General features: G+C 39.7%; 40 protein-coding genes and 1 pseudogene. 24 read left to right on the forward strand and 17 right to left on the reverse strand.

Annotation, left to right across the window (positions count from 1 at the left end; genetic code table 11):
• Positions 1-92: 92 nt before the first annotated feature.
• The 4 genes and pseudogenes from V7K98_RS26030 to tmk form a co-directional block, all read right to left on the reverse strand.
• Positions 93-650, reverse strand: a pseudogene (locus V7K98_RS26030) (filamentous hemagglutinin N-terminal domain-containing protein); the annotation flags it as partial.
• A 64-nt stretch (positions 651-714) separates the two neighbouring features.
• A complete protein-coding gene (locus V7K98_RS26035) occupies positions 715-3,201 on the reverse strand; it encodes an S-layer family protein (RefSeq protein WP_335027203.1) in 2,487 nt (828 codons plus the stop codon).
• A gap of 67 nt (positions 3,202-3,268) precedes the next feature.
• Complete coding sequence (locus tag V7K98_RS26040; protein ID WP_442940443.1) at positions 3,269-4,993, reverse strand: ShlB/FhaC/HecB family hemolysin secretion/activation protein; 1,725 nt, start codon at positions 4,991-4,993, stop codon at positions 3,269-3,271.
• A gap of 680 nt (positions 4,994-5,673) precedes the next feature.
• The gene (gene tmk, locus V7K98_RS26045) at positions 5,674-6,309 is read right to left on the reverse strand and encodes a dTMP kinase (RefSeq protein ID WP_335027207.1); all 636 of its coding nucleotides are present in this window, start codon (positions 6,307-6,309) and stop codon (positions 5,674-5,676) included.
• A gap of 457 nt (positions 6,310-6,766) precedes the next feature.
• Here tmk and V7K98_RS26050 point away from each other — a divergent pair, with 457 nt between their 5' ends.
• From V7K98_RS26050 to V7K98_RS26075, 6 genes are all read left to right on the forward strand, one after another.
• Entirely contained in the window at positions 6,767-9,577 is a 2,811-nt protein-coding gene (locus V7K98_RS26050; RefSeq protein ID WP_335027209.1) for an ATP-binding protein, read from the forward strand.
• A gap of 121 nt (positions 9,578-9,698) precedes the next feature.
• Positions 9,699-11,792, forward strand: coding sequence for a hydantoinase/oxoprolinase family protein (locus V7K98_RS26055; RefSeq protein WP_335027211.1), 2,094 nt, complete (start codon positions 9,699-9,701; stop codon positions 11,790-11,792).
• A gap of 77 nt (positions 11,793-11,869) precedes the next feature.
• Positions 11,870-12,196 carry a hypothetical protein gene (locus V7K98_RS26060; protein ID WP_335027213.1) on the forward strand — a complete coding sequence of 109 codons (327 nt, stop codon included), beginning with the start codon at positions 11,870-11,872 and terminating at the stop codon, positions 12,194-12,196.
• A complete protein-coding gene (locus tag V7K98_RS26065) occupies positions 12,180-12,635 on the forward strand; it encodes a DUF7689 domain-containing protein (RefSeq protein ID WP_335027215.1) in 456 nt (151 codons plus the stop codon). The genes V7K98_RS26060 and V7K98_RS26065 overlap by 17 nt, the downstream gene beginning before the upstream one ends.
• A 24-nt stretch (positions 12,636-12,659) precedes the next feature.
• Positions 12,660-13,244 carry a hypothetical protein gene (locus V7K98_RS26070; RefSeq protein WP_335027217.1) on the forward strand — a complete coding sequence of 195 codons (585 nt, stop codon included), beginning with the start codon at positions 12,660-12,662 and terminating at the stop codon, positions 13,242-13,244.
• A 67-nt stretch (positions 13,245-13,311) separates the two neighbouring features.
• Positions 13,312-14,877, forward strand: coding sequence for a hydantoinase B/oxoprolinase family protein (locus V7K98_RS26075; protein WP_335027219.1), 1,566 nt, complete (start codon positions 13,312-13,314; stop codon positions 14,875-14,877).
• Between the two features lie 315 nt (positions 14,878-15,192).
• On the opposite strand, the gene V7K98_RS26080 is transcribed toward V7K98_RS26075, so the two are convergent.
• On the reverse strand, positions 15,193-15,408 hold the full coding sequence (locus V7K98_RS26080; protein ID WP_335027221.1) for a hypothetical protein: 216 nt from the start codon (positions 15,406-15,408) through the stop codon (positions 15,193-15,195).
• A 216-nt stretch (positions 15,409-15,624) separates the two neighbouring features.
• Between V7K98_RS26080 and V7K98_RS26085 the strand changes: the two genes are divergently transcribed.
• Entirely contained in the window at positions 15,625-17,145 is a 1,521-nt protein-coding gene (locus V7K98_RS26085) for an aminotransferase-like domain-containing protein (protein WP_335027223.1), read from the forward strand.
• Positions 17,146-17,594: 449 nt separating this feature from the next.
• Positions 17,595-18,194: a DUF1003 domain-containing protein gene (locus V7K98_RS26090; RefSeq protein ID WP_335027225.1), complete on the forward strand. Its 600-nt coding sequence runs from the start codon at positions 17,595-17,597 to the stop codon at positions 18,192-18,194.
• A 55-nt stretch (positions 18,195-18,249) separates the two neighbouring features.
• Here V7K98_RS26090 and V7K98_RS26095 read toward each other — a convergent pair whose 3' ends face one another.
• The 4 genes from V7K98_RS26095 to V7K98_RS26110 form a co-directional block, all read right to left on the reverse strand.
• On the reverse strand, positions 18,250-20,466 hold the full coding sequence (locus V7K98_RS26095; RefSeq protein WP_335027227.1) for a glycoside hydrolase family 10 protein: 2,217 nt from the start codon (positions 20,464-20,466) through the stop codon (positions 18,250-18,252).
• 367 nt (positions 20,467-20,833) lie between these two features.
• On the reverse strand, positions 20,834-21,100 hold the full coding sequence (locus V7K98_RS26100) for a Precorrin-3B methylase (protein ID WP_335027229.1): 267 nt from the start codon (positions 21,098-21,100) through the stop codon (positions 20,834-20,836).
• Between the two features lie 248 nt (positions 21,101-21,348).
• Positions 21,349-22,419, reverse strand: a complete 1,071-nt coding sequence (metX, locus tag V7K98_RS26105; protein ID WP_335027231.1) for a homoserine O-acetyltransferase MetX — start codon at positions 22,417-22,419, stop codon at positions 21,349-21,351.
• 316 nt (positions 22,420-22,735) lie between these two features.
• Positions 22,736-24,025, reverse strand: a complete 1,290-nt coding sequence (locus V7K98_RS26110; RefSeq protein WP_335027233.1) for an O-acetylhomoserine aminocarboxypropyltransferase/cysteine synthase family protein — start codon at positions 24,023-24,025, stop codon at positions 22,736-22,738.
• A gap of 518 nt (positions 24,026-24,543) precedes the next feature.
• Between V7K98_RS26110 and V7K98_RS26115 the strand changes: the two genes are divergently transcribed.
• Both V7K98_RS26115 and V7K98_RS26120 read left to right on the forward strand, forming a co-directional pair.
• Positions 24,544-24,936 carry a hypothetical protein gene (locus tag V7K98_RS26115; RefSeq protein WP_335027235.1) on the forward strand — a complete coding sequence of 131 codons (393 nt, stop codon included), beginning with the start codon at positions 24,544-24,546 and terminating at the stop codon, positions 24,934-24,936.
• A gap of 224 nt (positions 24,937-25,160) precedes the next feature.
• Positions 25,161-26,105 carry a tetratricopeptide repeat protein gene (locus V7K98_RS26120; protein WP_335027237.1) on the forward strand — a complete coding sequence of 315 codons (945 nt, stop codon included), beginning with the start codon at positions 25,161-25,163 and terminating at the stop codon, positions 26,103-26,105.
• A gap of 121 nt (positions 26,106-26,226) precedes the next feature.
• Here the strand turns inward: V7K98_RS26120 and V7K98_RS26125 are convergent, their stop codons facing one another.
• Entirely contained in the window at positions 26,227-26,844 is a 618-nt protein-coding gene (locus V7K98_RS26125) for a DUF411 domain-containing protein (protein WP_335027239.1), read from the reverse strand.
• A 500-nt stretch (positions 26,845-27,344) separates the two neighbouring features.
• On the opposite strand from V7K98_RS26125, the gene V7K98_RS26130 reads away from it, so the two are divergent.
• Together V7K98_RS26130 and V7K98_RS26135 are read left to right on the forward strand one after the other, a co-directional pair.
• Entirely contained in the window at positions 27,345-28,286 is a 942-nt protein-coding gene (locus tag V7K98_RS26130; protein WP_335027281.1) for a DNA polymerase III subunit delta', read from the forward strand.
• A 222-nt stretch (positions 28,287-28,508) separates the two neighbouring features.
• Positions 28,509-30,074: a glucosaminidase domain-containing protein gene (locus V7K98_RS26135; RefSeq protein ID WP_335027241.1), complete on the forward strand. Its 1,566-nt coding sequence runs from the start codon at positions 28,509-28,511 to the stop codon at positions 30,072-30,074.
• A gap of 27 nt (positions 30,075-30,101) precedes the next feature.
• On the opposite strand, the gene V7K98_RS26140 is transcribed toward V7K98_RS26135, so the two are convergent.
• The 3 genes from V7K98_RS26140 to mnmG are packed head-to-tail and all read right to left on the reverse strand — an operon-like array spanning position 30,102 to position 33,583.
• Positions 30,102-31,430, reverse strand: coding sequence for a hypothetical protein (locus V7K98_RS26140; RefSeq protein ID WP_335027243.1), 1,329 nt, complete (start codon positions 31,428-31,430; stop codon positions 30,102-30,104).
• A gap of 60 nt (positions 31,431-31,490) precedes the next feature.
• Positions 31,491-31,613 carry a hypothetical protein gene (locus V7K98_RS26145; protein WP_335027245.1) on the reverse strand — a complete coding sequence of 41 codons (123 nt, stop codon included), beginning with the start codon at positions 31,611-31,613 and terminating at the stop codon, positions 31,491-31,493.
• 47 nt (positions 31,614-31,660) lie between these two features.
• Positions 31,661-33,583: a tRNA uridine-5-carboxymethylaminomethyl(34) synthesis enzyme MnmG gene (mnmG, locus tag V7K98_RS26150; protein WP_335027283.1), complete on the reverse strand. Its 1,923-nt coding sequence runs from the start codon at positions 33,581-33,583 to the stop codon at positions 31,661-31,663.
• Between the two features lie 477 nt (positions 33,584-34,060).
• Here mnmG and V7K98_RS26155 point away from each other — a divergent pair, with 477 nt between their 5' ends.
• Positions 34,061-34,933 (forward strand): D-alanyl-D-alanine carboxypeptidase family protein, encoded by an 873-nt coding sequence (locus tag V7K98_RS26155; RefSeq protein ID WP_335027247.1) that lies wholly within the window; start codon positions 34,061-34,063, stop codon positions 34,931-34,933.
• 148 nt (positions 34,934-35,081) lie between these two features.
• On the opposite strand, the gene V7K98_RS26160 is transcribed toward V7K98_RS26155, so the two are convergent.
• Positions 35,082-36,500 carry a TIGR03985 family CRISPR-associated protein gene (locus tag V7K98_RS26160; RefSeq protein ID WP_335027249.1) on the reverse strand — a complete coding sequence of 473 codons (1,419 nt, stop codon included), beginning with the start codon at positions 36,498-36,500 and terminating at the stop codon, positions 35,082-35,084.
• Positions 36,501-36,615: 115 nt separating this feature from the next.
• Between V7K98_RS26160 and V7K98_RS26165 the strand changes: the two genes are divergently transcribed.
• From V7K98_RS26165 to V7K98_RS28990, 9 genes are all read left to right on the forward strand, one after another.
• Positions 36,616-37,902, forward strand: coding sequence for a Card1-like endonuclease domain-containing protein (locus tag V7K98_RS26165; RefSeq protein WP_335027251.1), 1,287 nt, complete (start codon positions 36,616-36,618; stop codon positions 37,900-37,902).
• On the forward strand, positions 37,899-39,515 hold the full coding sequence (locus V7K98_RS26170; RefSeq protein WP_335027253.1) for a Cas10/Cmr2 second palm domain-containing protein: 1,617 nt from the start codon (positions 37,899-37,901) through the stop codon (positions 39,513-39,515). Before V7K98_RS26165 ends, V7K98_RS26170 begins: the two co-directional genes overlap by 4 nt.
• Complete coding sequence (locus tag V7K98_RS26175) at positions 39,516-40,193, forward strand: RAMP superfamily CRISPR-associated protein (RefSeq protein WP_335027255.1); 678 nt, start codon at positions 39,516-39,518, stop codon at positions 40,191-40,193.
• The gene (locus V7K98_RS26180) at positions 40,190-41,827 is read left to right on the forward strand and encodes an RAMP superfamily CRISPR-associated protein (RefSeq protein ID WP_335027257.1); all 1,638 of its coding nucleotides are present in this window, start codon (positions 40,190-40,192) and stop codon (positions 41,825-41,827) included. Before V7K98_RS26175 ends, V7K98_RS26180 begins: the two co-directional genes overlap by 4 nt.
• Positions 41,827-43,257 (forward strand): RAMP superfamily CRISPR-associated protein, encoded by a 1,431-nt coding sequence (locus tag V7K98_RS26185; protein ID WP_335027261.1) that lies wholly within the window; start codon positions 41,827-41,829, stop codon positions 43,255-43,257. The genes V7K98_RS26180 and V7K98_RS26185 overlap by 1 nt, the downstream gene beginning before the upstream one ends.
• Positions 43,254-43,826 carry a type III-D CRISPR-associated protein Csx19 gene (gene csx19 / locus V7K98_RS26190; protein WP_335027263.1) on the forward strand — a complete coding sequence of 191 codons (573 nt, stop codon included), beginning with the start codon at positions 43,254-43,256 and terminating at the stop codon, positions 43,824-43,826. Before V7K98_RS26185 ends, csx19 begins: the two co-directional genes overlap by 4 nt.
• Before the next feature lie 11 nt (positions 43,827-43,837).
• The gene (locus V7K98_RS26195; RefSeq protein ID WP_335027265.1) at positions 43,838-46,093 is read left to right on the forward strand and encodes a TIGR03986 family type III CRISPR-associated RAMP protein; all 2,256 of its coding nucleotides are present in this window, start codon (positions 43,838-43,840) and stop codon (positions 46,091-46,093) included.
• A gap of 100 nt (positions 46,094-46,193) precedes the next feature.
• On the forward strand, positions 46,194-46,511 hold the full coding sequence (locus tag V7K98_RS26200) for a hypothetical protein (protein WP_335027267.1): 318 nt from the start codon (positions 46,194-46,196) through the stop codon (positions 46,509-46,511).
• A gap of 77 nt (positions 46,512-46,588) precedes the next feature.
• Positions 46,589-46,687 carry a hypothetical protein gene (locus tag V7K98_RS28990; protein ID WP_442940444.1) on the forward strand — a complete coding sequence of 33 codons (99 nt, stop codon included), beginning with the start codon at positions 46,589-46,591 and terminating at the stop codon, positions 46,685-46,687.
• 109 nt (positions 46,688-46,796) lie between these two features.
• Here the strand turns inward: V7K98_RS28990 and V7K98_RS26210 are convergent, their stop codons facing one another.
• A complete protein-coding gene (locus V7K98_RS26210) occupies positions 46,797-47,159 on the reverse strand; it encodes a hypothetical protein (RefSeq protein WP_335027271.1) in 363 nt (120 codons plus the stop codon).
• Between the two features lie 205 nt (positions 47,160-47,364).
• On the opposite strand from V7K98_RS26210, the gene V7K98_RS26215 reads away from it, so the two are divergent.
• Together V7K98_RS26215 and V7K98_RS26220 are read left to right on the forward strand one after the other, a co-directional pair.
• Positions 47,365-48,471: a DMT family transporter gene (locus V7K98_RS26215; RefSeq protein WP_442940442.1), complete on the forward strand. Its 1,107-nt coding sequence runs from the start codon at positions 47,365-47,367 to the stop codon at positions 48,469-48,471.
• Between the two features lie 184 nt (positions 48,472-48,655).
• The gene (locus tag V7K98_RS26220) at positions 48,656-49,249 is read left to right on the forward strand and encodes a DUF2996 domain-containing protein (protein ID WP_335027275.1); all 594 of its coding nucleotides are present in this window, start codon (positions 48,656-48,658) and stop codon (positions 49,247-49,249) included.
• Between the two features lie 299 nt (positions 49,250-49,548).
• On the opposite strand, the gene V7K98_RS26225 is transcribed toward V7K98_RS26220, so the two are convergent.
• Both V7K98_RS26225 and V7K98_RS26230 read right to left on the reverse strand, forming a co-directional pair.
• Positions 49,549-50,064: a hypothetical protein gene (locus tag V7K98_RS26225; RefSeq protein WP_335027277.1), complete on the reverse strand. Its 516-nt coding sequence runs from the start codon at positions 50,062-50,064 to the stop codon at positions 49,549-49,551.
• Between the two features lie 89 nt (positions 50,065-50,153).
• The coding region (locus tag V7K98_RS26230) for a C2 family cysteine protease (protein WP_335027279.1) at positions 50,154-51,820 on the reverse strand (1,667 nt) is incomplete at its 5' end.

The following is a 51,820-nucleotide window of genomic DNA, read 5'->3' on the forward strand; positions in this document are numbered from 1 at the left end:
TGTCGAAGAGAAAAACCCTATTCTCGGAGCTAATTGACGACACATAAACTGTATGAACAAAAATCGCCGAAAAAGGCACAAAGTCAACAGCCTAGGCTGTGCCCCGTGCCGTTAACTTGAATCAGAGCCGGATTTTGCCCCATCTGCAAGCCGATGGGTACACTCATTGTTAACAATGGTAGACTACTCGGATTTACTGCACTAAACTCTGTTCCATCAGCAAACTTAATACTACTTGCCGTTGTGCCCACAAATGAGCCGCCAATATTCAACGAGGCATCTTTACCAAACACAATCCCCGCCGGATTAATTAAAAACAAACTTACCGGGTTACTACTATTGAGCGTGCGAATTAATCCATTAATATCGGAAATATTTCCACCCGTAACTCGACTAAATATAGTTGTAATATTTGGCGTATTCACTAAATTAAAACTAGCAGAACTGCCCGCAGGCAAAGAGAAATTACTGAAACTATGAAATAAATTATTACCTTTTTCAATACCGTTAATAATATTAAAATTATTACCGCTTGGGTTGACAATGGTATTTGTAGTGCCATCGGATGTTACCTGAGCTAAAGCCGATGGTATCATCCCTGGAGTTAATAACCCACTTATTAATATAGACAGAAAAGGTACAACTCTCATGACTAAAATTTTTTTTGCCTGATTTCAATTTATAATTCCCTGAATGGCATGATTGGTAACATGATTAACTTTTGGGAATAGCAACACAGGTTAATCGTTGCTGTAAGTATGTAGGAGATTTATCTGCAACTAATTCGATTCTGCCCTGGGCGTTGCGATGCCAGGAAGTTGCTTGGACTAGAGTTTCTGGTGATCTGGATATTTGTGCTTGTAGTTGCGGTGTTTTGCGGTAATCTGATAAATCTCGCAGATCAGACCAAGTGCGTAGGTGTAGCCCATCATAGACATCGCTTCCAACTTGCTGATTGGGATTTTGCGCCACACCACCCCGCCCCGTTGCTACAAATCGACTACCTTGGTTTACAGAACAACCACTGGCTATTTGCTGGGATGGATCGGTGACATTCACTGGTAATTGAACTAAGCCAGAATTTGGATCGACACCAATGGTATTGACTTGAACAGTACCATTTACACCCAACTCTGAACTTGCGGTAATATCATTGTCTGGTGTGAGTTGGTCACGAAATTTCAGACCAAAGATGCCTTGAGTACTGATTTGGATATTACCACCACGGCCTTGCACTGCATTAGCAACAATATCACTGTTTTCTAATCCGGCTATGATGGGTGCATTGATGCTGATATTACCCCCATTACCATTGCCGCCAGCTGTTGAGGTAATCAGGCTATTGTCTCGTAGAAGCAATAGTTTTGTAGTTTGTAAGGTAATATTGCCACCATTACCAGATTCTGTTTGGGCTTGGATAAAGCCTTGATGATTTAATTGGATCGTATCTGCATTGATCTTCAGATTGCCAGCATTTCCTCTGCCTTGACTAGTGACACTGACTGTTCCGCCATCGGTCAAGGTCAACTTTGGGGTGATAATACTCACAGATCCTGCATTAGCCGTCAGTATATCTGGTAGACCGAATCGCTGCCGCACTAGGGGATCGGGTCGAATAGTGGATGCATTAATGTTGCTGTTATTTGTCTTGCCGCGATCGCTAACTGTAATCGATTCAGTGGCGTTAATGCTCAAATCTCCTCCATTACCGACGAAAAATGCGGTTGCAGCAACTGCTCCTCCATCCAGAATTTGTAAGTTAGCCGTATTCAAGGTTAAGGTTTTTGCATTTCCGGTGGCAAATGCAATTATACTAATATTGCTATAAAACTCTGGAAGGCTTTCTCCTGTTACCGTGGTATTGGTGTTGTGAATCGTTACTTTACCGCTAGACCCATTGCCAAATGTACTCGAAGACAGTGAAGCACCGCTTGATACCATTAGACTATTCCCATTAATTACGATATCACCAGCATTCCCTATACTTAATGTGGTACTGTTTATAATGGTGATAATACTGGGATTAATAGGTGAGAAACCAGACAGATCAATCGCCTTTGCCTCAATTTGAATATTGCCACCAGCAGCCACTCCGATTGTAGAGTTACTCAAACCCGCTCCCTGTGTGAGGGTCAGCTTGGGAGTAATGACCCTAATATTTCCACCATCTCCTCTACCGAAAGCTTCATTACGAACCCCGCTCCGAATTGTGGTATCGGGTGTCGTGCCTATTAGATTAATGGCCTTTGTTGCCTGGAGGTGAATTTCACCACCGGGGAGACTGCCAAAATTTTGTGCTACTATCAGAGACCCATCGGTAAATTGAATTTGTTCGCCCTGAATCTGAACAGAACCAGCATTTAGTCCACTGACATCTAATAGCGATCGCTCTGCCAGCTGAATATTACCAAAGTTTTGTATATCTCCATACCCTAGTGTGTAGCCCCGTGGATTTGGTATGAGACTGACAAATCCTACACCGCTCACACTGCCTAATTCTACTTGTCCTTGTTCGGCAGTTAAGGTTGCTCCATTCAGGTTTAGGTTGCCACCTACTAAGGCTATAGTCTTCCCAGGCTGTACTTGCAGTTTTGTCGAACTGGGAATTCGAGTCAGGGGACCTAGAACCAGTCCACTGTTTATAGTTAAGGAGTGTCCTGTACCTTGAACAGCAATCGGTGCAGGACTCCTCCCCATTTGCAAACCGATGGGAACATTGATACTCAATAACGGGGCAGATTGGGAATTAATAGCGCTAAATTCAGCACCATCACTAAATTTAATGCCCTCAGCAGTCGTCCCAATAAAGGAGCCGCCAATATTAAGTTGAGCATTTGCGCCAAAAATAATTCCACTAGGATTGAGCAAAAACAGATTAGCGCTACCGTTTGCCTGAATTAAACCATTAATTTGGGAAATATTACCCCCAGTCACACGACTGAAGATATTTTGCACATCTGCGGCATTGTTGAAGAAAGCCGAACCGTTAGTGGGAACTGAAAATTGGCTGAAGCTGTGGAAAAGGTTGTTACCAACTCGATTACCGTTGGTGATGGTGAAGCGATCGCCACTTTGAGAGACAGTAGTATTTAAGGTGCTATCAGGAGTTACCTGGGCACTCACACAGCCGCACCAAATTGGCATTACTATCAATGGCATTATTCCACCGCACAGAACCAACCAAGTAGAGGATGCACTCATCGCCAAGCCTTTATTTATACTTTGTATTTTAAAATACCCAAAATAGTATAGTTTTGAAACGATGGCCTCAAAACGGTGAATAACGCACCGAGAAGTACAGCCCATTTTCTTGGAGCGATCGCTTTTCACCATCCACCGAGATTAGGGGAATGCCCCAATCTAGGCGTGCCGATAAATCATCACCCTGTTTCCACAACAGCCCTAACCCAGTACTAACAAGGGTACTTGGTGATGGGTTTTCACTGTTGACGTTCCAGCCTTTACCCACATCAATAAAGGGTGTCAGTTGCAGCACCCCGCCAATCTTGGGGGCGCGGACAATGGGAACTCGAAATTCTGCGGAAAGTAACAGGCCATTATCTGTGAGTAATGCATCTTGACGATAGCCCCGGACACTTAACTGTCCACCAAGCCCAAATTGCTCTAAAGGCACTAAGGAATTTCCTGCTAATTGGAAATCGCCTCTAGCTAAAAATAGAGTGTCTGGTGCTAATTGTCGCACCCACTGCGCCTGTCCCCGCCATGCGAAAAAGCGGCTATCTGGTTCATTATTACTGACATTAGCATCGAACCAATCTACGCCAAAACTAAATTGCGATCGCGCCGCAAATACATATTGGTTACTTCGCTGGGTATATTCTTGAAAAAAGCGCAAAGCTGAAATATTGGTTTTTCCGTTCTCATCTGCACCTGGAGAGAGGCGAAACGGCCCAATGTTATCAATACCCAACTCAGTTTGGCTTTCTTGCCGCGAAAATGACAGCCCAATTGCCAACTCTTGGGTTGGTTTTTGTACCAGTGGCTGGCGATAGCCTAATTCATAAGATCGACTATTTGACTGAATATCAAGAACGCTAAATGGTTTTTCAATAACGTGGTTCCATCCCTGGCTAAAACCGAAGGATACAGTGCCGTTGTGGGCATTAATTGGCAGCGTGTAATTGGCATTGATTGTATTACTGCCATCGGTATTGGCATATCCTACGCTCAGGGTATCACCCAAACCTAATAAATTGGCTTCTTGCAGATCCACTCCCCGGCGAAAACTGCCGACACTAGGCGATCGCCCATTATCTAGGCTTGCTGTCAGTTTAAAGGTGTCTGCTTCTTCAACCTCAACTTGCAAGACATTAGTTCCTGAATTCACCCCTGTCTGCAATTCGGCCGACAAGTTTTGGATACGTGGATCGAGGCGGAGTAGTTGTAGTTTTTCTAGTAAGCGGGGTATGTTTAGGGGTTTGCCAGCACCAAGTTTGATGCGATCGCGAATGTATTTACTACTTAATCGTCTATTACCAATGATTTTGATTTCTTGCAGACTTCCTTCAATCACCTGAATCTTGACTGTTCCAGCTTCTAGTGTTTGCGGTGTAATCAATGCTCCCGTAGTCACATAACCGTTATCAGTGTAAAGCTTGGCGATCGCATCTTTTATTTGCAATAATTCTGCAAATGTCACTTCTTTTCCCACAAAGGGATTTGTAATAGCGGCAAATTGTTCTGGTTTGAAAACTGTGCTACCAAGAACTTCAATGCGATCGACCCGAAATTTAGCATTAGAGTCATCTTGGCTCGGTATTGACTGATCTGGTATTGTTGGTAAAGGCAGCAATAGATTGCTATCTGTTGGCTTTGGCAACACATTAGCAGGTAAGGGAGTGGCAGGAACTTCTTGTAATCGGCCGGGTGGTAAAGTCTCACGATTAAGTGTTTGGGCATTCGCCTGTTGATAATTACACAATACTGCTGCTAAAACAAATCCAAATGCCAGAGGTCGCAGTTCAGAGATAATACTTAGAGGCTTTTTGAATATTCGTTGTGTAGAAAATACTGCTTTAATACTAGATTTTTCAATAATAACTGGCTTCACTGACACCCTCCTCCTTAAGTTTTACTAAAAAAGAATTCAGGAATCAGGAGCGGAGCCGGAAAGTTTTTCTGTATTTTACGGTCAGAATTCAGTTGGTTATTCCGATCGAAAAAGCCGATAGCATAAAGGTAACGAGTCTGTAAGCGTCTAAATAAAGGGGTTGAAGACCTATACTAGATAGGCTGATTTAGTGACCTTGATTTTGACCCTTCTCTGCGAGAGGCTACGCTAACGACAAGCTCAGGCATCGCTCCTGTTAGCAGTAGCAGGGGGTTTAGCCCATTCTGACCTCTGAATTCTTTTTCAACTAGTTGATCCCCCATACCTAAGTGTAACGAGGGATTTATCACTATATATAATGGCTGTCTTTTTTACAGCTATCATCAGAGTAAATACTGATTTTTGTTTTTTAGCTTAAACGAAAAGAAGCCCCACACTCACCCGAAGGGGAGTGTGTGGAGTATGTCACTAAAGCTAGGAGATTATTTACCCGTTTTACCGGATCTGAATCCCTCACTGATTGATTCTGACTCCTGTTAGCGATAGCGGGGCGTTCAGCCCATTCTGACTACTGAATTCTTCTTCAAGAGTTGATTTTTGTCTTACCTTCGTAAGTGCAGGTGTACGTGCAAAATTTCTTGAATTGCACCTTGTACAGCTTCTTTACTCAAGCTGCCATCTACCCGCATAATTCTTGAGGGATGAGATGCTGCTAACTCTGCGTATCCTTGCTGAACGCGTCGATGAAAAGCGATCGTTTCTTGTTCAATGCGATCTAATCCGATTCCATCTCCCCGTTTGCGGGCTAGTCCAACTTCGACATCGACATCTAACCAAATAGTTAAATTACTCTCTAAACCAGCAGTGGCAATATAGTTAAGCTGATGGATTAAACTCATATTCAAACCACGACCATATCCTTGGTAGGCAATGGTAGAGTCAGTATAGCGATCGCATAAAATATATTTTCCTGCTGCGAGATTTGGTTTAAGTTCTTGCTCAACATGTTGCGATCGGTCAGCAGCATACAATAAAAGTTCTGTCACTTCAGCAACTGGCTTACCTTCTGCTTTCTCTAGTAGCAAGCGGCGAAGATGTAAGCCTAACTCTGTTCCCCCTGGTTCACGAGTTACCATCACAGAAACACCCAGACTTTCCAACCACTGGCAACAAAGCTGCATTTGGCTGGTTTTGCCGCAGCCTTCCACCCCTTCAAATACAATTAATTTGCCACCCATGCTTTTTTAAAGTTCGCTGACGCTTGATCAAGAATACCGTGAAGTGTTACAGGCGGGTGAGACAACTACCCCGCAATCAGTAATTGGATATTTTTATCTGGAAGTTTTGAAATAGACAAAACAAGTTTTTGGCAATTTGGCAGATCAACTATTTTTGATGCTGATATTTTTGGGATTGTGCAACGAGTGTAACAGAAGTTGCCATAACCAGGTGGTCGGGATTTTTAATTTACTTCTGTAATTCCTTGAAGACATCAATCGCAGCTAGTTATTTCAACTGGTATGTCAACGTGTCAGTGCATAATCGACTCGTACAGGAAATCAATTATGTCAAAAAATGCTGGTGTTGTGAATATGTTTTATGACTCCGAGCAAAAATTCTCTGTTCAGAACACTTAGAAGATGGGAACTCTAGCTAATAAACTTAATTACGGTATCCCATCCAGCACTGCCAATCATGTCCCATCCTGCTCATTCTACTTTGGGCCAATCTTCTTACCCTCGCTTGACTAGAAGCCTGAGTGCTGTTGAAAGTTGGGGCTTCGGTTTAACGGCTCATATTTCCTGGACAGCATTGGTTCCAGCAATTCATGCTGCTCTCGGTTCCCAAGCTATTTTTGTCTGGATACCTGCGGTGATTTTCGGAATGCTGCTCAACTACCAGGTAAAACGCTTGGGTATGCATTTTATAAATGTGGCTGGAGGAACGCCTAACTATGCTACTAAACTGCTGCAAAACTACCCACGACTAGCTTGCTATGCCGCTATTGGATACCTCCTCAACTGGGTTTCCTACCTGTCAGTTAATACCATCGTTCTCAAAGATTTAATTAAGGTGAATTTGGATGCACTGGGTATTGCCTATCCAGAAATATTACTGAATATTGGCTTTACATTGTTGCCGTTTATAGTGGCGTTTAGTGGGACTCGCGCCCTAAGCATTTTACATCTATTTTTTGTAATTCCAGCCTTTGGGCTATTAATGACCTTCTGTATACAGGGTTTGGGCTGGTTAGCTTTCTCTGATGTTAGTCCTGGATTTTTTCCTAGCAATTGGTCATCTTTGAGCTTTGTCGATTGGGCCAAGTGGTTCTTTTTTGTCACTTATGCTACCTACAGTTGCGAAACGGCTTCTTCTTTTGTCGCCGATAGCCGCCAACCCTCGCAAACGCTGCGCTTTCTAGATGTTGCAGCTTGGATGATGCCACCCATCTTTTTAGGGGGATCTTGGGTAATGATGCGGTTAGCAACCGATTCTAGCCTCGAAGACAATGCTTTTCTGAATCTTGTGGCGGCTTCCCAACCTTTTTGGGGAAAATCAGCAGCTATAAGTGTTTCCTTTTTGCTGGTGGCTGCTTGTCTTTTAGGTTCGGCAACAGTCGTTTCTAATTGTCCTCGGATTTTGTATCAGTTGGCTTTAGACAAACACATTTCACCTGTATTTTCTGTTGTGTCACGTCGGGGTGTGTTTGTGCCAGCGCTGACATTAACATTGGTGTTGTGCCTAATCTATTTAATTTGGGGAGATGTGGCGCGAATCGTAGCCGTTGGCAATGTCGGCTGGTTTGTCTCCTTTATGTTATTGCATTTGGGGCTTTGGCTGCGGCGCGATCGCTCGGAAGTTTTGTTCCCTCGCATATCTTTGGCAATTTTGCTGTTAGAAGTTGTGGTGCTAGTGGTGGGCGGATTTGCCTGGGGTTGGCTCAACTTGCTAATTGGCTTACTATTTCCCATTGGCGTTATGGGAATAGATGCGGTGATTCGCCGTGTAAACTTCCCTCCCTTCCACCCCAGTTGGTGGATGCGGCGATATAAATCGCGCCCTGTGGTAATTATCAAGGACTCAGTAGTTCTCCAAGTGAGCATCCTGATTTTTTTACTATGCAGCGCAGTGACAGTTGGCTGGTTATTTGGTGTCAAACTTAATAAAGCGGCAAGTGCGGGGGGTGAAAACCTATTTGTGGTGCTGCTGATGACGGTAGCATTTGTAGGAGTAGCGATCGCTTGTTGGACAAGTTTACCGCAAGTGGTGGCGATCGCAGAAGCCCGTGAAGCTGCCGAACACCTGTTTACTGTTGCCCAAGATGGTATTTTAGTTGTGGACGATCGAGGCATTATTCAGCAGGCGAATCCAGCTACTGAATCTTTCTTTGGCGTTAACCCATCCGAGTTACGGGGAAATCACCTCAACAAATGGCTAACTGCATTAATCTCTTATCCAGACGAGTGGACAAAACGCAGCGAACAAACCTTACTCCGCAATGGCAAAAACAAAATCTTAGAAGTTTCGATTTCAGACAGGCCCCATCAGGATTTTCAAGAGTATGTAGTCATTGTCCACGACATTACCCAGCGCAAACAAGCAGAACAGATATTGCGATATTCAGAAGCACAATTGCGCCAAGAGGCAAAGCAGCTAGCATCTCAACTCGTCCATAGTGAAAAAATGTCCAGTTTGGGGCAGTTGGTAGCAGGTGTAGCCCACGAAATCAACAACCCAGTCAACTTTATTTATGGCAATATCACTTATGCCAATCAATATATTGAAGATTTACTAAAACTACTGGAATTATACCAGAAAAACTATCCTAATCCAGTAACGGAAATTAAAGAAGAAATAGAAGCAATCGACTTAAATTTCCTGATAGCAGACTTGCCTAACTTGCTAACTTCTATGACAGTTGGTGTCGAAAGAATCACAGAAATTGTTTTATCTCTGCGAAACTTTTCCCGGTTAGATGAAATAGAGATGAAGGCTGTGAATATCCATGAGGGTATAGATAATACATTAATGATTCTGGAACATCGCTTCAAGGCAAAATCTAACTCTCTAACAATCCAGGTTATCAAAGAGTACGGCGATCTGCCATTAGTCGAATGTTATGCTGGACAACTGAATCAGGTATTTATGAATCTTCTAGCAAATGCGATCGATGCTTTAGAAGAGGCTGTAGAAAATGGCGCATGGGGAGCAGAGAAAGCAGCACTATCTCCTCCCGAAATTCATATTTATACTGAACTCACTAGTGAAAATCAGGTAGTTATTCGGATTGTTGATAATGGTACGGGTATTCCAGAACATCTCCGAAAACAGTTATTTGAACCATTCTTTACTACCAAACCAGTTGGCAAAGGTACAGGATTAGGTTTATCTATTAGTTACCAGATTATCACCAAAAAACATCTTGGACAATTACAATGTATTTCTACACCTGGACAGGGTACAGAATTTGTAATTGTAATTCCACTGAGGCAGGAAGCTATCTAAAGAAATAGTCTTAACTCCCATTGAATAATGCACATCTGTCGTAAAAAAAATTCACACTTGAAGTAGAAACTCCCTAAATCCAACTGTTACTCTATCTATAGACTATTAAGGAAACAGAGCAATGTTGAAAGTTTTTGCTGATAGAGGTGGTACATTCACAGATATTGTTGCTATTACTAATAATCAGGCAATTATAGACAGACTTTCAAGGCATCCTGAACGTTTTTTAATTGTTTGTCTAGCTAACAGACAATATACTATAGTTTACAAAATACTTTCAGAAAATCCTGAACAATATCAAGATGCAGTCATTCAAGGTATACGCGATATTATAGGTATTTCCGGCAATCAACCCATTCCTACTGAAGCGATAGAAGTAGTAAAAATGGGGACAACAGTAGCAACAAATGCACTGTTAGAAAGGAAAGGCGATCGCGTCGTTCTTCTCATCACCAAAGGTTTTAAAGATGCGCTGCGAATTGGCTACCAAAACCGTCCTAATATCTTTGCCCGTCATATAGTTTTACCAACCATGCTTTATGAACAAGTAGTTGAGATTGAGGAACGTTATGATGCTCATGGAAATGAATTAATACCGATAAATATTCAACTAACTAAAAATGAATTAGAAGAAGTTTACAACACAGGAATTCGGAGTTGTGCTATTGTTTTTATGCATAGCGATCGCTATCCCAATCACGAACAACAAATAGCCAAAATCGCGCAAGAAATCGGCTTTACACAAATATCTGTATCTCATCAAGTTAGTCCTTTAATGAAATTAGTCAGCCGAGGAGATACAACAGTAGTCGATGCTTATTTAACTCCTATTCTCCGTCGCTATGTCAACCAGATAGCGAGTCAGTTACCTGGAGTCAAATTAATGTTCATGAAATCTGACGGCGGTTTAGTTGCAGCCGAACAATTTCAAGGCAAAGATAGTATTTTAAGTGGCCCGGCTGGTGGTATTGTCGGCGCAGTTCAAACTAGTAAAAGAGCCGGCTTTGACTCAGTTATCACCTTTGATATGGGAGGAACAAGTACAGATGTTGCCCACTTTCAAGGAGATTATGAACGACAACTAGATTCGGAAATTGCTGGGGCGCGGATGCGAGTTCCCGTATTAGCAATTAATACCATTGCAGCTGGAGGCGGCTCAATTCTCTTTTTTGATGGTTCTAGTTATCGTGTCGGCCCTCAATCTGCTGGCTCAAATCCTGGGCCTGCTTGTTATCGCCGTGGCGGGCCATTAGCAGTTACTGATGCCAATGTGATGTTAGGCAAAATTCACCGACAATATTTTCCCTCAGTTTTTGGAATTGATGGCAATTTACCTTTAGATAAAGATACTGTCATTCAGCAATTTAGCCAATTAGCCCAAGATATTCAAGCCGCGACATTGAACCATTGTACTCCCGAACAGGTAGCGGCTGGATTTATTGCGATCGCAGTAGAAAATATGGCGAACGCAATTAAAAAAATCAGTCTGCAACGGGGTTATGATGTCAGCCAATATGTGCTTTGCTGTTTTGGCGGCGCAGGCGGACAAGTTGCTTGTTTAATTGCCGATACCTTGGGAATGAAAAAAATATTTCTTCACCCTTATGCTGGTGTTCTATCTGCTTATGGCATGGGATTAGCTGATATTAGAACGATTAGAGAAGCAGGAGTAGAACAGCATTTAACCCAAGCATTAATTCCTAAATTACAGCAGTTAATGGAATATTTAGAAACTCCAGCTAGAAATGAAATAGATGAATTTCATGGTGAAGTAAAAATAGTCCGAAAAATTAACTTAAAATACGAAGGAACTAACTCTACCTTAACCGTTAATTTTGTCGATGATGTGGTATTGATGCGGCAAGAATTTGAGATTGAACATAAATCTCGTTATGGTTTCATTCAATTAGAGAAAACCTTAATTGTGGAATCAGTCTCAGTAGAAGTAATTCAGAAAATGGACACTCCAGAAGAACCCTTAATTATTCGGAGTCGCTCTTTAGATGAAGATCCTACATCTGTTGAAACAGTAAGGATGTATAGTAATGATAGATGGCATGAAACCCCTGTTTATCGACGGGAAGATTTACAACCAGAAGATATTATTAATGGCCCTGCGATCGTTGTCGAAAAAATTAGCACTATTGTAGTAGAACCTAATTGGAATGCCAGATTAACTGAACGTAATCATCTAATGTTACAGCGTAAATATTGATAATTTTATCAGAGTTCGCCTGTATGTGGAGGATAATCAATATCAGTTACCTTGTAGTAAAGTTAAATAGAAGTTAAATGTCACCTTATGTTTATCCGGTTATTAAAACCGCAGAAATAGAAACTACATTCTCAGAATTAGCAGAACAATGGCGGCGTGAGACAGGAATGTTCTCTGTTGCTTCAAAAATATCAATGCATCCCGCTTATCAAAGAATAATCGGGATGGGACAACCTGTTGTTCCTTTAATTATGCGTGAACTTGAGCGCGAACCAGACCATTGGTTTTGGGCTTTAAGTGCAATTACTGGAGCAAACCCTGTCGAAGCCAAACAGCGTGGTAGACTTCAGCAAATGGCTGTAGCTTGGATAGAATGGGGGAAAGCAAATGGATATAGATGGTAAGTTGGAAAGCTACAGAGAAAATAAATTTCCCAACTTATACCATACTCAATATTCTGTAACTAGCAAGCAAAGTACATCATATAATTGTTTTGCTTGGGCTGCGTGTGAGGATGATCGCTGGTGGAGTCCAATAAACCCAGATAATATGTATTACTGGGTAGAAGGTGTAACAGCAGAATTAACTATGTCAGCTTTTATCCAAGCATACAAAAGCTTAGGGTACGAACTTTGCGATAATTCCGAGCTTGAAGTGGGTTTTGAGAAGATAGCAATATACGCTACTTCTGATGGTGAACCAACCCACGCAGCCAGACAATTATCTAACGGAAAATGGACAAGTAAACTTGGACGTTGGGAGGATATAGAGCATGAACTTGAAGGTTTGACAGGTGAAATGTATGGTTCTGTGCAGCAGATTTTAAAACGTCAGACTGATTAATTCAAAATTAAAATTCAAGTGACTATGGAAATCAAGCTAACTAGGTTGAGCCAAGAGGATTACTTAAAGATGATTAACTTAGCTTTCACAAAGTTATCACAAACAAATCATATTGAAGATGAGCTTATTTTACATTACTGTAAAATAGCTTTTAGAGATAGAGTAGATTGGAAAACTAATTTAGATGATTTAACTTATAGCGAAAAAGTAGTTTTTCAATATTTAATTGATGTGGGACTAGTCGAGAAGCCAAAAAAATCTAAGCAAGCAAAACAGGAAGATTTAGTCAATCAACTGCTAAAATTTACCTTTATTATCGGTATTTTTGGCTTGGGCTTTGCCACACCATTTCTAGCTAATTTTGTAAAGGAGTCTGAGGCTATATCCGACTACAAAAGCAAAATATCAAATTTAGAATTACAAATTGACAATTATAAAAAAGATATTCAAGACTTGACATCCGAAAATCAAGAGTTACAAAAAATCGCTAAACCAGAAGTGATTCAAGAGCTTGAACGAAAGTTAGATAATGCTGAAAGAGCTAGACAAAATCTAAATGAAGAGCTAGCTAAGGAGAAAAGCAAGAAATGTCTAATTAGATTTCCTTAAATGAATAAACTTACTGTTGGTAGTGCAAATCTAGCTATAAAATCATCAATCTAAAAAAAATCTCCAAATGTACACAACATCTCAACCCGATCCCATCTGCTTAGAAATATTCAAAAATCTCTATCAATTTATCGCCGAACAAATGGGAGTTGTGTTACAAAATACAGCAACATCTGTGAATATCAAAGAAAGACTGGATTTCTCCTGTGCTATTTTCGACTCATCGGGATTATTAGTAGCAAATGCTCCTCATATTCCTGTACACTTAGGCTCAATGAGTGAAAGTGTTCGCAGTTTAATTAACGATAAAGGCGACACCCTAAAACCAGGAAATGTGTATCTATCTAATAACCCCTATAACGGCGGAACTCACCTTCCTGATGTCACTGCAATTACTCCTGTTTTTCTAGAGAATTGTGAAAATACTTCATTCCCCACTCCCCTATTTTTTGTCGCTTCTCGTGGACACCAAGCAGATATCGGTGGAATTACCCCCGGTTCAATGCCTCCCCACAGTACCACAGTAGAAGAAGAAGGAATTCTGTTTGATAATTTTCTCTTGGTTGAAGAAGGAAATTTCCGAGAAATCGCATTAAGACAGCACCTATCAAATCATACTTATCCTGCGCGTAACCCTGACCAAAATATTGCTGACTTTAAGGCACAAATTGCCGCAAATGAACGGGGAGTACAAGAACTTATTAAAATGGTTTCCAAATACAGTATTGAGACTGTTCAAGCTTACATGAACTTTGTCCAAGCAAATGCTGAGGAGTCAGTGAGAAAAGCTATCAATCTTCTCAAAGATGGCTCATTTATTTATGAAATGGATAATGGGGCAATAATTAAAGTTCAAGTGACTATTCATCCAGAAAGTCGTAGTGCTACCATTGATTTTACTGGCACTTCTGGACAACTAAATAGTAATTTAAATGCTCCTAAAGCTATAACTCAAGCCGCAGTTTTATATGTGTTTCGGACTTTGGTTGATGATAATATTCCTCTGAATGCCGGCTGTCTTAACCCTCTAGAAATTATCATACCAGTCGGCTGTATGCTGAATCCAACTTATCCAGCAGCAGTAGTGGCGGGTAATGTAGAAACTTCTCAAATCATTGTTGATGCTTTATATGGCGCTTTGGGTGTCATGGCTGCTTCTCAAGGAACGATGAATAATTTTACTTTTGGGAATGAGCAATATCAATATTATGAAACCATTTGCGGCGGCTCTGGAGCAGGAATTGATTTTGATGGAACTGATGGCGTTCATTCTCACATGACTAACTCCCGTTTGACCGATCCAGAAGTTTTAGAAACCCGTTATCCTGTACTTTTGGAAAGCTTTAGTCTTCGTCCTAATAGCGGTGGTAAAGGAAAATATTCTGGTGGTAATGGAGTTGTCCGTCGCATCCGTTTTTTAGAACCGATGACAGCTAATATTCTCTCTGGACATCGGGTTATCCCTCCTTTTGGATTAAATGGTGGGGAAGCCGGAATTGTTGGACGCAACTGGATACAACGTCAGAATGGAATTGTGGAGAATTTAGATAGCACAGCAACAGTAGAGATGAAGACTGGGGATGTTTTTGTGATAGAAACTCCTGGAGGGGGCGGATTTGGTAAAGTTTCCTAGTACTTTTTTAACAGGACTTATGCAAAATTATGAAAAAACGAACCGCAAAGGACGCAAAGGACACAAAGAAATAAGAGTTTCAGAGAGTTTTTGCGTAAGTCCTATTTAAGTTAGTTGTGAGAGTTGGTAGTAAGGACTTTATTCCTAATTGTTTTAAGCACTAAAGTGCTTACTACGATCTTACTTATCTATCAATTGAAAGTTGATGCACTACTATTACCAGTAATTTGCGCTGATTTTAAAAGCTGTCAATATATGTAAATTGTCTCCGATTGTCCCGAAGTGTCTATTTTTCATATTGATTAGCAAATTATTTTATCTGTAGTAACACTTGTCAATCCAAATTCGCATTTCTTCTTCAGAACCAAAACAAGCAGATCGTCCTGTCATCGGATCGTAGGCGTGCCAAGAAGAAATGTTACCACGTCGGTCTGATTCTTGCCACACTTGGAGGTCTGAAGCACTTGCCATCCAGATGACAAAATGTTGCCAATATTTTTGTAAAGTTAACAAAAAATTAAATTTATTCATAGTGAAAGTACCCGATCAACATTGAACTATTGCTCTTACTTTCACGTAATAATTGGCAACTGATAAGGTACAGTTTTGGCAGATTTGATCTAGTACAGTTAAGCTGTATTTCAACTGGTATAGTCAAAAAACTCTCAACTGTACTAGGTAAAGTTGGTAGAAATAGTTTATATTGCCAGTATTGATGATTATTTAGTCATTGACGAGTGCGCCAAAATGAACATTTTATTAGAACGGCAGTCACACAAACCGATTTATTTGCAGATCCGCGATCGCATCAGTCATCTGATTAAATCTGGCGCACTCAAAAATGGCGATCGCCTCCCTTCAATCCGCTCTCTGGCAGAGAGTTTACAAGTTAACAAACTCACGATTATTGAAGCATATAACGTTTTAGAAGCAGATGGGATTGTTTCTGCTCGTCAAGGTTCAGGATATTTTGTCAGCAGCGTTTCTCTTAAAAGCGCTAACCTAGAATCTAAGTTTGCTCCAGCCCAAAATGTCATAATTACAAAACCAGAAAAGTGTTCTTTTTATGATATGTACACTCCACTGGTGCAAGCACAAACACAGCCAGGAATAATTAATTTTGGCTACGGTTATCCTCGTCCACCAAAAGATATTAACCTGATTGCCAGACGAGCGCTAAGACAAGATGATGCTGATATTTTCTTTCCCCATGAAATGCCTCAAGGACAACTAACCCTGTGTAGGCAAATTGCTCAAATGTTAGTACATCAAGGATTAGAGGTTTTCCCAGAGGATTTAATTATTACTAATGGCTCTCAGCAAGGATTGTCATTAGCTATGAGTTATTATGTACAACCTGGTGATTGGGTGATTGTGGAAGCACCTACTTATTATGGTGCAATTTCTATTTTAGAAAACTTAGGAGCTAAGATTATTGGCATTCCTATGACTGCGGAGGGAATGAATTTAGACTTATTAGAGCAATATCTCCACAGCCACCGCCCGAAATTAATTTATACGATTAGTACTTTTCACAATCCGACTGGATTGACGACAACACAAAATCATCGTCAACAATTACTAGCATTAGCTCAAAAATATGAGTGTCCTATTTTGGAAGATAATGCTTATGAAGGAATAAATTTTGATGCAGTGCCAGCACCCATTAAAGCTTTAGATAAAAATAATTTGGTAACTTATTTAAGTACCTTTTCTAAAACTTTAATGCCTGGTTTACGAGTTGGCTATATGGTAGTTACAGGTAAGCATTATCAAGCAATTATTGAGCGGAAGTTACTCCACGACTTGCACACATCCAGTATTTCGCAAACAATAGTTAGCGAATATCTCGCTTCAGGACATTACCGCCGTCACCTCAGCCGACTCCGCACTGATAATCTGCAAAGTCGTAATACTATGTTGCAAGCTTTGGAGCGTTATTTTCCTGAAGAAATCCGGTGGACAGTTCCCACGGGAGGATTGTTTCTCTGGGTACAGTTACCAGATAATTTTCCCATTGGGACAATTCGTAAGGAAGCTTTTGCACAAAATGTCTACTTGGCGTGCGGTTCGGCGTTTTTCCCTGATAAGCAGGGTTATCCAGCGATGCGTCTAACTTTCTGTCTCCCGCCAGAGGAGATTGAGCAAGGTATTTCGATTGTGGGTAAGTTGCTGAAAAAGTATATTTCTAGAGGATGCGTAGATACAGAGCGGCTTGTTGCCAAAGATCGCATATCTCCTTACCAACCACTTGTTCGCAGTTCGTAGGTTAACACAGATTTCCTAATCTACTTCGCGCTGAAGGAGCTTTTTCTGCATACATCAAGATGAGAAGATGAAACTTGAATATTAATGCGATCGCAAACGGTTCGGATAAGATCCCCGCGTCTTTGGCAACTACCTTTTTAAGCAAGGCTGTTTCATTCTACAAAAGCAAGAATTTAGTTCTGTTTCAATAAATCTGCAATTAGATTAAATACGAAGAAGATACTATTAGCTATAGTAATTCAGATATTTGGAGTACTCCTGCAAAATTTCTGCTCAAAAAAGGGTGCTTACTTATTGTCTTGGCATAAAAATGTAATAGTTCTGGCACAGTAACTTCAACACTTTAGTTTACGATAAAATCCGAATTATTGCATTTTGAATTTAACCAAGCAAAGTATGCCAGTTAATCTAATTTTTCAAGGTGCTATTAACAACAGGATATCAAAATTATGCAGCAAGGCGGTATGAATGAAGAGGGAAAACAATACTTAGACTATGAAGACAATAATCCAGCACTGTCTAAAATCATAGAACGGAACATTCGTACTATCATCCGTCTTCGGCTTCAGGCTGCTAACAAAAGAAAGTTGCAAGACCGAATTGCGGATGGGATTACCTCCTTTTCAGGACATATAGTTTTTGTTTATGTACATATAGTCTGGTTTGGAGCTTGGATTATTTTAAATACGGGAAGAATTGGCGTGCATCCGTTCGATCCATTTCCCTACGGACTATTGACAATGGTGGTATCACTGGAAGCAATTTTTCTGTCAACATTTGTGTTAATTAGTCAAAACCGCCTCAGTGAAGAAAGTGAGTATCGCGCCAACTTAAATTTACAAATTGCATTATTGACAGAGCATGAAGTCACACGAGTATTGCAAATGCTTGATGCTATTCAAGACAAAATGGGGATTAATAATGATGAAGACAGTGAGCTTGCTGACTTAGAAATGGAAACGAAGCCCGAAGATGTATTAACTGAAATTGAGCGACTTCAGCAGCTAGCACTTAAGAGAAAAAAGCCGAACAAACGTAACGACAGATAATATCGTATTCGGTTAAAGATTTGTAATTTTATCCTGTGCTGAATTTCACTTCACTTTACCGCCGACTGCGAAAACCCTGCTTTCCATTAATTTGGTCAAAAAGGATATCGTATTTATCAAAAAATGCAATTCCAGTATTTACAAATATAGGTAGTTCTGACTGTGGTGAGATACTCAGATTCCAGCGATTAAATCCGTCGCGGGTTCCTGGTTTCAAACTGTAATCAAAAATGCCATTAATTCCTACCTTCACGGCGTTTGCTGAACCTAATACTCCTGGCTTGAGTTTTCCTGCTGTAGAAGCTGACTTGAATTCAGTCAAACCATTAATAGTTCCAGTATCAGCGATCGCTGTGCCATTACAATTATTTTTAGCAGAACTCCCAGCAATAGTTAAACAAACTTTGCCTAGCCGAGAATCCCACCTATTACCGGGTACACCATTAATTTCAGGTTGTTGACTCCAAGAAGCCATTTTGAAACCTGCTTGATTTTCAGCAGTTAAACCGAGAATTAGGCTGCCATTGTTATTACTACCACCATTTCCAATCACGATAAATCCGTTACTCAGATTGCCTGGTAATTTTCTTAACGGGTTATAAGGAAGTGATTTTTCAAAATAGTTGACACCAATAATACCAGCAAATGGCACACCGTTATTTGCAGAACATTTAGGTTTTTGGGCAGTACATTGGCGACTAGTAACAATTTGTACTGGAAGAGGTTCGGTAGCGGGAAGTAAACCAAATCGGACATTAGTATAAACTAATTCTCCCTCCAGGATAGTACCATCACTTAATACTTCCTTGATATTCTGTCCCGTTCTTTGGATGGGAGCGTTACCTAAAAACTCTTTGGGAACCCTTATACCTGCTGAACCTGTATCTAATAGAATACGTTTTGGCTGACCATTTGCGATCGCTAGTTCCAAAAAATAGCCGCGAATACGTTGACCAAGGGAAGGTTTTGTGTATAAAGGTAGCGAGATAGTATCTAAAGTTGTTTGGTGGGGTATATTTTGAGAGATATCGCGCAACGCTGAGTTTGGGAAAAGAGCCGCAAATGCTGACTGGCGTTGCTCTGCTGATTCAGGTGCGATATCCCAAAGGCTTTCGTAGTAGAAAAAGCCAATACCTAAACCGCGTTGTTGTGCTGCTTGCACCTGGGGTTGAATTTGTGATAAAGAAACTGGGCGATTTCGTAACCCCGCTAAAATACCGATACCAGTTGGGATGATTTTTTGGGTTTCTAAAATTTCTGGGCGGTTAATTTGACTGATAAAACTTGCTAAATCATTACGGTATACCTGCATGACTAACTCGTCTACAATACCTAATCGTACCCAGTTAAGCCAGTCTTGCAGTTGCACCTTATAGGCGTATTCAGAATCAACAGGAGAAACTGAGAAGATAGCGTTCGGTTTTCTCGCTTTCACGCTTTGGTACAGGTTTACCATGAATGCAGTGATTTTATCTGCCCGCCATCTTTTCCAGGCTTTGGCTTGGGGATTAGGTGGCGGAGGATTCCCAGTTTCTTGAGTATATAGATTAATTGTGTACTTATCGTAACCAAAATCTACAGGTAAACTCGTGTGGTCATCAAATTGAATGCCATCAGCATTGTATTGAGTAATGATTTCCATCACAAGGTCGGTGATAAACTTTTGCACTTCGGGGTGAAAGGGATTTAACCACGCTACTTCACCCGCAGCACTAATTGAAGTTTGAGTCCCATCGAGCTTTTGTGTCAGCCACTCTGGATGCTGGGATGCAAGTTCTGAAGTTAGGGGAACCATAAAACCAAATTCAAACCAAGGTATTACTAGTAGTCCTTCTCTGCGGGCTTGGCTGATAATGTCTGCAATCACATCTTGTCCATCTGTTCCTTTGAAGAAGAAGGGAATACCCATTTTTTGCATGATGGCGCTAGGGTAATGTGTGTAACCATCGTTCCAGACTACCGGATAAACAGTATTAAAGTTTAACTGCCGTAGTTGGCTCATGGCTGCAAGCACCTTGGAGCGATTTCTAAAAACGCTAAAATCGTTACCACTTAGCCACACCCCCCGAATTTCTTGACGAGGTTGAGGAGGTAGTTGGGCAACAACAGGGGTAAAGGTGTTGAGTTGCAATACCGCAACGAATGATATTAGACATAATAATGGCAGCAGACGCTTCTTCAAAAACCACCAACTAGATACTACAGATTTAGATAGCAAGTTAGTTATATCTGTATTAATTTCTCTGCTTTTTTCCCAAAACTGACTTGTCATTACTTCTGCTTACTAAATAAGGTTAATTTTAATTTCATATAAGTAGAGCGGCGTAAATAATTAAAGGTTTGTAGTAAGGACTTTAGTCCTCAAATAAGGGCTGAAGCCCTTACTATAAAATAATCTTAAGGTTTTTTACATTACTTAATCTAGTTTGATTTATTTTCGCCTACTTACTTAAACAAACGTTAAATTGCTATACCAGGAAAACTGATAGAGTAATTTAGCTGCAAGTATAGACGACGCAGTTGTACGCTTAGTAGTGCCAAAAGGTTTAGTACTTTGGGGGATGTTTGGTATGGGTGGGTTAGCTGTGATTTATAGCCTGGGTGCGCTATTACCTATATGCTGGTCTTCTGGTGGGTAACTATTTTGATTTTCGTGCTGACTTTGGCGGTGTTCGGTGTGCGCCAAAGTATTTTTCACTGCGGTAACGCAACCACACCCGCAACACTTGCGGAATCCGATCTTTTTGTTCTTTGGTTAGGGTGTTATAAAGGGCTAAGGCGCGATCGCGTTCACCCCGACAAGCTGCATTATTGTGAGCATCCCAATAGCTACGCGCTACTCGAATCCGCCGACAGACTTCTTTAATCAGGGCTTCTCCGGTAAGTGGAGTATCTTGGTTAGCCATACTCAAATGTAATAAATTTCTAATGCCATCCTATCGGAAAATCAAGGTTTGGGCTATTTTTGCGGATTAAAATTTTGGGATGAGGGGGCTAGCACTGCAATCGTAAAAGTGTTTTGACAAATATAATTATCATAATCAATCCCTGTGGTTAGGGATTAATTATAGCGATCGCTCATACGGAACTGCGATCGCTTCTTTAATAATCCAAGTTGCGTGACTCGGCACTTCAAGCTTTTTTCTCAAGAAGTTTAAAAATCTAAGCTTTGCCGAAAAGAGATTAGTATTTCATTCAATGCAGCCATGTCTATTAAAAATGCATCATGTCCGTGGGTTGAATTTAGCCACGCCAGTTGAGCATTAGGGATTAAATTTGCTAATTCTTGTTGTTCTACTGGCGGATAAAGGATATCAGAATCAATGCCCACAACTAAAGTCGGTTGCTGGATGCTTCGCAGAACAGATTCATAATCTGATAAATTAGGAACTGTGCGATCGCCTCCAACATCGTAGCGATCCATTGCGTGAGTCAGAGTGATGTAAGTGTTGGCATCAAATCGTTCTGTCAGCTTTTGACCCTGATGCTGTAAATAACTCGCTATAGCAAACTGCTCAGATGCATCATACTGCCGCCCAAAGCGCATTGTAAAACTATCCCAAGAACGGTAAGTACTCATCGCCATCATCCGCGCCACTGCTAATCCTTGATTTGGAGGCGTATCCTGGGTATAGTTCCCTCCTTGCCAATTTGGATCTGCATAAATTGCTTGTCTTTGGGCTTCACTTAATCCAATACACCAAGCGGAATGTCTGCCAGAAACAGCGATGGGTGCAATACTTTCCACCTTGTCTGGATATAATAATGCCCACTCCAGTGTTTGCATCCCACCGAGTGAACCGCCAATTACGAACCGCAGAGATTGAATACCCAGGTATTCTAGTAGTGCAGCTTGCAGGTGAACCATATCTCGGATTGTAATGTTAGGGAAAGATACACCATAAGGTTTTCCCGTTGTTGGGTTGATAGTAGTTGGCCCAGTTGTACCATAACAACTTCCCAAAATGTTGCTGCACACAATAAAATCGCGATCGGGATTGAAGGCTTTCCCGAAACCAAACAAAGGTTCCCACCAATCATCAGCATCAGCCGAACCAGTTAATGCATGACAAATTAGTACCCCATTATTACCTTGAGCATTTAACTCTCCCCAAGTACGATAAGCAATCTGAACCCCAGTTAATGTTTCGCCACCTTCGAGTTGGAATGGCACTGTAAGCTGGTAAAACTGGGTTTGCGGTGAGATGAAAGTTGAGTAGATCATATATATATGGGAATGGGGAATGGGGAGTTAGGGATTTCCAGAAAAGAAATTATCCAAATAAACGAACCGCAGAGACAAGGCAGCGCGGTCTTGGGGGTTTCCCCCATGAGCGACTGCTGCGCAGAGAACACAGAGTGAAGAGGAATAGAGAGATTTTGCGATCGACTTTGGGATATTTTTATTTGGAAGTCCCTTAGAAGTTAGGAGTTAAAAGTTAACGAACATCGGTAGATAATGCCCAATTCCCAATTCCCAATTCCCAATTCCCAATTCCCAATTCCCAATTCCCAATTCCCAATTCCCAATTCCCAATTTATTAAAATGCTTGCTCAAAATCTTCTTTGATATCGTCGATATGTTCAATTCCCACTGATACTCTTACCAAATCGGGTGTCACACCTGCGGAAAGCTGTTCGTCATCACTTAGCTGTTGATGGGTTGTGGAAGCGGGATGAATCACGAGGGTTTTAGCATCACCAACGTTTGCTAAATGACTCGCCAATTTTACACGATTAATAAAGGCTTTACCTGCCTCCAATCCACCTTTGATGCCAAAGTTTAAAACTCCCCCAAACCCATGTCGGAGATACTTTTTCGCTCGTTCATGATATGGATGATTGGGAAGTCCAGGATAATTAACCCATAATACTTGCTCTTGCTCCTCTAACCACCGAGCCAATTCTAGGGCATTACTCACATGACGATCTACACGCAAAGAGAGAGTCTCTAATCCTTGCAGTAAAAGAAAAGCGTTAAATGGACTCAACGACGGGCCAAAATCTCGTAACCCTTCGACTCTGGCGCGGATAATAAAGGCAATGTTGCCAAAGGAACCACTAGGGCCAAACACTTCTTGGAAATTCAACCCATGATAACCGGGTGATGGCTCAGTAAATAAGGGAAATTTGCCGTTACCCCAGTCAAATTTACCCGAATCGACTATTACGCCACCAATGGAAGTACCATGTCCACCAATCCATTTAGTTGCAGATTCTACTACAATGTCTGCACCATGTTCAATTGGTCGAGCTAGATACCCACCAGCACCGAAGGTATTATCCACAATTAAAGGTATGCCGTTTTCGTGGGCAATTTCAGCTAAAGCGGTAAAGTCGGGGATGTTGAATTGAGGATTGCCAATAGTTTCAACGTACAGCGCTTTGGTGCGATCGTCGATCGCCTGACGGAAACTTTCTGGATCGTCTCCTTCAACAAATTTGACGTTAATACCTAAACGTGGTAGGGATACTTTAAACTGGTTATATGTTCCCCCATACAGAAAACTAGTAGAAACGATATTATCTCCAGCCTGTGCGATCGTAGTGATTGCCAAGAATTGCGCCGCCTGACCGCTAGCTGTTGCTAAGGCTGCTACACCCCCTTCAAGTGCAGCAATCCGCTTTTCAAATACATCCGTCGTCGGGTTCATGATTCGGGTGTAAATGTTACCAAATTCCTGGAGAGCAAATAACCGCGCTCCGTGTTCGGTGTCGTCAAAAACGTAAGAAGTTGTTTGGTAAATTGGTACAGCACGAGCATTAGTTCCAGGAGCCGGCTCTTGTCCAGCATGAACTTGCAGGGTTTCAAAACGATATTGTTTAGACATCAGCAGTTATTTGAGTTTCCAATTATATAAAGGAAGTAATATAAGCTGTTCTGCATTTAATTTGCACGCTCGACGCGGGCAAGATGCCCGCACTACAATAATTTGAAGAAATCAGAATGTGCAAATTACAAGATTATCAGCTTACTATTTGAGCGTTGTATTAGATTAATCAACGGTAATTTGTCAGACTTACAGTATTTTACAGCTATTTAGCGATCGCCTGTTTGAAGAATCGTAGGAAGTTTTCGCTAATCTGGATCAATAATTTCTGCGATGCTTAGGAAACTCAAGACGCAAGTTGAAAAATTGCATAAATCTTCAACTGCCTCCGTTAAGTATTTGGAAACTCAACCACTTTGTTCTGTATCTGAGCTTATGGGCTTTCTATTGCTCAATTAGCTCACCCTTTTGGGTGAGTCATATATCAACCGATCAGATGAACTGACTGAAGGAAGCTGAGATTAATAATAAAGAGGATTCTATTACTAAAGAAGACCGCTTGTATTTTACCTAAGAATATGAAACTCGTTACTTTGATAAATTCTGCACTTATTTTTGCTTCTATTACTTTTGTACCCGGAATCGCTGGCGCTCAAACAGCTACTAGCAATAGTAATGAAACAATCGCTATTAACTCTAACAATTTACCTAGTAACTCTACTTCTGCAAATAACTTTCAGCCCTTCAATCTAGTTACTTTTGCTTATCAAGGAGGTCTAAAGCAGCACGGGATTCCTAGTGGAGAAACACTAATATCTGAAACTCAGAACAAAAAGATTATTGCAGAAGATTTGGTGAAAGCTGCTGTTAATGCAGATAAATTACCATCAGAAGTTTTAAACGACCAAAATTACCTAAGTAGTGTTAATTTACAACTCAACGCATTGCCTGATTATGCTGCTGCTGATTGATTGGTTTTTCTTATATTTTTTATAAAGCTAAATTTGTGAGTATACTATAGTCGTGTGCTTCTTACCAATATAAATAAAAGCCTTTTATATACAGCGATCGCTGTATAAAACAAAGTTAGATATTCACAGAACTTGTACCTATAAGTTTTGTCATTGTATGCTGAAGGCACGGAAAATCGTATAATCAAAAACTTATCAAGTAAAAATTTCGTTTTCTATAGAGAATGGCAGAAGTAATTAGAACGGGGAGCCTAAATAACATCGAGTCCATTGAGTTTGAAAAGCAGTCCTTGCACCAAGCCAGAGAAATAGGCGATCGCAATAGTGAAGTCATTTGTTTAGCAAGTTTGGGCAATGCTTATCACTCCATTGGGGAGTACCACCTGGCAATTGAGTTTTATCAGCAGTGGTTGGATATAGCGAAAGAAATAGGCGATGGCTTCGCCCAAGCCAAGTCTTTGTCTGGATTGGGCAACGCTTATCAATCACTGGGTAAATACCAGCGAGCGATTGAATTTTATCACCAGTGGTTGAGTATCACTAGGAAAATAGGCGATCGCACAGGGGAAGGCATTTGTCTAGGAAGTTTGGGCAATACTTATGAATACCTAGGTAAGTACGAGCAAGCCATTGAGTTTTATCACCAGTGGTTGACTATTAGTAGGAACACAGGCGATCGCACTGGAGAAGGCATTTGTCTAGGAAGTTTGGGTAATACTTATGAATCATTGGGGCAGTATCAACTGGCAATTGAGTTTTACCATCAATGGTTAGAACTGACAAAATTGAACTGCGATCGCAATGGACAAGGCATGGCCCTAAGTGCTTTGGGCAGTACTTATAAGGCATTAGGAGAGTACCAAAGAGCAGTTGAGTTTCATCAGTATTCATTAGATATTAGAAGAAATCTTGATGACCAAAACGCCGAAGCAAACACCTGGTTTAATTTAGGTTTGGTATTAGAAAAAATCAATCGACAATCAGAAGCAATGGATGCCTTTTGCAATGCTCGTGGCATCTATCACACAATGGGAATTGATGCAAGTTTGCAAGATTGTAACCATGCGATTGAGCTTCTTTCTCAAAATGTTTCAACCATAGAATCTCGCGTCTGGTTTGGGAGATGGTTCAGTCATTTGTCGCAGTTAATCAAAACTGATTCTCACTAATAACATTTTCTACCACTGATTCAGCCAATACGAGGATATTTTAAAAGCTTTTTACTATTTTAAATCCTAAATATAGATTAAAATCCACTTTTAAAATATCCTCTGAATCGGTGAGATTATATCAAGAGGATGGGTATTTATTAAAAACCGCAACTGAGTTGTTGTCATCAAAGGCAAACACAGTAAACGGGTCTTTTTGATTTCCTATCTCCATCCCAGGAGTGCCTACAGGCATTTGAGGGACAGATAAACCAGCAATATTTAGTTTTTCTTGCAGCAAGCGTTTGATGTCATTTGCTGGCACGTGTCCTTCGATGACATATCCATTAACAATTGCGGTATGGCAAGATGACAAGTTCTCTGGCACGTTGTATTTTTGTTTAACCGTTTCAATATCAGGCGTAGAAAAGTCTGTAATTTGAAAACCTTGTGTCTTTAAGTGGTCAATCCACCCGCCACAACAGTTACAATCGGGGCTATGATATACAGTGGCATTTAGCGCTGTTGCTTTTGATAGTGTCTGTTTATCTTGGATACGTTTAGTAGTACTTATCAGTTGAGCATTAGCTGCAACAGAAGCAGGAAAAATAGCTTGAGCATTACTTATATCAGCAGTACTTCCTAAGATGCCTAACGTCCCTACTGTTAAAAAAATTATTACCACTGCACGCAAAGCAGTACGTACCAAGATGGGAGGTAAGAATTTTTGCCAGCGATAAATAAATTGTTTGTATGACATTTCAAACTTCCTAAGTACAACATTGCCTAATTTTGTTGTAACAAATTCTCTTCAAAAAAACTCTGCATACTTTGCGCCCCTCTGCGAAAAGAGTACGCCTTGTCAAACAATGGCATTACGTCACCAGACAATAGCATTACATCGCCTAACAATGGCATAGCATCCCTCTGCATTTAAAAAAGCTGCAAACCTTATGCGGTAGAAGTCATTGCAAGAGTGCTAGTATGTTAAGTATTGGCATTTTGTCAGTGCTGAGAGACTTCCAAATAAAAAAATATTCCAAAACTGACATAAAAATCCTCTTAATCTCTCCTCTCTCTGTGTTCTCTGCGCGGCAGTCGCTCATGGGGGAAACCCCCAAGACTGCGCTGCCTTGTCTCTGCGGTTCGTTTTTTGGGATAATTTATTCCTTAGAAATCCCTAAATTGTTGTTTTAGAAGACAAATCTACTACATCAGCCCTCTGTTTTCATATTCTTGTATTGGCGAAGGTACTGAACTATTAACCCATTTGCAACACTTCTAGGACAACAGCAAGCAATAGAATTACTCACTCAGGCTGTCAGACAAAAGCGAGTTGCTCCAGCATATCTATTTGTGGGGCCAGATGGTGTAGGAAGAAGTTTAGCAGCCAAGTGCTTTGTAGAATTGCTATTTTCTAATGAGATGGGAGTGACTGCGGCTTTACAAAACCGTTTGCGTCAGGGGAACCATCCAGCTTTATTGTGGGTGCAACCGACGTACCAATACCAAGGACAACGATTAACAGCAGTAGAAGCGGCTGAAAAAGGACTTAAGCGTAAAGCACCACCTGTAATTCGGCTAGAGCAAATTCGGGAAATTACCGAGTTTTTGAGTCGGCCACCCTTAGAAGCACCAAGAAATGTGGTAGTGCTAGAAGAAGCTCAAACAATGGCAGAAGCCGCAGCCAATGCTTTACTTAAAACTTTAGAAGAACCGGGACAGGCGACGTTAATTTTAATTGCACCTACACCTGAGTCGGTTTTACCAACCTTGGTGTCACGCTGTCAACGCATTCCTTTTTATCGTTTAAATGCAGAGTCTTTGGCTGTTGTTCTCACACAAACAAATCATCAAGAAATTTTACAAAATCACGCAGTATTGAATATAGCAGCTGGCAGTGCAGGAAGTGCGATCGCATCTTACGAGCAATTACAAGCTATTCCCCCAGAATTACTCGAAGATTTGAAAAAAGCCCCTACTTCCTACCGCAAAGCCTTAGAGTTAGCCAAAAAAATTGATAAGGATTTAGATACAGAAGCCCAACTGTGGTTAGTTGATTATCTTCAGCAATTTTACTGGCAGCTTTGGCATCAACCTAGTATTGTTAACCATCTAGAACAATCTCGCAAATACTTACTTGCTTACGCTCAACCCAGGCTAGTTTGGGAATGTCTGCTTTTATCTATATGTCAGAAATAGAATTATCTTTGAAGATTCTAATCCTGACTTATGATCAACTTATCGCAGACAATTCCAGTTATTTTTTTAGGGGCTATTCTGGCTGTGCTTTTCCCTGAAGTTTGTGCTGCTTTCAATGTTCATGAGGTAGAACGGTGAAAAATTAGATCCCCGACTTCTCAAAGAAGTCGGGGATCTGGACACCGCGAGAGTTATACAAAGAGTTTTTAATAGGAAAAAAATATGTCATTATTAGATGATTTAGTAAATAGTTATTCTCGTAAAAACTTAGCAGCAGTCTTTACAAAAGTTGGTATTGAAAATGCAAAAATTACTGATATCAATCGGCAAATTTTAAAAGAAGTTACCCTCGCTCAATGGTTACTAGAGTCTAGCAGAGGTAAAAGCGATCTTGCTGTCAATGCTAACAATTTTGCTGGATTAAAATGGCGAGTTCCTGATATGAAAGGGTATGCCGAACCGTTAAAAATCAAGGTTCCCTCTGAACCACAAGAAGTTGAATTCTGTAAGTTTACAGATATAGACGCTTTTATTGTTGGTTATTGGAAATTTTTAACTCGCACTCCCTATAAAGGCTTAGAAGAGTATACCAATACACCAGAAAACTTCCTTGGCTTTCTCAAGACTAAAGGCTATTCATCCGATCCTAAATATGTCAGTAAAGTTGTAGACTTACTTCCAGAGGCACAAAAGTTACTCACTAACGCAGGTGGAGTTACCATTCCCACTTCGGTGGAACAACTTCAGTTAATTCGTGTTCCAAAAGAAGTTGAATTAGGACAAAACTTTAGGGTTGAAGGCGTAGCACCTTTAACCGACAGTGGCAAAGTTTTGTCGATTATGAGCGATGAGCAATCTCTAGCCGCAAGTGTAACAATTAGTCAAGATGGCAGATGGCAATTTGATTTCATCTTTAAACAAGCAGGCGATCGCCACATAATCATTGCTGTTGACAATCAAACTCTAGAGATCCAGATTAAAGTTATTGTTCCTTTTGATCGCAAAGACGATGAGAACACTCAACAACCTACAGCATCTAGTTTACCAGGAGCGAAGGTAATTAAACTCGCTGGTAGTGTGGGAATTGGCGGAGTTAATAAAGCTGATGATGTTAAGGCTATTAAAGCGCGATTGTATGAGCTAGGTTACAGATGGGTGGGCGATCCTAACAGTGCAGACAGAGACAGGGGACTATTTGACGCGATCGCACTATTTCAGTCAATTATAGCTGGTCGCAGTACTCTTAATGGTGATGGTCGAGTTGATGTTGGTGGCATAACTCATCGATGGTTGCAAGCAGCTAATGCACCACGGTGGGAGTTGATGCCAATAAGCGATCCTAAGAATGGGTTAGTTAACGGTGAATTAGAAGATACCGAAGATAACCACGATTTTGGAACACACTGGTTAGCTGATATCATTAAGAAAATTGCCCAAGATTATCAAAACAGTTATCGTAACACTCACCCTTTAGCTGCTCCATTGGCAATTAACGATGTTAGTCTTCCTCATGGAGGCGATACTCCCGATCATCATGGACATGAAACTGGCATGATGTGCGATATTTACTTACCCCAAAAAAATGGAAGTTTTGGTGGTATTGTTTGGTCGAGTTCTGAATACGATCGAGATTCTGCACGAGCCATTATCAAGTCTATTACTAATCAAAAGCTGGTACGAGCAATCTTTTTCAACGATCAACTACTAATTCGAGAGGGACTTTGTGTTTCTCTAAATGGTCACGATAATCATATTCACTTTGAAATTAACCCACCAGTCAGGAGTTAATTCTTGGTGAGTTAGATGCTTTGAATTTTACAACTTTTGTCCGGCGTAAATGGATCGGACTTCGCCGTTACGCCGGATGACTGCTTCGCCATTACTAACTTCTACCAGCGTCCAACCACTTGAGCCAATGCTTTCACCCATATTGATACGGCGAGTCACGCCATCAATTTTAAACAAAGCGGCAGATTTGTTACCTAATTCTAGCAATCCTTCTAAGGTATTACTCGGAGCAACTGCGATCGCAGCTGCTGGATATACTTGTTCTTGGGTAATAGTTGGTTCTGACTCTGGCGCAAGTGCAGCCCGTAATGGAACCACTGGCAATGCAGGCAGAGGCTTAGGTGTTTGGCGCACGGTAATCGGTGCAGTTCGTCCAGCGACAGGTTTGAGTTCTGCTTGGACAGCCGCAGCCAACATGCTGACGCTTACAGGCTTGGCAGCTTGTTGCACTTTATTCAGAGCGCTTTTCACAATATTAGGTTGATATCCCTGCAACGCACTGGCAACTTGCGGCATTAGCATAGGACTACCAGGAATTGACGGCAGCGCATTATGCATTGGCGACGGCGCTTGATAAACGGGAACATAGATTCGCTCAACAACGCTTCCAGAACGGTTAGGGGCTGCTGGTGTATTGTTAGCGAGAAGTGGAAGTGATGGTAAGTTACTAGTTGTTTGCCCGTTACCAAGGGCTATTTGATTAGTACTTGTCTGACTGGAGAATCTTGAACTGAAAGATTTTTGATTGCTTTTTAATTCTTGTTTGTCTATAACTGCTAGCGAACCCAGCATATAGTCAACCAAATCTGCCTCAATTTCTGTCTTTACAGGCAACTGTGATTGTGATTGCGGTGCTAGAAAAGCTTGCTGGGTCAAGTTGGGATTTAAAAGATATACGACTCCAGACTGCACCAAGTAGATGATACCAGCGATCGCCACACCTAAAGTTGTTCCCACAATCAGCAATCTGCCCAAAGCCCGACTACTTTTATGACGCTTTCTACTAACTGGTTTAATGGTGCCATTATTAAAGACAACGGTACTCAAGTGCTTGTGGTTATCTTGAGTAACTGACTGTCCGTTTGATAATATAGTCTGCGGTATCGTAACTGTATACAACACGTTTTCTGAAGCTTGGGAAGAAACTCCAGCAAAAGACTGGCTCGATTTGTTCTGCCTACCCTGCCTAATGGTTTGAGAAGGCAGATTACCACTAACATCCAGAATGTAGTCGATATCGGCAAAGAGTTCATCCATTAGACCATCAGCATAGTTATCTATCGACCAAGGCTCGTTGGCGATTAAGTCTTCTGATGGTTCCGGTACTATGAGACGGGTGCTGACTTCTTGTAACATAGACGTTCTGGGTTATTGCTAGGACGAGGAAACGCCGCGCCTACTGCCTCTTAATTAGGATTACAGATGAGATATCCAATCCGCCGTCTTCTTGAGACGAGTTGGTTGAGCGTTGGTATTAAAGTCAACTTTAATCTGGGGATTGTTGATGATAGCAGTACTAATATTTATGTCATCTATCATACCAATCTCCCTGCTTACTACTATACTCAGTCTTTATCAAGTTTGTGTTAAGCTAACGCTGAAAACTCTTGCTGGCTCTTGGCTCTACGCAATTCTAAATATAATAATAAAGCGTTAACATCGGCTGGGTTTACACCACCAATACGTGCAGCTTGACCAAGAGTGAGTGGTTTTACGTAATTCAGCTTTTCCCGCGCCTCCTTGGAAAGAGTCTCAATTTTTGCATAATCCAAATCCGCAGGTAACTGGCGGTGCGCTTGGCGGGCAATTTGGTCAATCTGATTTTGTTGCCTAGCGAGATAGCCAGAATATTTGATGTCAATTTCTGCGCCTTCTTTCTCGGCGCGGTTGAGGTTGGGGTTTCCTAGTCCGAACCTGTCGAGGTCAACGTAATGAAATCCCGGACGGCGCAGTAAGTCGTTGAGGGTAATCGAACCTTTAATTAATTGTTGGGTATCAGATGCGATCGCTATTCCTATTTCATCATGTTCTTTGACTCGTGTAGCTTGCAATCTTTGCTTTTCTGTGGTAATATTCGCTTGTTTTTGGGTAAATAGATCCCATCTGCGATCGTCAATTAAACCAATTTCTCGTCCCAAGGCTGTCAAACGTTGGTCGGCATTATCAGAACGCAGTAATAAGCGGTACTCAGACCGACTAGTGAGCATCCGGTAAGGTTCCCGTAAATCCTTTGTACACAGGTCATCAAGTAGCGTGCCAACGTAACTTTGCTCGCGGGCAAACACAATCATTTCTTGAGAACTAACAAATCGAGCCGCGTTAATTCCTGCCACAAGCCCTTGGGCTGCCGCTTCTTCATAACCTGTAGTACCGTTAATTTGCCCAGCACAAAATAGTCCCGCAACTTTCTTGGTCATCAATGTGGGGTAACACTGAGTTGCAGGTAAATAATCATATTCCACAGCATAAGCTGGACGCAGCATCACACATTTTTCTAAACCGGGGAGAGTCCGCAACATAAACAGTTGCAAATTTTCTGGCAACCCTGTAGAAAAACCTTGGATATAAAGTTCGGGTATATCTCGCCCTTCTGGTTCAATAAAAATTTGGTGGCTTTCCTTATCGGCAAAGCGCACAATTTTATCTTCAATACTGGGACAATAACGCGGCCCTTTCGCTTCCACCCAACCGCCATAAACTGGCGACAGGTGCAAATTATCTTGAATTAGACGATGAGTTTCGGCGGTAGTGCGGGTGATGTAGCAAGGCATTTGTTCTCGTTCTACCCATGCATCCGGGTCAAAACTGAACCAGCGCACATCTTCATCCCCTGGCTGGATTAGCATTTTACTATAATCTAGCGATCGCTTATCTACCCTCGCTGGAGTTCCAGTTTTAAGCCTTCCCGTTTCAAATCCCAGGCGATTTAAGGTTTGTGTCAATCCTTCCGCCGCAAATTCTCCAGCGCGTCCTGCTGGCATTGATTTGTTGCCAACCCAAATTTTGCCCCCTAAGAAAGTGCCAGTTGTCAAAATGACAGCTTTACATTGGAACCCTACACCAAAATAAGTTTCAACGCCGATGACTTCATCATTAGCACCCAGCACCAAATCTATTACCATACTTTCGCGGATTGTCAAGTTTTCTTGATTCTCGACAATATTCTTCATCACTGCTGCATATTCGCGCTTATCCGTTTGGGCGCGTAATGCCCAAACAGCAGGCCCCCGTGAAGAGTTGAGGATACGTTTTTGCAAATAAGTGCGGTCTGCTACCTTACCAATTTCTCCGCCGAGTGCGTCTACCTCATGAGTCAATTGAGATTTGGCCGGGCCACCCACTGCTGGATTACAGGGTTGCCAAGCGATTTTATCCAAGTTGAGCGTCAATAACAGGGTTCGACAACCGAGGCGTGCAGAGGCCAAAGCCGCTTCGCAACCGGAGTGACCTGCACCGACGACAATGACATCAAAAGCGTCTTGAAATTCAACTGAATTGTGCATGGTCATACTTACAGGATCGGCAAGCTTAGAGTTCTTTTCAATTTTAACTGTTCCAGTGATTTCATGGATGTAACTTTCTAATAAAAAAGTTATCAAATTTACTAGTACTCAAATATAAACAATGCTCTATTTTTTTACTTGAGTATTAAATTAAAATATAATTCTTTTAACATTTGTGACAAGTTTCCGGGTTGTGGATCGCAGCTATTGTTCAGATTGTTAGTCATTAAAACTTTTTTTAATGACATATATTAGATATTTTCGGAACCGATATATAAAAATACAGCTATCATAATTTATGAAAAACATCTAACCACGAAGCCGCTAACATCATTAAGTAAATAAAAAGAAAATTTCATGGACACTATTAGGACTATCCTTATTAAAAAAAAATAAATCAATTATCATTATTATTCATCAACAGCACAGATATCAATAAAGGCATTACTTAAATTTTTTAATCAACTAAAGAATTATTTAAAAATGAAACTCACCATCAAGAAGCAAAGAGACATTACTAGATTTATTAGAAAAGCAAGCTTCATTATTATAGTTATCGGGATGATTTTTGTCTTAGTAGCTAGTAATGAGATTACCCACCACCAATTTGCTAGAACTGCTCAACCATTAAATGTATGCTCTACAACTGGTTCATCACCTTGCATAGATACCTCTAAAGAGATAACATCAAAACCATTTATTCCCAACCCAAAATTAAATGAAAAACAGCGTTTTTTATCTGCGGTTAGCCAGAAATTAGCCACAATTCCCCAAGCTGGGACTTATGAATATACTTTGCTACGAACTTATGGGGCAGTTTTTGTAAATCAAGATGTTGGAATTAAACTACCGCCAAAAAATATCCTTATTAATGAACAGGAGACTCAAGAATTTCAATCTACTTTAACGATGCTTCATGTTGATGGCACTAATGATTGTTATTTACAAAAATCGGCGGCTGATGCTCTAAATAAAGCGCGAGTTAAACAACATATACCGCTAAAATCTGGTTATGGTTCTGGTGATTGTACTCGCACTTTTAACACAAATTTAAGATTTTGGCAAAAATATGCTAACAATCAAACTTTGGCAAAAGTTCAACAGGGTAAAGAAACAAAAATTCTCGGTTTAGTTGCACCTCCAGGAACTTCACAACACCTATGGGGATTAGCAATTGATTTACGTGTAGGTAGTAAAGAACAAAGAAAAGCTCTGAATCAAAATGGTTGGTTTCAAACTGTAGAAAATGATGTTCCACATTGGACTTATGTGGGTTTAACTGAAGATAATTTACCTCTATTTGGTTTTACGAAACAAGTTGTTCAGGGCATTACTTATTGGATTACGCCACTTTAATTGTTAGATACAGCGTATTGTAGGTAAATGAAGTACACGGGTAGGGCACAACATGTTGTGCCCCTACGATGATCTGTACCTCACCAAGTTGCAATCTGCTGTATCATAGAGATTTTCGAGTGAGGTACAGTTTTGATGACAATGAATCTTATAATCGCGTTTTATATAAATTCCAAGTATTTTGGATTTCTAAAGCCATTTCTTCTCTTAATACCCAAGGTAATAAAACTTCTACTTTTGACCCTAACGCCCGTAACCATCTGACAACATAGTAGTCTGTTACTCGGTAATCTACTTTGTAGTAAGCATCAGTGCTAGGACGAGATTGGAGAATATCTACAATAGCCTTTCTAGGTTCAAGGTTAAGTGTATATTGTTGAGTTAATTTGACTGTTTGATCGTAGCTAATTTGAGTAAAAGTATCATGAATGCTAATTCCCTCAATATAGGCTTGATGAAAATCTTGCTCAAACCGCAATACCATTAATGCTTTTTCTTTATAAAAGTCGCATCCCCACGCTTCTTTTAACTGAGAATTGACAGTTTTAGGAGTTGGTAGCTTATTATCTTGATGTTTCTCTCTCAATAACTGAGGAACACGAGGATCTTGCCACTCTAAAATTTCTAAGTGTTTAGAAACAATCCTGTCTAAACGATATTTGTACCAGTTAATATCACCTTTTGGAGTAGTGCCATACGTACATAGATATTTAGCGCGTTCCATGAAATAAATACAAACTGGATAAACAACACACTCTTTAATTTGATTTTGATGAGCGCTATGATATGTCAGTAGTAGAGGTTGAACGTGTCCAGTATTCCAGATTTCTTGTAATTCACTTTGAATTTCATCAACTCTATCTTGAATATCACTTGATTCTGGTACGACATAATCAACATATAAAAAAATCCGATGATTATCTTCATCTACTTCTTCTGAAAACTCTTCAGCTAACAAAGGATATGTGGGATCGAGAAAACTAAATATCCCCAATGCTCCAGCTAAATATGCTTGTTTTTTAAGTGTTAATTTACTAAAAGTATCTTCTGATTTACTGAAATTGGGTAATTTGTCTACTCGACAATAATATTTGCTTCTTCCACTGAAGTTATTTAGTCGTTGCAAGCAGTTTCGATTGACTAATAAATCTAAGTCACTTTGAAGGGATTTGCGAACTTGAGCAAATAACGGTTCTTCCAAAAGCTTATCTAGCTCGGAATTTGATATTGGTATTTGCTTTTGTAGTGAATTCTGCCATTCATCTATGGGTACTTCCCATCTTAATAACCATTGTTTCGTTGTTTTGATACAAGCGCAGTTGGCATCTTGATGGTTAAGGATGTCTACTTGCTTTTCATCCTTGTGAGTCTTAGTAAAAAAAGCTTGTCGCCAATCATTATAAGTAAAACTGTTTTCTACAGTAGTGTATGCTTCGTCACTATAGAGCCAACGTAACAATGCCCATAGCCGTATAGCGCGAGTCAAATTATGACTTTGGTTGAGAGAGCCATTGGCTAGCTGTTGTAAAAGTTTAGGGTGTGGGTAGTTAGTGGCGACTGCATTCACGATCAGTTAGAGTGTCTCAAGTGTTCTTACTAAGTTAGCAGGTATTGGAAAGGGGTACTTCCGATGCTGTGCAATACTGGGTATGCCGATATAGAAAGTTATATACATCTACCACATGAGTACATCTGAGTTCGACAAATACAAAGTAGACCATCTGTTTTTACTTATTGGTGAGAATCTGTTACCGAATTATGTTGCAGCGAATCTCCTAGTCAACAAAGGTAAAAGTCTATACTTAATACACACAACAGATACAGAAAGACAGGCAAAGCGGCTGCAAGAAATTCTTTTAAACGACGAGATAAATGGTTTGAAAGCTGTAGAATTGCGATCGCTAAATGATTATGAGTCTGATGCTTATTACATCCAAAAAGAAATTAGAACAAAGTTAGAAACCATTAAAAGCGGAAAAATAGGGCTAAATTATACAGGCGGTACAAAAGCGATGTCCGCGCACGCCTACCGAACATTATTTTATGAAGAGACTAAAGATAAAACATACAGGCAGCGTGCAGATATTATTTTTAGCTATCTCGACCCCCGCAGATTAGAGATGTGCATTGATAAAGAAGATAGCGATCGCATCCGCTTAAAAATAAAACCAGATACCTTATCAATTGAACTTGTAAAAATATTCCAGCTACATGGGTTGGAGTTGAAGAAAAAACCTACACAACAAGTACAATTATCAAAATTGGCAACAGAACTTGCCAATGTCTTCAAGGAAGAGACAAAATCAAAGCAGTGGTTTGATTGGTTCTATAACGTTTTTCGAGAGCAAGCTTATCAGCAAAAATCAAACGGTAAAGGAGATTGGAAAAGTAATCCATCTTTGATGAAAGTATTAACACCTGTAGAGAAATTACCGCAAGAAATTATTGCAGCTTTTAGTCAAGAAAACTTTGTTACAAATGATGATAAACTTTCGCTACAGCAATTACAAAAAACCGGGTCTTTCAAAGATATAAAAAATTTTTGCAAGTGGATAGATGGTGTATGGCTAGAGCATTATGTGTTAGAGCAAGTTAAAAATATTGCTGAAAAACAGTTAATCAGAGATTACGGAATGGATTTTGAAATTCCTTTACAAGGAACTCAGTTTCAGTTTGACATAGCGTTTACGCGTGGGCATCAAATTTTTGCTATTTCTTGTACAACAAGTAGTGACAGAAAGTTATGCAAGAGCAAGCTTTTTGAAGCATACCTTAGAGCAAGACAAATGGGAGGAGATGAAGCTAGAGTGGCTTTGATCTGTTGCTTTAACGAACCAGATACCCTGAAGGCTGAAATTTTGGCATCGACTAATGATAAAAAAATTGCTGTATTTGGACGCGAACATCTAACAAACTTATCTGAAGAAATTGCAAATTGGATTGCCCAAAATGACCGGGAGGCAAAATGACACAATTTACTATAACTGTAGTTGATACGACAGGTAAACAGAATTATATCTTCAGCAGCAACCGTCTACGCGAAAATATTGGAGCCTCCTTTCTCTTATCTCAATCTACAAAAGAATGGGTTGAAGAAACATTAGTAAAATTAAATTTTCCAATAAAATGCCAAGATAAAGCAATAGAAACTAGTGAATTAAACGGAGAACTAATATACGCGGCTGGAGGGAATGCACTTGTATTGTTTAAATCACGCGAAATTGCTGTTAGATTTACTCAAATATTGAGTAGGCGAGTTTTAGAAGAAGCGCAAGGGGTTAACCTTTTAGTTGCTCATGCCGATTTTGATTGGGAGAGCCAAAATTTATATTCAATAGTTGAAAGTTTGAAAAAAAATGACATAGAACGACAAAAATATGAGCGAATTCCTTCTGTTCCACTATTGGGATTGGGTGTAACTGCTAGTTGTAACTCAACTCAGCTTCCTGCTGTAGATACAAGCAATGATTATGTAAATTATGGCGATGAAGAAGAAACAGATAGTTATTTGATTTCTACGGAAACCAAGCAAAAATTACAAGCAGTTCGCAAAGCTAATCAAAAGCTGCAAAACTTTTTTGCTGAAGTAGTTGACCAAAAGATTTATCAATTTCCCTATCGAACTGACCATTTAGGTCGTTCTGAGGGCGAATCTAGCTATGCTGCTATTGTTCATGCTGATGGTAATGGTATGGGAGACAGATTTAAGAAATATGGAGAGGGAAGAAAAAATCGAGATTACATTAATGCCATGCGAAAGTTTTCTACAAGTGTTGAGCAAGCTGGTATAAACGCGCTGAAAGAAGTTGCACAGGCAATTATCAAGTCAATTCAACAAGGAAAGGTTGTAGGTAAACTTGGAGAATTTAATTTAAATGCTAAATATTATCTTCCTTTTCGTCCTTTAGTTTATGGCGGTGATGATATTACCTTTGTTTGTGAAGGAAGATTAGGGATAGAATTAGCGGCTTTATTTCTTAGAGCATTTGAAAAACAGCCTGTAGCTGATGGGAAAGATTTAACAGCTTGTGCTGGTGTATGTGTTGTTAAAACCCACTATCCTTTCGCACGAGGTTATCAAATCAGTGAAGAATTATGTAAAGAAGCTAAGAAATATGTTAAAGAAAATAAAGAATTTGAACCAAATGGATTTTCTGCTATTGATTGGCATTTAGCAGCTAGTGGTTTGCTTGGTTCAATTTCCGAAATCCGCAAACGCGAATATCAAGTTGAGATTAATAATAAACCTGGGGATTTAGTGATGCGTCCTCTACGGTTGCAAAACAATAACAGGGAGTGGCGTACTTGGGAAGGTTTTACTCAAGTTATGAAAGAGTTTAAAGAAGGAAAAGACTGGAAAGAACGCCACAACAAAGTCATGGCTCTGCGAGAAGTTTTACGCAAAGGATCTATTGAGGCTACTCAAGACTTTTTACGTGTTTATAAATTGCCACAGTTACCATTATTCCCAGAGTCTAGCGGTCAAAGTGAACAATTAGCTAGAGGTGGTTGGTTAAACAGTAAATGTGGTTATTTTGATGCTATTGAAGCTATGGAGTTTTACATTGGACTAGGGGATTAGATGATTATCTATCAACTTAAAATTAAATTACTAAGTGATACGACTTTCGGCAGAGGCGATGGTGTAGCTGGTTTAATTGATCAGGAAGTTGAGCATGATTCCTATGGATTTCCTTACTTGCGCGGACGCACTCTTAAGGGTTTATTAAGGGAAGAATGTGACAATTTAATTGCAGTTTTGCAAGATGATAATCTCGCATATTGGAAAAATATTGCTTGTGATCTTTTCGGTACACCTGGCAGTAGTCTGGGAACAATAGCAGCAATGCACGTAGGGGATGCTTCCTTGCCAGATGATTTACGCGAAGCTGTTGCTTGGCAAATTAAAGATGAAACATTGACAAAGGAAGAAGTTTTAGAATCTCTAACTACTATCCGTCGCCAAACTGCGATTGATTCTCAAACTGGTACGGCAGATGAAGGAAGTTTACGTTCTTTCAGAGTAGTTATACGCCAACTTGAATTCAAAGCTGATTTGCTGTTTGAAACTCAACCTAGTGATGAAATGCTGTCAATTTTAGCAGTGGGAGTATTAGCACTTCGACGTGTAGGAAGTGGACGCAACCGAGGTAGAGGATATGTGCGATGTACGCTACATAATTTACATAATAATGTGGGACAAGAAATTACACAAGATTATGTAAGCCTGTTTAGTAAAGTTCGGGAGGCAGTTACGTGAAGATAATTACTTTTTCATTGCATACTCAACAGCCACTCCTTGCTACTTCGTTTCAAGGCGACCCAAATAGTGATGTATCTTATAGTTTTATTCCCGGTAGTATGATTCGGGGTGCAATAATTGGTCGCTACATGAAGCAGCATCAATTATCAGAGCTTGATTTGAGCAATGATGCAGTCAAACACCTATTTTTTGATGCTAAAAGCACCCGCTACCTTAATGCATATCTGTTAAGTAAAGAAAAGAGACGGACACTACCTGTACCCCGTTCTTGGTTTAAAGATAAGGATGCAGAATTAAGAGATGAATCACCTGAAATAAGGGTTTACGATTTCAGTGTGAATAGAACAGATGAAGTAGAGACTCCTAAGTTTGTGGGTGAAGGTTTTTGGACAGAAGAGGGTGGCTGTGTAAGATTCTACAAGGAAAAACGACGGATCAACATTCACAATCAACGCGATCGCAAACAAGGACGTTCTACCCCAATCAAACGCGACTCTCAAACAAAACAACTCAAGGGTGAAGGAGAAATCTTCCGCTACGAAGCAATTGATGCTGGACAAGCGTTTCAAGCTGTCATCCTCTGTGAAGAAGCAGATGCCGATTTTCTGAAAAAATTACTCCATAAATCAGAAGATTTGTGGTTAGGTGGTTCCCAAAGTGCTGGTTATGGACATACAAAAATTTCTGATGTAAATTGTCATGATACTTGGGATGAAGTAAGTATTCCAATTGAAGACCGCATTGATACAGACAGTTTTACAATTACGCTGTTAAGTGACATGATTTTACGTGATGAGTGGGGACAATATGCCGTAATTCCTCCATCAGCACAACATAAAGTACCAGTACCATTAATAGAAGAACTAAAAAAGTTTTTAGGTGTAGAACCACAACCAAAAATAAGTTTTACTACTAATACTTTAGTCGGTGGATTTAATCGTAAATGGGGTCTTCCTTTACCTCAAGTTCCAGCACTAGAAGCAGGAAGTGTATTTGTTTTTGAGAATATTTCCTTAAATTTAGAGCAGATTCAACAACTGGAAACTCAAGGTATTGGAGAACGAAGAGTAGAAGGTTTTGGCAGAGTTGTGGTGAATTGGTTAGAAAAAGTAGATTTTCCTGCAAAGCAACCTGACACAACTATAAATACCATTCAGCCGACATTAAGACATGAAGCATCATGTAGTCTAGCAGCAGAAATGGCTGAAAGACTTCTGCATCAAAAACTAGAACAAGCTTTGCAAAAGCAGATGGGATATCCTGGAATACAAGGCGAAATCACTAATAGTCAACTATCGCGCTTGCTATTAGTAGCGAGACAGGCATTAACAACAGGTGATTGTGATTTAGTACTGTCACTTTTAGATAATTTACCAGCTAATGCTAGAGGTCAATTTGAAAGAGCAAAAATAGGTGTAGGCAAAGATTCTCTGAAGCAAAAGCTTAATGAATGGCTGCGCGATCCTATGTCTTGGTCTTGGATTAGCAATCCACAGGATTTAACAGTCAAGGTTGCTGAAAAAAAGCGAAGTATTACAGATGAATTTGCCATACAAAATAGGCTCGCTGAAAAATACACTCTCCGTCTAATTATGGCGGTTACTAAAAAGGCAATGAAGGAGAAAATATAATGAGTAGCGATCGCCTCATAAATCGCAATCAGCGCCATATTATCGAACGCATTATAGTAAAAGGCACTTTAGTTTTAGATACTCCAACTTGTTTGGGAAGTGGTGATGCTGATGGTGCTACTGATTTAGTTTTGTTGCGAGATAGTAAAGAAGATAAAGCTTTATTGATGGGTTCATCTATTGCCGGAGCGTTACGGAACTATTTACGAGAGTATAAAAATGGTTATGGTGCTACAGAAGAATCTTTATTATTTGGCGGTTTGCGTAGTGATGAAGAGGGTGAGCAAAGTCCTTTAATAGTAAATGATGCACTCAGTAGAGAAAATATCAAAGCAGAACTACGAGATGGTGTCAAAATTAATAGCGTTACTAGAACAGCCGAACCTGGGGCAAAATATGACCTAGAGTTTTTAGAAGCAGGAATAAAGTTTGACCTTTATTTTGAATTGTTGATTGATGCAGAAAATAATAAGGAGCAATTAGTTAGAGAATTAGCGATCGCACTTCAAGGTTTAGAAAATGGCGAAATTAGTCTTGGGATGAAAAAGCATCGTGGCTTTGGTCGCTGTAAGGTTAACAATTGGCAAGTACAGCAATTTGATTTGCAGAAATATGATGAGCGTATAGCATGGTTAACCTTTGAGCATTGGTCTACAGGTTTATTAGCTAATGATCAACCCTATGACTCAATAGAAAATGCTCTCGGTGTATCTGTGCATGGAGGAGATAAACGCGATCGCCTAACCATCCAAGCCACATTCACCCTCGTTAGTCCACTATTAATTCGTTCTGGTCAAGCTTCTGCTGATAAATCACCTGATGTAGTACACCTCAAATCTAGACGCGATGGCGAACTCAAACCCGTTATATCTGGTACGTCTTTAGCAGGAGTGTTACGCCATCGAGCAGAGCGGATTATCAATACAATTAACAAAAATCTTCTCATTGTTGAAGATATTTTTGGGTCATATTTAGGTAAAGACAAAAATCAACAAGCAAAAGCTAGTCGCCTAATTGTTAATGAAAGCGTTCTCAAAGAAACTACAGATTTGGTGCAAAATCGTATAGCAATTGACCGTTTTACCGGTGGCGCTTTACATGGTGCGTTATTTAACGAACAGCCTGTATTTGCTAGCGATAAAACAGAGTTTGATTTAGAAATTGAGTTGCGTAACCCAAAAGATAATGAAATTGGCTTACTTCTGTTGTTACTAAAAGATTTGTGGACAGGTGACTTACCAGTAGGAGGAACAAGCAGTATTGGTAGAGGCAGATTACAAGGAAAACACGCAACTATTACTTTACGAAGAGAACAGGAAGATAAAATCAGCACTATTTTACAGTCCGCACCAAATGAATCTTTAGTTTTAAATAATACTGAGTCTTTAGAAAAATTCGTTGCTGCATTATATGAAGAGGTAATTGAATGAATAAACCATTATGTCAAACTTTGGAAATACCAGATAATTTTGATTTAAAAGAATGGTTAGAATCACAAGCAAAAGAAAATCAATTAAATTATGTTTTAGCTCACGCAGAAGATGGTGTAATTTGGGGTAAATTCCAAGATGGTAATTTAATTACACCAAATGAACCTATCGAATTATTTCCTAAATGTAAATTTCCACAATGTAATTTCCCATTTTTGAGAAAAGAGACTTTACAACAATGCCGAGTTTTTGGTCAAAAATCAGAAGTCATGATCTGGAAAACAGATGGATATTTTAAAGCTCGTCTGATTAAAGATGACAATATGAAACTAGAGGAATATATTACTGAAAATCAAATTCTTTGGGGAACCAAATCAGAGTCAGAATTAGGAGAATTTACCTTGCTTGCAGATGGTCAACAAGGTTTAAAACACGCTGTTCCTCTGACTGGAATTACCTTCAAGGATAACGAACGTCCTTTGCGTTTAACTGTTCATCACTATATTGATGACGATGATTCAGGTGTAGCGCGTATTTACCTGAGCCGTCTAGTTAAAGTTTACTTTTAAGGAGGTTAAAAATGAATCCAAGACATATTGCTAAAATTAAAGACGACCGGAAAGCGATCGCACCCTATAATTTTGTAGAATTACCCGAAAAAGTTGTTGAAGTATCACCAGAATCTCTACCGAAAGAAAACCGTTATTATTTACAAAGTGAAAAACGCTACACTGGTAGAATTGAATGTAGTTTAACCACTGAATCACCACTTTATATTCGCTGTGGATTAACAAGAGAAGAATTTGAATGTGGTGCAGAAACAAAAGATTTGCCAGATTTTTTTTACACTAATCATTTAGAAAAATCTACAAAACCTGTTATTCCTGGTAGTAGTTTGCGGGGAATGATACGGAATTTAGTTGAGATTGTTAGCTTTAGTAAAATTGAACAAGTATCGGATAATAAACGTTTATTTTTCCGTGCAGTAGCAGCAAATCCTAAACAAGATTCTTTAGGAGAAGCATACAAACAATATGTTTTACCGAAAAATATTGAGGCTGGATATCTAAAACAAGACAGTGAAGGATGGTATATTAAACCAGCAAAAGTCATTAGAGATAAAACATTTGCTTGGGTTAGAGAAAACGACATTAACTTTAACCATTTAAAAAGGTTTAACGATGATGAATATCATCCTCAATATGTTTCTGTAAGCTATGAAATGGTAGATGTAGAAATAAATGATAGAGCTAAACGTTTATTCGCTTGGAATATTGATTTACCAAATATTTATCAAAACAAAGGAATTTTAGTTACAAGTGGAAATATGAAGCAAGGTAATGAGTCTTCACCACGCCGGAATCATTGTATTGTCTTTGAAGAAAATTCTACTGCTTTTAGATTAAGATTAGATAATAAAGTTATCGATCATTATTGTAATGCGCTCACAGATTTTCAGAAAAAACCACCTTTTGATAAAAGATGGGGAATGTTAAATGAAAATTGCTCAGTTGTATTCTATTACCCCCCTCAAAACGGAAATAAAGTAGGCTTTTTTGGTCAAAGTCCTAACTTCCGTATTCCTTACTCTCTTGAAGGTGATGGACAGGCTACTACTGTTGTTGATTTTATTCCAACAGCTTTAAGAAATTCTTTACAGCTTGATTTAGCTGATGCAATTTTCGGTTGGGTTAAAAAAGATGAAAAAGATGAAGATAAAAATTTACCTAAAGATATGCGTCAACGGGGTAGTCGAGTATTTATAACTGATGCTCAATATAAATCTAATGAAAGAGGTATCTGGTATAAAGGTAATTTTAATGATACAGTCATTCCTCAAATTCTTAGTGAACCAAAACCAACTACTTTTCAGCACTATTTAGTTCAACCAGAAAAAGATAATCCTCAAGCTGATAAGTCAAAAATTAAACACTATGCTAATCAACCAGAATCAGAAACAGTTATTCGTGGACATAAACTTTACTGGCATAAAGGAAGAAACCCAAATATTCAAAATCCCAATCGGGATATTCAGGATAGTCAAACTACTCAAATTAAACCAATTAATCAAGGTGTTAATTTTGAATTTAAAATTTACTTTGAAAACTTAAGTGATATTGAATTAGGAGCATTATTGTGGATACTAGACATTGCACAAATACAAGATAAGCAATATCGTCTTAAACTTGGTATGGGTAAACCTTTAGGTATGGGTGCTATTAAAATTGAGCCGCAGTTATATTTGAGCGATCGCACCTCTCGATACAGCAAGCTATTTGAAAAGAATAGATGGGCAATTGAGGAAACTCAGGTTGTGAACGAATATTATAATACGGCTTTTGTAGAGCCATTTCAAAAACATATTCTTGATAATATTAGTATAGAAGACTATCCACAGGGAAAGAATCGAGGTGAAATAGATAGCATTTCACATTTACCTCGGATCGAAATGCTATTAGCTATGTTGACTTGGGATAAACCTCTTAACATTGATAAAGAAACTCGATACATGGAAATTGAGCGAGATGTTAATAAGTTCAATATTGGTAAACCTAAACCTAAAGATAAGACTGTAAATGAATATCAAGAACGTCCTATACTACCAACTCCACTTCAAGGAATGGGATGGGTTGATAACCGTAGAATGAATAATCCTCCTCCTTTACCATTAAATTCTGCTAATCTTATTAACACTACAAAACCTAAACTTAAAGGCAGTGATAGACCTAAGCCAATAAAAAAGGATAAGCAAAATCAACAACTGCAAAAACCAAAGGATGACTCTGAAGGAGGTAATTTTAATGTTTTCGCTAGACCAAAAAAACCAAAATTCTAATAGAGATAGTCAAGCAATAAAATTGCGATCACTATATACCTGTAACTTAACCGATTCTAATTTAGAATATAATTGCGTCTCATTGAGCGGAGGTAACACTATGACTATTGAACAAACAGTTTTAGAAAACTTCCGAGAATTACCCACAGATAAACAACAAGAAGTTTTAGATTTTATTCAATTTCTCAAATATAAATTATCAGGTCAAAAAACAATTTCTATATCTGATAATCAAAAAGTTAATGATTTTTGGTCTGCTTTACAAGAATTTAGACAAAGAGTGGACTTAGAAAGTATTGATGATGATATTTTTGAAAATCTACGGGATAAGTCACCAGGGAGAGAAAACCAATTTTTTAAAAAAATAGTATGTTTAAGGACGGAATTTTTTAAACTTGCGGAATTTGATGATTTATGAATACTTTCAAACCCTAAACATTTTCCCCGCGCAACTTTCAACGAGAAGCGATCGCTAAACTCCTCAACCACCAAGACATCCTTCTGGGCATACCTACAGGCTCAGGAAAAACAGAAACAGCGATCGCACCCTTCTCTTCACTAAAACTCTCAACATCGACAAGTGGACAAGGGTAAAAACAACTCATACCCCTTGTCCACACGATTTGAAGAAGACTGTTTTAAAAGGTAGTCGTTTATAGAAAGATTAAGGTAACACTCAGTTCCTTTTCGTCGCCTCAATAAATTACTTCACTTCACTGGGTTCAAATTTTGTCACCTTACCTTTCTTAATCGCTACAATCACATCGTAGTGAGAACAGTAAGCAAATGTAACATCATTGGCTTTGTTATAAAGGTTAACTACGTGACCTGCACCACCTACCTGGATACCGATTGGCTCCAAGTCACCAAAAAAGAAACGACGTAGTTGATCGCCACTACCAATTTGCCCCTTACTCTTAGTAAGCAAATCTATTTTTTGGGCTACAGACATCTCTTCGGCTGCTGATGCCTGCACTAAGGAAGGATTGATCGCTTTTAATGGTACGTCCCAAACTGTGAAAAAACCAACCAAAGCAAAAGTTGTAAGTAAGGGTGCGAGTTTCATTTGTGACTTCTCTTTTTTGTTTTATCCTGAACATCTAAAGCATCTCAGGTAGGAGTGAGAGCTTATTGAAACTAAGCCACTATTTTCATGAATTTATTCTTTAAGAAAACTTAGTTGATTCTCAGCACTTTCTCAGGCAATGATGGTGGCTCAAAGTCACAGCATAATTTAAGTATTTTCTCAACAAAACCTCATTCAATTCAGAATGATGGCAACTTATAATGAGCAATGCTTTCATTGCAGTGGTGTTATTGTGACTAGACCCAAAAGACCACATCGCTTAATCCATAGAGTTTCAGGACAAACATATCTCTGGCTAGCAATGCTAATTTTTGCTGCATCTGGCGCAGTTACCCGGAAGCTAACAGAAATTGGTGCTGAACATTTTATCGGGGAACGCAATCCGATTTCTTTGTGTAATGTTTTATTTGTGGGAAACCTTTGCGCCTTGATACTTCTGATCCTCATCTATGGAAAACAGTGGAACAAAGCTACTTTGAAGCAACTCTCAAGGAAGGATTGGGTTAGTCTCACAGCAGTCGCTATTTTATCGGGAGCATTGGCTCCTGGCTTAGTTTTCCAGGCACTTGCACTCACAGGGGTAAATAATGTCATCTTGGTAGGACGTTTGGAACCGCCTCTAACTCTGGCTTTATCAGTCTGGTTATTGAAGGAACGAGTAAATATTTGGGAATTTATCGGCGCGATCGCAGCATTTATCGGTGTTATCCTAACTATCATCCTTCAGCCTCCGACAGAAACCATGATGAATATGGGAGGTTTCGGTTTAGGCATCGGGGAAATTTTAGCAGCAGTAGGATCTGTAGCTGTAACTGCTTCTACGATTATTGGTAAAAAATACCTTTCGCAGATCCCTTTGGGAATCTATAGCATTTTTCGGACTGCACTAGGAACCGTAATCTTTTTCTTCATTGCTTTACTCCTCTATGGCAAGGATCATTTTGCTGATGTCCTCTCACCATTCTTGTGGCAATGGATGTTTCTCTATGGAGGGTTGATTGTGGTAGTGGGCCAGTCTTTTTGGATTAAAGGGTTGAAAACGTCTACGATATCTATGGTTTCCTTAGTTAGCTCATTTAGCCCAATTGCGGGCATTTTTGCAGCCTACTTAATTTTGGGTGAAGCCCCTACCCTACCTCAATATATTGGCGGTAGCTTAATTTTAGTAGGCTTATTCTTGAGCCAGCTTGGAATTTGGCGTAAGGCTTCTAATGGAGTTGGGTCTGGTAAGGTGAGTTCTACTCCAGCACAGCAACAGGTAGAAACGGGCATGGGATTCAAGGGGATTTAAAGAAGGCGGAGGAATTTTAGATTTGGATGGACAGAAGGGAAGAAAGCTTATACTTTAAGCCTTTACGTTATTTTTAACTGTACGTTATTACTGCCCTGCTCCCCTAGTATGTCAAAATAAAAATACCCGATACCTCAAGGTGAGCGATCGCTCCAAAAGCTAGATTAAAGGATTGACCTGAGCAATGGCAGACCCAACCAATCACAATCAAGCGGGAGAAGTAGCTCCCAGCACTGTTAACAAGCAAGCTCCCACTGTGGCTAAAGAAAACGCTCCTAGTACAGATTCCACCGAAGCCACAGATTCCAAAGCTGCTAAACCACCCAAGCAAGAAAAACCCGCCACCGCCGCAACAGAAGAAAAACCAGCCGCAGCTAAAGCCGCCAAAAAGGAAAAAGCCCCATCTGTTGAAGATAAGCCATTTGTAGAGTTCATCGAGCAAGACTACTTGCCAGCTTTACAAAAAGCGATCGCTCAACAAGGCGTGCAAGATTTACAGGTGTCTTTTGCCAAGCAGAAATTGCCAATTACTGGCTTTGAATCTGCTGAGGAATGCTGGCAAATTATCGGCAGTTGGAAAGAAACAGGTCTGCGTCAGTTCAACCTGTATTTCCCCGACGAAGATATTCAAGGTAAAAAGGGATTTTCTTGTAATGAAGGCAAAAAACCTAGCACTCTTGAGTCATTCTTAATCGATGAACGCAAAATCACACTCGATTTGTTAGTATTTGGCTTAGTTCAACGCTTAGATGGTCAAAAGTGGCTAGGTATCAATTAGTCGTTGAGCATTAGTTTTTGACAAAGGACTAATGACCAAAGACATTTTAGAGTGTGTGGAAATGATAAGTAATATCATGTCCGCTAGACATCTCCAAAAATGATTGTAGAGACGTTGCAGTGCTGCGTCTTTACAAGAATTCTGGATAAGACATATTTAATTTCTGGAGATGTCTAATCTAAAAAACACTCGATTACTCACTAACACTGCAAAGAGAGCAAATCTAAATCCTCAAGTCCTGTCCCCTTGTGGGCAGGATAAATCCAAAATCTAAAATCCATTAACTGCTTTTAACTCAATCAATTATTTGAAAAATTAGCTGCGACAGCTTCTGATTCTATAGTATTACTTTGATTTTCTATATCATAAGTAACTACTGCTTTGAATCGATCGTGTCCTGTATATCCGCTTTTGTTAGTCAATTTCACAAGAATCTCCGAATTTTCTAAAGGTTTTAACTCAATTTCTTTGTACTGAGACTGAAAATTTTGTAATTTGCCATCTAAGAAATTGCGGATTTCAACTTTAGAAATTTTTACAGTGACACTCTTAGTTTGAGGATTCTCTAAGAGGATAAAGACAGAAGCAAGACCAATATTGCGTTGTGGATCGTGAGCAATACCCAAAGGTGGTAAATTTTCTTGTCTAGCAATCAGAGTTACTTTTTTAATCAAATTATTGTTATTTTTCATAGTTTTTCTATAAGATACAGAATGAGTTTGACTTTGAGCATGGGTAGAAGCAATAACACAAATATTAGTTGACCCCGGTATAACCAGTAAAGCAATACAAGTCATTAAAGATGCTTTAATCATACTAAAAAATGGTGGATGTTAAAATTCGGTAAAGATTAATTGCTTCATCTTTACCGAAAATTAGAAGAAATATCATTCCTTAATCAGAGTTAAGCATTTGACCAGGCAAAATATGTTTTTAGATTGAGCAATTGTTCCCATGTTAAGCTCGCGTCTTGAGATCCCCAAGGATTTCTGAGTTTAAATGTTCCATTTGTTGCATTGTAACTACTAACGGTATAGGCATGATTATTAACTACGCCGTAATTTGCACCATTAACAAACCCAGCAGTTAATACTTTGTTGGAATTTACTAAATCAATTAGCTGAGTTTTGCTCATACTACTAACTTGTTGCATAGTTGCATTCAAGCCAGTTACTTGACTGGTTACATAATCCATCCAGCCTCCCTCAATAGAACTGTAAGCATTGGTGGTATTATCAGGACGACTCCAACCTGACTCACCTAATTGAGCATAGGCTTTTTCTGCTAGTCCTACCCACAATTCATTACTAGAATTATTGTAAGAACTACCTTTACTAGCGTAAATTAGCTGTCCGTAAGCATTGGTGGGTAAATATTGATCAACTGTGACGTAGTTTGCCACAGCATTATTAAAGAAACGAACGGTGAAAGTATTATCACCATTGTCAATAAACATATTTTGGATGTAGTTAGGCTTTTCCTGAGCTATGGAAGACAAGGTAGCCATATAATAACAATCTCCCAAATCACCTTGCTTAATATCATCTGCACTGATACCATTTTGGAATAAAGAGCCACTGATTGCTTGATAATTGGCACTGTTGGATGCTGTGGGGCGATCGCTTCCTAAGAACCACTTACCAATCAATTTTTCCATTTGTGCAGTACTACTACCAGCAAAAAGGTTTCCAAGTGTTGTTTTACTTGTGCTACCTCCCGTCCAATATTGGTTCGCCGTATTCCCATTCACTACATTACCTGAGAGAACACGAACATAATCTAGCATGGTAAAGCGGCTGGCATTACTAACAATAGTCCGAAGATCAACTAATTCAGTAGCATCAATAGCACTATTATCTTCAGCATCACGGAACAGAGAAATCATATCTTTTCTACTTAAATTTCCGTCTGCTGCCAGAGAGCGAGTTAAATTAATCAATCCTCCGTCTTTCAAATTTTGACTATACCAGTCATTATTAGTTCCTTGTACTGTAATAGCACTAGCAAAAACATTATTGATTTCATTGCTTTCAGCGACGTAAGCATAACCATCTGCTTGAGAAAGAAGATAATAATTACCAGCCGCAGTACTACTAGCAATGTTAAGTGTGACTGATTTTGAACTAACACCACCACCGCCAATGTTGTCTACGTAATCATAGTTCAAAAACACATCATCATTGCTGAGAGTGGCATCTTTGGAGAGATAAAACTTGCTGTAGCTATAACCTGCACTAGCATTACCTTGGTTCTTGACTTGATAGTTAAGTTGAATGCTACTACCAACTGTTGTGTTACTTGGTGCAGAGACATTTTGAACTATTAAGTCTGGTGCAGGTGTCGTTAGAGAAATCGCACTAGCAAAAACATTATTTATTTCATTGCTTTCAGCTACGTAGCCATAACCATCGGCTTGAGAAAGTAGATAATAATTACCAGCCGCAGTACTATTAGCAATGGTAAGTGTGACTGATTCTGAACTAACACCACCACCGCCAATGTTGTCTACGTAATCATAGTTCAAAAACACATCATCATTGCTGAGAGTGGCATCTTTGGAGAGATAAAACT

It is taken from the genome of Nostoc sp. (genome assembly GCF_036917435.1).
Lineage (GTDB): Bacteria > Cyanobacteriota > Cyanobacteriia > Cyanobacteriales > Nostocaceae > Nostoc.

Excerpts from the sequence above, each read along its gene's own strand:
- V7K98_RS26035 (WP_335027203.1), bottom strand. The coding sequence starts at position 3,201 with ATGAGTGCATCCTCTACTTGGTTGGTTCTGTGCGGTGGAATAATGCCA.
- tmk (WP_335027207.1), bottom strand. The coding sequence starts at position 6,309 with ATGGGTGGCAAATTAATTGTATTTGAAGGGGTGGAAGGCTGCGGCAAA.
- V7K98_RS26050 (WP_335027209.1), top strand. The coding sequence starts at position 6,767 with ATGTCCCATCCTGCTCATTCTACTTTGGGCCAATCTTCTTACCCTCGC.
- V7K98_RS26055 (WP_335027211.1), top strand. The coding sequence starts at position 9,699 with ATGTTGAAAGTTTTTGCTGATAGAGGTGGTACATTCACAGATATTGTT.
- V7K98_RS26060 (WP_335027213.1), top strand. The coding sequence starts at position 11,870 with ATGTCACCTTATGTTTATCCGGTTATTAAAACCGCAGAAATAGAAACT.
- V7K98_RS26065 (WP_335027215.1), top strand. The coding sequence starts at position 12,180 with ATGGATATAGATGGTAAGTTGGAAAGCTACAGAGAAAATAAATTTCCC.
- V7K98_RS26070 (WP_335027217.1), top strand. The coding sequence starts at position 12,660 with ATGGAAATCAAGCTAACTAGGTTGAGCCAAGAGGATTACTTAAAGATG.
- V7K98_RS26075 (WP_335027219.1), top strand. The coding sequence starts at position 13,312 with ATGTACACAACATCTCAACCCGATCCCATCTGCTTAGAAATATTCAAA.
- V7K98_RS26080 (WP_335027221.1), bottom strand. The coding sequence starts at position 15,408 with ATGAATAAATTTAATTTTTTGTTAACTTTACAAAAATATTGGCAACAT.
- V7K98_RS26085 (WP_335027223.1), top strand. The coding sequence starts at position 15,625 with ATGAACATTTTATTAGAACGGCAGTCACACAAACCGATTTATTTGCAG.
- V7K98_RS26090 (WP_335027225.1), top strand. The coding sequence starts at position 17,595 with ATGCAGCAAGGCGGTATGAATGAAGAGGGAAAACAATACTTAGACTAT.
- V7K98_RS26095 (WP_335027227.1), bottom strand. The coding sequence starts at position 20,466 with ATGACAAGTCAGTTTTGGGAAAAAAGCAGAGAAATTAATACAGATATA.
- V7K98_RS26100 (WP_335027229.1), bottom strand. The coding sequence starts at position 21,100 with ATGGCTAACCAAGATACTCCACTTACCGGAGAAGCCCTGATTAAAGAA.
- metX (WP_335027231.1), bottom strand. The coding sequence starts at position 22,419 with ATGATCTACTCAACTTTCATCTCACCGCAAACCCAGTTTTACCAGCTT.
- V7K98_RS26110 (WP_335027233.1), bottom strand. The coding sequence starts at position 24,025 with ATGTCTAAACAATATCGTTTTGAAACCCTGCAAGTTCATGCTGGACAA.
- V7K98_RS26115 (WP_335027235.1), top strand. The coding sequence starts at position 24,544 with ATGAAACTCGTTACTTTGATAAATTCTGCACTTATTTTTGCTTCTATT.
- V7K98_RS26120 (WP_335027237.1), top strand. The coding sequence starts at position 25,161 with ATGGCAGAAGTAATTAGAACGGGGAGCCTAAATAACATCGAGTCCATT.
- V7K98_RS26125 (WP_335027239.1), bottom strand. The coding sequence starts at position 26,844 with ATGTCATACAAACAATTTATTTATCGCTGGCAAAAATTCTTACCTCCC.
- V7K98_RS26135 (WP_335027241.1), top strand. The coding sequence starts at position 28,509 with ATGTCATTATTAGATGATTTAGTAAATAGTTATTCTCGTAAAAACTTA.
- V7K98_RS26140 (WP_335027243.1), bottom strand. The coding sequence starts at position 31,430 with ATGTTACAAGAAGTCAGCACCCGTCTCATAGTACCGGAACCATCAGAA.
- V7K98_RS26145 (WP_335027245.1), bottom strand. The coding sequence starts at position 31,613 with ATGATAGATGACATAAATATTAGTACTGCTATCATCAACAATCCCCAG.
- mnmG (WP_335027283.1), bottom strand. The coding sequence starts at position 33,583 with ATGACCATGCACAATTCAGTTGAATTTCAAGACGCTTTTGATGTCATT.
- V7K98_RS26155 (WP_335027247.1), top strand. The coding sequence starts at position 34,061 with ATGAAACTCACCATCAAGAAGCAAAGAGACATTACTAGATTTATTAGA.
- V7K98_RS26165 (WP_335027251.1), top strand. The coding sequence starts at position 36,616 with ATGAGTACATCTGAGTTCGACAAATACAAAGTAGACCATCTGTTTTTA.
- V7K98_RS26170 (WP_335027253.1), top strand. The coding sequence starts at position 37,899 with ATGACACAATTTACTATAACTGTAGTTGATACGACAGGTAAACAGAAT.
- V7K98_RS26175 (WP_335027255.1), top strand. The coding sequence starts at position 39,516 with ATGATTATCTATCAACTTAAAATTAAATTACTAAGTGATACGACTTTC.
- V7K98_RS26185 (WP_335027261.1), top strand. The coding sequence starts at position 41,827 with ATGAGTAGCGATCGCCTCATAAATCGCAATCAGCGCCATATTATCGAA.
- csx19 (WP_335027263.1), top strand. The coding sequence starts at position 43,254 with ATGAATAAACCATTATGTCAAACTTTGGAAATACCAGATAATTTTGAT.
- V7K98_RS26195 (WP_335027265.1), top strand. The coding sequence starts at position 43,838 with ATGAATCCAAGACATATTGCTAAAATTAAAGACGACCGGAAAGCGATC.
- V7K98_RS26200 (WP_335027267.1), top strand. The coding sequence starts at position 46,194 with ATGACTATTGAACAAACAGTTTTAGAAAACTTCCGAGAATTACCCACA.
- V7K98_RS26210 (WP_335027271.1), bottom strand. The coding sequence starts at position 47,159 with ATGAAACTCGCACCCTTACTTACAACTTTTGCTTTGGTTGGTTTTTTC.
- V7K98_RS26215 (WP_442940442.1), top strand. The coding sequence starts at position 47,365 with ATGATGGCAACTTATAATGAGCAATGCTTTCATTGCAGTGGTGTTATT.
- V7K98_RS26220 (WP_335027275.1), top strand. The coding sequence starts at position 48,656 with ATGGCAGACCCAACCAATCACAATCAAGCGGGAGAAGTAGCTCCCAGC.
- V7K98_RS26225 (WP_335027277.1), bottom strand. The coding sequence starts at position 50,064 with ATGATTAAAGCATCTTTAATGACTTGTATTGCTTTACTGGTTATACCG.